Raw genomic sequence first — 57,241 nt, 5'->3', positions numbered from 1 at the left:
CTTCACCAGCGAGCCGTCGAAGTACTTCAGGTCGGAGATCATGACTTCATCCCACAGGTCGCGTGCCTTCAGGTCGCGCACCAGGTAGCCGTTGATCTCGGTGAATTCGCCCGACAGGTTCGATTTCACGTACAGGTTCTGGAACGTCGGCTCGATACAGGCCGAGACGCCGATGATGTTCGAAATCGTCGCCGTCGGGGCGATCGCCACGCAGTTCGAGTTGCGCATGCCGAACTTGGCGATGCGTTCGCGCACCGGGGTCCAGTCCATGGCCGACGAGGAATCGACTTCCAGGTAGCCGCCGCGCTCTTCGGCCAGCAGTTTCACCGAGTCCTGTGGCAGGATGCCACGGTCCCACAGCGAACCGGCATACGATTCATAGCGGCCGCGTTCTTCGGCCAGTTCCGTCGACGCCAGGTAGGCGTAGTAGCAGACGGCTTCCATCGAGGTGTCTGCGAACGACACGGCGGCGTCCGAGGCGAACGGGATGCGCATCATGTGCAGACAGTCCTGGAAGCCCATCACGCCCATGCCGACCGGACGGTGGCGCATGTTCGAATTGCGCGCCTTCTCGACGGCGTAGTAATTGATGTCGATGACGTTGTCGAGCATGCGCATGGCGGTGCGCACGGTCTTGGCCAGCTTGACGTGATCGAGCTTGCCTTCCTTCATGTGCGCCGGCATGTTGACGGAGCCGAGGTTGCAGACGGCGATTTCGTCAGGTCCCGTGTTCAGCGTGATTTCCGTGCACAGGTTCGAGCTGTGAACGACGCCGACGTGCGACTGCGGGCTGCGGATGTTGCAAGGATCCTTGAACGTGATCCATGGGTGGCCCGTTTCAAACAGCATCGACAGCATCTTGCGCCACAGGTCCAGCGCGGCGATCTTCTTGAAGACGCGGATTTCGCCGGCGGCAGCCTTGGCTTCGTAGCCCAGGTAAGCCTGTTCGAAGGCCTTGCCGACCTTGTCGTGCAGGTCTGGCGTGTCCGACGGCGAGAACAGGGTCCAATCGCCTTTTTCCATGACGCGCTTCATGAACATGTCGGGAATCCAGTTCGCCGTGTTCATGTCGTGCGTGCGGCGGCGGTCGTCGCCCGTGTTCTTGCGCAGGTCGAGGAATTCCTCGATATCCATGTGCCAGGTTTCCAGGTAGGCGCAGACGGCGCCCTTGCGCTTGCCGCCCTGGTTGACCGCCACGGCCGTGTCATTGACTACTTTCAGGAACGGCACCACGCCTTGCGACTTGCCGTTGGTACCCTTGATGTGGGCGCCCAGGGCGCGCACTGGCGTCCAGTCGTTACCCAGGCCGCCGGCGAACTTGGCCAGCAGCGCGTTGTCCTTGATGGCGTCGTAGATGCCTTCCAGGTCATCCGAGACGGTGCTCAGGTAGCACGACGACAGCTGCGAACGCAGGGTGCCCGAGTTGAACAGGGTCGGGGTCGAGCTCATGAAGTCGAACGAGGACAGCAGGCTGTAGAACTCGATGGCGCGCGCTTCGCGGTCCGCTTCATTCAGCGCCAGGCCCATGGCCACGCGCATGTAGAACGCCTGCGGCATTTCGATGCGCACGTCCTGGATGTGCAGGAAGTAGCGGTCATACAGGGTTTGCAGGCCGATGTAGCCGAACTGCAAGTCGCGGTCGGCGACGATGGCTTTTGCCAGACGCTCCAGGTCGAAACTGGCGAGTACCGGGTTCAGCAGCTCGGCGGCGATGCCCTTGGCGATGTATTGCGGGAAATACGTCAGGTATTCGGCGGCAGCGGCCGCTTGCGGCACTTCCTTGCCGAACACTTCCTTGCGCACCGTGTGCAGCAGGATGCGGGCCGTGACCTGGCTGTAGGCCGGGTCTTTTTCCATCAGCGCGCGCGCCGCCAGGATGGCCGACTTGTGCAGCTCTTCGACAGGCACGCCGTCGTACAGGTTTTTCACGGTTTCAGCGAGGATGGCGTCGGCATCGACGTGCTTTTCCAGGCCGGCGCAGGCGGCGTTGATCAGGTCGCGCACTTCCTGCATGTCCAGCAGGCGGCGCACGCCGTTATCCAGCACGTTCAATTGTGGTGCGGAAACTTGCGCGGAAGCGCCCTGCGCTTCCTTCTGCAGCCGACGCTCTTCCATGTGCTTGGCGCGGTACAGCACGTAGGCACGCGCCACGTCGTGCTCACCCGAACGCATCAGCGACAGTTCCACCTGGTCTTGCACATCTTCGATATGGAAGGTGCCGCCGCCCGGATGGCGGCGCACCAGCGCGGCGACCACGCCGTCGGTCAGTTGTTCCACCAGTTCGCGGATGCGTGCCGAGGCTGCGCCCTGGCCGCCGTTAACGGCCAAAAACGCCTTGGTCATGGCGATGGCGATCTTCGAAGGCTCAAATGCCACCACCGCGCCGTTGCGGCGGATGATGCGATAGTCGCCCAATGCCGCGCCCGTGCTCGCTACGCTGTTGGCCGCGCCTGGCGCTGGCGATACTGGCGTTGGATGGATGGAAATATCTTGTGGTGATTGCATTGAAGCTCCCGTTGTCAGCTAAAGTCAGCCTGCAGTTTTGCTGCCGCGTGTGTTGTTGAATAGAACGCCCGATGGTCAGGGTTTCTTCAGGTATTTGTTGCTAAATAGTAAATTTATAATGCATAAAACAGGTCAGTATCCATCTCGCCACACCGCACTGCCCGGCTGGCGCAAAACACGATCAAGGGTGATAAACCGCCAGTTCCAGTGCTTTATCAGCAATCCGGGTAGCTTTGACAATAATTCTGAAAACGTCTGTGATGGCACTACATATAGTCTTTACATCCAACTTCTGCACTAATTGTAGTGCCCATCGGAGGGGGATGCAATAGTTTTCCGGCATCCGCGGGCGTAATTTTTTGTATTTTCATATACGATTTCGGTTGACTTTTCAGGGCATGGATGGAAAGCCCAATCCCCGCGAAGTAAGCGCTAACGCAGCTTGCCCGCGCAAGGTTTCCAGCCAGCACTCTTGGTAAAAATACCAGTCAAAAAACGGCCCCGGATCCGTCTTTCTTCCCGGCGCGATATGCTCGTGGCCGCGCACCTGGGACAGCCCGTAGCGCGCCACCAGCGCCACCGTCAGCGCCGCCAGCACATGATATTGCCGCCTCTGGAAGGGCACATCGTCCGCGCCTTCCATTTCGATACCGATGGAATAGCCATTGCACTGCGGGCGTCCCTCGAAGGTGGACGCGCCCGCATGCCAGGCACGTTGATCAGTAGAAACATATTGCAACAGCGCACCATCGCGCCGCACAAAAAAGTGCGCCGACACCTGCAAGCCACGCAGGTCGGCGAAAGAAGGATCGGCATTATAATCTACCCGGCCCGTAAACAAGTCCGACACATGCGGTCCGCCAAAGTGGCCACCCGGCAAACTGATGTTATGGATCACCAGCAAGTCGACTTGCACCCCGTCCGGGCGCGCATCGTGGTACGGCGAGTCATAGCGCAACGCGCCGTCGCACCAGCCGTCTTCATCTATCATCCATGCGCTCATCAAATAGGGCTTCCTGTATCGTCAATTTCTGCATGCGGTAACGCAACTGGCGCACGCTCAGGCCCAGCTGGCGCGCCGCCCGCGCGCGGTGGTAGCGCGCCTGCACCAGCGCCAGCACGATCATGTCGCGCTCGGCCTGGCGCAAATACACGTCCAGCGGCAGGACGGGGGCCACGCCATGCGCCGCCATGCCGGGCAGGCACAGTTGCCGTTCCGGCAAGGCTGGCATTGCTGGTGCCGCCCGCAAGGGCATGCTGCCCGCCGCGGAGGGCAAGGCCAGCCCGTCGAGCGCGATCACGCCGCCGTCGGCAAAGGCCAGCGCCCGCTCCAGCAGGTTTTCCAGTTCGCGCACATTACCGGGAAACGCGTACGCGGACAGGGCCGCCAGCACCGGTGGCGCCAGGCTCACGGTCCGGTGCGGCGACAGGCGCGCGAGGATCACCTCACATAATACCTGCAGATCGCCGCGCCGCTCGCGCAGCGGCGGCAGCGCCAGCTCGATCACATGCAGGCGGTAAAACAGGTCCTGGCGAAACGTGCCGGCGGCCACGCCGCGCGCCAGGCCATGCTGGCTGGCGCACAGGATGCGCACGTCGACGGCCTCGTCCCTGCTGCCGCCCAGCTTGCGCACGCGGCGCTCTTGCAGCACGCGCAACAGTTTTACCTGCATGGTCAGCGGCAGGTCATCGACTTCGTCGAGCAGCAGGCTGCCGCCATGGGCCGCCTGGAACAAGCCCTGGCGTTCGTGCAGCGCGCCCGTATAGGCGCCCGGGCGGCAGCCGAAGAATTCCGCTTCCATCAGCGCTTCGGGAATGGCACCGCAGTTGACGGCGATAAACGGGAAGCTGGCGCGCGCGCCCTGCGCATGGATGGCGCGCGCCGCCAGTTCCTTGCCCGTGCCCGATTCGCCGCGGATGGCCACCGGCGCGCCACAGCGGGCGATGCGGCCGATCTGCGCGCGCAGCGCCTGCATGGGCAGCGAGTTGCCGCTCAATTGTGGCGCCGGCGGCATGCCGGCAGCGGTATGCGGACTGGGGTTGGGACGGGACATGAGGCGCGCCTTTCTGCAATGGCGGCGGCGAACCGCCTGTTGCAGATGCTACGCCGGACGGATGCCGGAGGACGTTACGATACGGATGAGCAACGCGCGCGAACCTGCGGGCCCGCCCTTACACCGTGGCGTGCGCGTGGCTGCAGTAGTCGTGGCCCTTGGCCTGCACGTTTTCCGAGGCCGGGTAGTACACGCCGCAATGGGCGCAGCACAGCATCAGCTCGGCATCCGGCAATTCCTGCGGCCGCACCGGTGGCGTAAACGGATTCGGCCGCTGTTGCTGTTGCGCACGGGCCCGTTGCTGCATGCCACGAATCTTGCTGCGGATAGCAAACAGCACCAGAAACACCAGCGCCAGCCAGAATAAAACACGTGTCATGCGAATCCTCGGTGTAAAACCACTTCCAGTACAAAACGGCTGCCGACATAGGCCAGCAGCAAGGTGGCGAAACCGGCCAGGGTAAAACTCAGGGCCGTCTTGCCGCGCCAGCCGCGAAAGCGGCGGCCTGCCAGCAGCGAGGCAAACAACAGCCACGACAGCATGGTAAACACGGATTTATGATCCCAGTTCAGGGCCTTGCCAAATAATTGCTCGGAAAACACGATGCCCGACAGCACGGTCAGGCTGAGCAAAATAAAACCCAGACCGATCATACGGAACAGCAGCTTTTCCATCGTCAGCAGGGCTGGCAACTGGTCCAGCGCCGTGCCGATGAAGCCACGGCTTTCGCTGCGCGTATGCAGACGCGATTCCTGCAGCGCCATCAGCACGGCGTGAAAGGCGGCAATCGTCAAAGTGCTGTAGGCGAGCACGGCGACGGCAATATGCCAGCCGAAGACGGCCGACTTGCCTTCCATGCTGACCTGGCTGCCGGGAAAGGCCCAGGCCAGGCCGATGGCGAGAACGGCGCTGGGCATGACCATGCGGCGCAGTCCGTCCAGGCTGAAGTTGCGGTTCTCTATCCAGTAGGCGCCCACCGAGACCCACAGCGCGGCCGACAGCATGGCGGAAAAACCGAAGCGCAAAGTGCCCGGCGCCATCAGGTCGAACCACAGGGTGGCGGCGTGCGCCAGCCAGGCGACGCCGGTCAGGCCGGCAATGAGCCGGGCACGAGACGAGGGAAGCACCGCGCACACCGCGTACAACAGGGCGGCGATGAAAAAGAAATAGATCTGCATAGTTTAAGTTTACACCATAGCCGACAAGCGCGATTCAGGCGACAGCCCGGTGACAGGCACGACGCCGCCAACCAATGCCGCAAGCCTGCCATGATATCGCGCCTGAGGCATGACGGGGTGGCGCACCCTCAAGATTTCGGCAATCTTTCGCACCGCCTGCTTATATATATTAGTATGCCGCAAAAAAATGATGGCCCGCTTAAGCGGGCCATCGGGTATTGCCAATATCCGGCTTACTTCACGTTCAGGCTCTTTTTCGCCTGTTCCAGCAAGTCCGTCTTGACCCAGTCCTTGGCCACAGGCGGCTTCGTCATGCGGCCCACGCCCGTTTTCACCATCACGTCCGTGGTGATCTGGATATGCTCGGGCGAGATGTCATACGAATACGGCGAATTGCTGATCGCGTCGTCGAAGTCATCCTTCGTGATCTGGCCGCGGAACACCACTTCGCGCACGTACTTTTCCGCCGTCGCCTTGTTGTCGATAAAGGTCTTGGTGGCTTCGACGAAGCAGCGCATGAATTTTTCCGCCACGGGACGGCGTTCCTTGTAGAACTTTTCCGTCATCACCATGGTGCGCACGGGCTCGCCGATCGGCGTGTCGTACGGTTTGATGACTTCGCTGCCGAAACCCTTGTTGATGGCCTGCGACGATTGCGGCTCCGACTGCATCATGGCGTCGATATTCTTGCCCATCAGCGCCTGGTTCAAGTCGGCGTAGGCCAGGAATACCAGCTGCACATCCTTGCCCTTGGTTTCGGAATACGTCAGGCCCGCCTGCGACAGCTCGGCCAGCAACAGCACTTCCTGTATGCCGCCGCGCGTCACGCCCACGCGCTTGCCCTTGAGTTCCTTGACGCTGGCGATCTTTTGCCCGGCGCCCGCAACCAGGCGCGCGCCGCCCTTGGCAAAACCGGCCACCACATAGATCGGCGCACCGCCGGCGCGGCCGGAAATGGCAGCTTCGGACGCCGTCGCCCCCACGTCCAGCTCGCCCGCGATAATCGCCTGCATCACGTCGAGGCCCTTGGCGAAGATATGCTCTTCGACCTTGATGCCGCATTTGGGCGCGATTTCCTTGATGTACGACACGGCGCCGTAATGGGCGAATTTCAGATTGCCCAGGCGCACGACTTCCTGCGCCTGGGCCTGCACGGCGCCCATGCCGAAGGCCAGCACGAGGGCGGCTGCGATACCGGTCTTCAAAGTTGATTTTTTCTGCATCGGGTTCTCCTGTGGTGGTTGGTGTGTGCCCGCAAGGGCACGCGAAACACTGCTTTTTTATTATGAGGAGATAGTACCGCGTGTTGGAGCCAGGGCAACATTTTTTTGCCCTGGCCGTCCCGTCCTGCTTAAAACGTGGCGCGCAGGGTCAGGCTCGCATTGCGTGGCGCACCGTACCAGTTGCCGCCCCCCGTGTAGCCCGTCTTTTCATAGTAGCGCTTGTCAAAGACATTATTGACGTTCAGGGCCAGCGACCAGCGGGGATCGATGCGGTATTGCGCCAGTGCGCTCCAGACGGCATAGCCGCCCTGCGTAAACTGGAAGTCCCGCTCGCCGCCATCGCGCGTGACCACCGTGCCACTCGTGTAGTTGGCGCTTTGGATGGCGACATTGCCGCCCACCTTCCAGGCCGACCAGGCGCCAGGCAAGGTATACGCCGTCGACAGCTTGAACAGATGCTTGGGCGTGATGCTGCTGAAAGGCAAGCCCGTGCTGTCATTCTTGCTATGGTTAAACGTATAGCCGGCGGCGGCCTGCAAGCCGGGTAAGAGTTCGCCGCCCACTTCCATATCCACGCCGCGGCTGGTCACCTTGCCCTGCGGCAAGTAGCAGCAATTACCCGCATACAAGTCGGTTTCTTCCGGATAGCCAGGATCCAGCACGGCCTCACCACTGCGTTCGACATGGAACAGGCTGAAAGTGGCATTCAGGCGACCTTCAAGCAATTCGCCCTTGAGGCCGCCTTCATAGCTCTTGCCCGTGATGGGCTTGAGCGAGGTGCCCGGCAGGGGCCCCGCCTTGTACAGCGCCTGCGGCTTGAAGATGGCGGAATAGCTGGCATACGCCGACCACTGTGGATTGAGGTCGTAAATGATGCCGCCATACGGCGTCAGCTTGGTCGGCTCGCTGAAGCGGCTGTCCGAATCGGGCGACCAGCTTCCCGTGTCGCCATCCAGCGATGCCACGTATTGCTTGAACTTGTAGCGGGCCAGGCGGGCGCCCAGCACCACGTGCAGCTGGTCGCTGGGATGCAGGCGCACGGTGCCGTAAGCGCCATATTGTTCCTGCTCCCATGGATGGAAACGGTACCAGACAGGGCCATTATCGCCGCCCGTCCAGGGCGTGGCATCGGGATCGAAGGGATTGGCCGGGGTAGTGCCGGCCCCCGTCTGCCGGGCCGAATCCCAGTAGCTCGTGACCTTCTGCCGGTCTGCCCCCAGCAGCAACTCATGCGTGCGTCCCAGCAGCCCGAAATTGCCCGTCAGGTTCAGGTCCAGCACATTCTGGTGATTCCAGGCATTGTTGCGCGTGCCGGCCCACACGACGCCATCACTGCCGCCAGGTTCCACGGCGCCAGTGGTAAACGTGCCGCGCCCCTTGGAGCTCTGCTCGACATGGCTGGCATTGATTTTCAGCTTCCAGCCAGCGGCAAAACGGTGTTCGAGCTGGGCAAACAGTTCCGTGACCTCGTTGTCAACATAACCCCAGGGCTGGCTCAGGTTGGTCGAGCGCGGCAACTGCACATCGGCGCCATCCGCATAGCGGGGCAAGCCGGAACCACTGCCAGTCGTATCACGCTTGGCCTGCGAAGCGCCCACGGTCAACAGCGATCCCGCGGGCAGATCCGCTTCCAGCACGCCGTACACGAGCGCCTTTTCCGTGCGGAAGTGGCGCATGAAGGAGCCATCATTTTCATACATGGCCACCACCCTGCCGCGCAGCCGGCCGTCATACGCGAGCGGCCCGGTGGCGTCGATGTCGGCGCGATAATTGCTCCAGCTGCCCGCCGACAAGGCAGCCGTCAGTTGCCGGTGCTCGAGCGGCTTCTTGCGCGCTAGGTTGATGATGCCGCCCGGATCACCGGCACCGGCCAGCAGGCCGGACGCGCCGCGCATCACCTCGACCCTGTCATACATCGCCATATCCTGGATTGCCGTCGCGGTATAGCTGCCGATATTGAAGGGGGCGCCGCCATCGATCTGCATGCTGTCGATCTGGAAGCCGCGCGAATAGAAATTGTAGGCGTGGCCGTTCACGCGCTTGGAGGTGATGCCCGGCGTCAGCGCCATGGCGCCGCCGATATCCTTGACGTCCTGGTCATCGAGCTGCTGGCGCGTCACCACGGACACCGACTGGGGAATTTCGCGGAACGACTGGTCGCCCTTGGAAGCGATGCTGGTGACGCGGCTCGTGTAGGAACCCGTCCCTTCCGTGCTGCCATCGCTGGAGCGGCGCGCGCGCACGCGGATCGCGGCCAGGGTTTGCTCGCCGGCGGCGCTGGCGGTGGTAGCCGCAGCAGCGGCTGCAGGTGTCGCGGGCGCCACTTTTTGCAAAGTATAGCTGCCGTCGCTGCGGCCGGTGATTTCCAGGCCGCTGCCGGCCAGCAGGCGCGCAAGCGCTGCGCGCGGGGTATAGCTGCCGCTCAGCGCGGGACTGTTCAAACCCGCCGTCAGGGCCGGATCGAAGGACAGGGCGATGCCCGCTTCGACGGCCACGGTGGACAGGTTGCGGCCCAAAGGACCGGCCGGAAGTTCGATGCTGCGCGCGACGGGCGCGTCGAGCGACGCCGCATGGGCGGGTGCCGCCATGGCCAGCATGGCAAGGTGGACGGAGAGAAAAACGATGGAACGGAAGGGAGCTGCGGGCATGACGTTTCCTTTACATGGCAATGGGATCTTCTTCCCCTTGCCAGCCCGGCGCGAAAAAAGTGTCAGGTTTTGAAAACTATTTATTCAGGCGCATCCAGGGTGACCCAGTAGCCGCCAAGGCGCGTGCGCGCCGCCACGGGATAGGTCGACACCAGCATCACCAGCGCCGCATCCGTATCCGTGATGGGAAACGCCCCCGAGACGCGCACATTGGCCACGCGGGGATCGCAGCGCACGATACCGGGCCGGTAGCGGCCCAGTTCCAGCGCAAAATCGTGCAGGCGCATGGCGTCGGCCAGCAGCATGCCGCGCTGCCACGCCAGCTCTCCGGCGTCCAGCGCTCGCGGTTCGCCGATAGCCGCCGCTGTGAAGGCCACCTGCGAACCCGCCGCAATGATGTGCTGCGCACCGCTGTGCGCCAGCACGCGCACGCGGCTTTCCCGCACGGCCAGCATCGTCCGGCCCTCTTCCTGGCGCACGGAAAACACCGTGCCCAGCGCTTCGAGCCGGCCTTCGGCCGTGGCAACAAAGAAGGGCCGGCGCTGCGCATCGGGGGCGGTGTGCACGGCGATTTCACCGCGCCGCAGGGTCAGCAGACGCTGCGCGCCATCGAATTGCACGTCCAGGGTAGTGGCCGTATTGAGGCTGATGCGGCTGCCATCGGCCAGCACGATGTTGCGCCGCTCGCCCGTCGCTGTCCGGTAATCGTGGCGCCAGCCCTGCTGTTCCAGCAGCAGCCAGGCGCCGGGCACCACGGCCAGCAGGGCCGCCAGTTTCAGCAGCGCGGCGCGGCGCGCCGAGGTTCGCGATGCGCGGGACCGGTCCAGCGCCGGCATGGCCAGCTCCGGCGGCAGGCCACCCAGCTTGCCCAGCAGCGCTTCGGCACGCTGCCAGGCGCGCGCATGTTCCGGGTCGCTTGCGCGCCAGCGTTCGCATTCGCGCCGCTGCTGCGCGCTGGCCGCGCCCGAGTGCAGTTGCATCAGCCAGTCAGCCGCCTGTTCGAGCACGCGCGGATCGATGGGAACGCGGGCGCCCAAGCTAGTCGCCATCGAGCCGCAGGCACGCCAGGAACGCCTGCTTCATATAGCGCTTCACGCTGGCCAGCGACACGTCCAGCCGCGCGGCGATGGCGTCATACGTCAGCCCTTCCAGCTGCGACAGCAGAAAGGCGCGCCGCACGGCGGCCGGCAGGGAATCGAGCATGGCGTCGACCTGGTGCAGGGTTTCCAGGATCAGCAATTGCTCTTCGCATGAAGGCGCTTGCGCTTCGGGCAGCAGGGCGATGGCGTCAAGATAAGCGCGTTCGAGCGCCTGGCGCTGGTACCAGTTGATCAGGATGCCGCGCGCCACCGTCGTCAGGTAGGCGCGCGGCTGGCTGATGGCGCCGAGGTCGCGCCGCGCCAGGATGCGGATGAAGGTGTCGTGCGCCAGGTCGGCCGCGTCGGCGGCATTGCCCAGCTTGTAGCGCAACCAGCCATGCAGCCAGCCGTGGTGCTGCTGGTACAGCGCCTGGGCGGCATGCGTGGGAGAAGAGTGGTCTTGCTGTAGGGCGAAGTCGGCGGCCGACATGGGCATCCTTTCCTGTCAGGCGCCTGGCACCAATGCAAATAAGAATTATTCTCATTCTAGCCGAAACAACAACGCCGGCGCAATGCCTGGCCGCGATGGCAGGCATTGCGCTGGCGTTTTTACAACAGCCGGCCTTACTGGCCAGCGAGCGCCACGACGGGGTCGAGGCCCGACGCCTTGCGCGCCGGCATGAAGCCAAACACCAGCCCCGTCACCACGGCGCAGGCAAACGCGCCGGCGATGGCGCTCAGGGAAAAGATCACCGGCACGTCCCATACCAGCAGCAAGCCGGCCACCGTCACGCCGACCACGATGCCGGCCACGCCGCCCACCACCGACACCAGCACGGCTTCGGTGAGGAACTGGCGCAGGATGTCGCGCCGGCGCGCGCCCGTCGCCATGCGGATGCCGATTTCGCGCGTGCGCTCGCGCACCGTCATCAGCATCACGTTCATGACGCCGATACCGCCCACCACCAGCGAGACGGCGGCGATCAGGCTGAGCATCATGGTCATGTTGTCCTGCGTCTTGGCTTCGGCGGCGATCGACGCGGCCGCGTTGCTGATGCCGTAGTCGCGGATGCGGTGGCGCTCGAACATGGTGGCGTCGACCGCCGCCTCCACCTCCGTCACGCGCTTGACGTCGGCCACCGCCATGACGGTGTACGTCGGCTCGCGCTGACCGAAGACACGAATGCCGGCCGTAGAAAACGGCAGCAGCAGCACGTCGTCTTCATCCTTCTCGCCCGTCAGTGCGCCCTTCGCGCTCATCACGCCGATCACCTGGAACGGCACATTGCCGATCAGGATGCTCTGCCCCACGGGATTGGGCACGTCGGGCATCAGCTTTTCCGCCAGGTGCGCACCCAGTACGGCCACGGTGGCCATCTCGCGCTCGTCTTCCTCGGTAAAGAAGCCGCCCTTGGCCACGGGCCAGGTCTGGATCTGCGGCAGGGCCGGCCCCGTGCCGCGCACATAGGTCTGCACGTCGAGGTTGCCATGGCGGATCACCTTGTTGCCCGTGACATTCGGCAGCACGTGGGTAATGCCCGGCACGTCTTTCAGTGCATCGAGATCGGCCAGGGTGATGCTGCGCCCCGGGATGCGCGAACTTTCGCCGCGCGACGCCATGTACAGCAGATTCGAGCCGAAGGCGCCCAGTTGCGCCATCACTTGCTGGCGCGTGCCCAGGCCGATGGCCAGCATGACGATGACGGAGGCGACGCCGATGACGATGCCGAGCAAGGTCAAGCCCGTGCGGAAGCGGTTGATCCACAGCACGCGCCAGGCCGCGCGCGCCGCGTCGAGCAATTCCGTGCCCAGCGAGGCCCCTGTGTCATGCGCGGCGCGCGACATGTCCAGCGGCGGCAAGGCCGTCGACGTAGCGGGAATGGCGATGGCGCCCGAGTCTGCGATGATTTCGCCATCGCTGATCTCGATCACGCGGCGCGCCTGTGCCGCCACCTTGCGGTCATGCGTAATGAGGATGATGGTGTGGCCCGCGTCGGCCAGTTCGCCCAGCAGGGCCATGACTTCGGCGCCGCTGCTGCTGTCTAACGCCCCAGTCGGTTCATCGGCGAGGATGATGCGCCCGCCATTCATCAACGCGCGCGCGATCGACACGCGCTGCTGCTGCCCGCCGGACAACTGGTTCGGCCGGTGGTCGAGCCGCTCTCCCAGGCCCAGGCGCTTGAGCAGCGCTTCCGAACGGGCGTGGCGGGCGGCCGCCGGCATGCCCGCATACAAGGCCGGCACTTCCACGTTTTCGCGCGCCGATTCCGTGGCGATCAGGTGATACCCCTGGAAGACGAAGCCGAACGCTTCGCGCCGCAGCCACGCCAGTTCATCGGGATTCAGGCTGGCCACATCCTGGCCGGCGAAGCGGTAAATGCCGTCGCTGGGCCGGTCAAGACAGCCAAGCAAATGCATCAGGGTCGACTTGCCGGAACCGGAGGCGCCGACGATGGCGACGAATTCGCCGGCGCCAATCGACAGGGTCAGGCCGCGCAGCACTTCCACGGCCGGCGCGCCGTCATGGCCGCCGTAGCGCTTGCGGATGCCGGCAAGCTCAATCAATGGCGCCGGCTGGCCAGGTTCCCCGGCCTGCCCCAGCGACGCGGCCTCGCTCATCGCGCTCACAGCTGGAACCTGCTGCTGCCGTTGCCGGCCGGCTGCTCGCCCGTGACCAGCAACTCGCCTTCGCGCAAGCCTTGCAGCACTTCCGCGCTGAGGCGGTTGCGCACGCCCACGGTGACGGCGCGCGTATCGACCTTGCCGTCCGCATCCATCACGCGGGCCGTGAACTGCCCCGGCTTGGCGCCTTCTTCCGTCGAGGGTTTCAGGGCCGGCAAGGGCACGGCCAGCACATTGTTCGCCGCGGCCGTGACAAACACCACTTGCGCCGTCATCTGCGGCATCAGTTCACCATCGGCGTTATCCACGTCGAACAACACGGTATATAAAATCACCTTGCTGGTCGACGGCGCCAGGGCCGTGCCGGCGGCAGAACCGCCTGGCACCGGCGGGGCCGGCAGCACTTGCCGCACCTTGCCGCTCCAGCGCCGCTGGTCGCCGCCCAGGGTGGTGAAGTACACGGGCATGTCCGGGCGCACGCGGCGCACGTCCGCTTCCGATACTTCCGTCCATACCGTCATGGCCGACAGATCGGCGATGCGCAGGATGTTCGGCGTCTGGTACGTGGCGTTCAGGGTTTGCCCTTCCTTCGCATCCAGGCCCACCACCTTGCCGGCCATGGGCGCGTAGATGCGCGTATAGCCGAGGCGCGCCTCGTCCGCCTTCAGGCTGGCCTGGGTCTGGTCGATCTGCGCCTTCAGGTGGTCGATCTTGGCGCCGGCCGAGGCCAGCGTGGCTTCGGCCGTTTCCAGGTCAGCCAAGGGCGTGGAGTCGAACTTGGCCATCTGCTTCTGGCGGCCATGCTGCTGGCCGGCCAGGCGGTGCTGCGCCTGCTGGTCGGCCAGCTGCGCACGCAAGCCCGCCAGCGCGGCGCGACCCGCATCGACCGTGGCTTGCTGCACGCTGGGGTCGATCTCGGCCAGCAACTGGCCTTTTTCCACGGCGCTGCCGGGCTGCACGTGCAGGCGCGTGATCTGGCCCGACACTTGCGCGCCCACGTCGACATAGGTTTGCGGCTGCAAGGTGCCGATGGCCGTGACACTGGCTTCGATATTGCCGCGCTTGACGGGCGCCGTGTCGAATACGGTGGCCGGGCCGCGCGTGGCCCACAGGGCGCCGGCGCCAAACAGCACCAGCAAGACCACGCCACCCAGGATGCGGGCGCGGCGGGAAGGCAGACGGGTCGCCATCAGGCAGCCACTTTCAATACATTCAAAACATCAATCGGTGTCGCCAGGCGTGAAAAGTGCATCGGTCTATCCTTGAAAATGGCGGTGAACATCACCGCAGGAACGTCACAAGACCTGCCAGCGCGGCGACGGCTGCCAGCAGGGAACTACGAAACAGCAAGCGGGGGGCATATGGCAGCAGCAGGGCCACCAGCAGCGCTCCCGCGCCGATGAATCCCAGCCAGGCAACCACGCCGACGGTGGCGCTCCAGCCAGCCACGCAGGGCCAGATGGCCAGCGCCAGCAGGACGGTACCGGCCAGTTGCAGCGCGCGCCGCACGTTCGGCGCCGCGTCCCTGCCCCAGACCTGGCCATGGTGGCGGTCCATCGCCAGCGACAGGCTGGCCATGCCCGCATACGACAGGCCCAGCGCGCAAAGGATGGTAGTGATCATGACTGTCCTTCCGTATTGACTTGCAGGCTGGCCGTGGGCGCAGCGTTTTCCTTGGGTGCAGCCTTCCTGGCCGGTTTTTCCTTGCGCTTGTGGACTTTCCACGCGCCCCAGGCGGCCAGCAGGCCGAAAGCCATGCTGCCCAGTTCCACGCCGGCGCTTTCCCAATCGCCGCGCGCGATCTGCGCCGCCAGGTTGTCGCCCGTGCTCAAGACATTGAGCACCGGCAGCAGCAGGCACAGGGCGGCCAGCAAGCCCAATTGCTCGATCCACGCGCGCTTTTCCGCGCGCAGGCAGGCGTGCACCAGCATCACAAACCACACGCCGAAGAAGGCGCGCACTTCCCAGCCGGCGCGGTGCTCGAGGCCGACGGGGATCAAACGGTTCGCCCACAGGAAGCCCACGCAGGCGATGGACAGGCCGGCGATCGCCGCCACGTTCAGGCATGTGATGACCCGGTACACGCGCTGCGTGTAGGCGCCGAACTCGCCGCCGGACTTCTGGCGGCGCTTGACCATGAACAGGATCGCCCCCGTGCCCATCATGGCCGTACCGGCCAGGCCGCAGAAAAAGTACAGCCAGCGCATCGGCGTGCCGCCGAAACCGACCATGTGCAGGTTCGACATGACGGAGCGCGTCAGGCCCGCGCCGCCCGTGTCCGACTCGCCCGGCAGGCGCAAGGCAACCTGCTCGCCCGTGGCCAGCGCATAGCAGGCCCTGCCCGTGTTGGCGCTGAGGCGTTCCATCGTGTCCGTCTCTTCATTCCAGCCATACATGCAGACGCGCATGGAGGCATCGTTCGGATTGTCCAGCACCACGGCGCGGATTTCCTGGCCGATGGCCTGCTCGGCGCGCAGCGCGAACGATTCCAGCGCGGGAATGGCCAGCGGCTGGCCCGAGCGCGCAGGCTTGCCCGCATCGTTCCAGTCGCTCAAAAAGGCCTTCTTGGGATTATCCATGCCGTATTGCGCCATCACGGGGGCCGGCACATAGTCATCGCTGAAGAAGGCCAGGCCCGTGTAGGCGATCATGAACTGGAACGGCAACGTCAGCACGGCCACCGCGTTGTGCGCGTCGAGCCACGAGCGCTGGCCCTTGGCCGGGCGGAAGGTGAAGAAATCCTTGAAGATGCGCTTGTGCGTGATGACGCCGCTCACCAGCGCCACCAGCATGATCATGGTGGTGATGGCGACGATCCATACGCCGATGCGTCCCGCGTGCAGCTCGTAGTGGAAATCGACGAAATGGTGGCCGCCGATGGTGTCGCGCTCCGTTGCCTCGCGCGCATGCTCGATGACGGCGCCCGTCAGCGGATCGAGGTCCGCCGAACCATAGCCGCCGCTGGGCTGGAACCAGTAGGCGGACAGGCCGTGGCCGGGACGCTGCACGGGCCATATCTCCCACATGTCCGCCTTCGGGTGTTCCTTCGCCATGAAGTCGAGCGCCAGTTCCAGGCGGTGCGCGCGGTCCGTGACCTTCGGCAGCGGCGGATCGTTCGCGTGCGCCGCCTCTTCCAGCGCGTGTTCGGGCGTCATCCAGTGGCCGATCGGGTCGTCGAAGACGGCCAGGGTGCCGGTCAGGAAAATGGCGAACAGTAGCCAGGAAATCCACAGGCCGCTCCATGTATGCAGCCAGGCCATGGCCTGGCGCAAGCCGCCCTGCTGCGGCGTTTTCACCACTTTGTCTACCTTGACGGCGTTCATGCGGCACCTCGCGACAGCAGCATGCCGATGCCGCCGCATAGAATCGCCGGCAGCAGCATGCCGAGCCAGGCACGGCGCAGGTCCTGCACGGCAAAGACCCAGATCACGGCGCAGGTGTACACGACAAAGGCGCTCAGGGTCGCCGTCAGCACGGCTTCGGCGCGCGACAGCGGCAGCACGGCCGACAGCAGCACGGCTACGCCGGACGTCAGTGCATAGCCGCCAAAGATGGCGGCGAGCACGCGCGAGAACAACATCATGTTGGCCGATTTCATCATCGCGGCGCTCCCTGTGGCACACGCTGGCTCACGCCATTGCTGGCGTGGGCCAGATTCAACTGCACATTCATAAGCCATGCATCCTTCATCAAGATAGATCATTCAAAAGTGATTATTTACAGTTTGTAGTTCAAAGTCAGCATCAGGTTGCGCGGCGTGCCCACCAGGTTGCCGAAGACATCGGAATAGATGCTCTGGTAGTAGCGCTTGTCGAGCGCATTGTTCACGTTCAGGCGCAGCTCGGCGCGGCTGTCGATCTGCCACGCGGCGTTCAGACCCACGATCGCGTAGCGGCCCTGGCGCAGATGGTAGGCGCCTTCCTTCGACTCGGTCGCGCCCTGCCCGTACACCGAAGCGCCGATGCGCCAGCCCTGCGCCGCGCCGGACAGGCGGTAGCTGGTGGCCAGCTTGAGCTGCTGGCGCGGATAGCGGCTGTTGAAGTCCTTGCCGATATTGGCCGGATCGCTGTCGCGCGTAAATTGCGCCTTCACATACGTAAAACCGGCCGACAGCTGCCAGTCGGGCGTCAGCGCGCCCGCCACGTCCAGCTCCACGCCTTCGCTGCGCACTTCGCCCGACGCGCGCTGGCAATAGCCCCAGGTGCTGCCGGGGCAGGGATCCGGGCCGGCCAGGTCGTCCACGCCGCGGTTTTGCTGGCGGATCTGGAACACGGCCGCGCTGGCATTGAGGACGCCGCCGAAGTATTCGCCTTTTACGCCCGCTTCATAGTTGGTGCCGCTGATCGGCTTCAATGGCTGCGCATTGGCGTCGGTGGCCGCTTGCGGCTGGAAGATTTCGGTCCAGCTGGCGTACACGGAATGCTGCTTGTCGAGGTCATACACGACACCGGCGTACGACGTGAATTCGCGCGCCACCGAGTAGCCGGCATCGTCCTTGTACCAGCTCACGCGCCCGCCCAGCACCAGTGACAGCGGCTCGGCCAGGCGCATGCGCGTGCCCGCATACACGCCGCTTTGCTCGGTGATGCTGGCCGTGCGCCACTGCGCGTAATTGATGACGGGACGCGCCACGCTGCCCGCATCCCAGTTGAACGGGTCGAGCACCGGCGCCGCCGCGCCCCAGCTGTACGGGGCCCAGCCGCCATAGCTGTTTTTCGACGAACGGCGGTGGCTGGCGCCGACCGTGAGCTCGTGCTCGCGGCCGAACAGGCTGTAGCTGCCAGTGGCATACGCGTCATAGCTGGTGTTGGCCAGTTCGGCGCGGTAGCTTTGCGAGTTGAAGCGCAGGGTGTCGCCGCGGCGGCTGACGCCGGAAAACGTCGTGTCGATCTCGGGCGTCTTGCGCGTGGCCGCCAGCTTGGCCTTCCAGCCATTGGCGAAGCGGTGTTCCAGCTCGGCGAAAATGGTTTTATCCGTCTGGCGCCAGCCATCGAAGTCGGTGCCCAGGTAGGTCGAGCGGGGCAAATTCAAAAAGCGGCCGTCGGCGGCCGTCACCACGCCCGTCGTGACGCCGTCGTTATCCGTCTTGCGGTAGTGTGCGCCCAAGGTGACCGTGGTGTCGGGCCGCAGGTCGGCTTCGATGATGCCGTACAGCTGGTGATTGCGGCCATGCAGCACGTCGACAAAATCCTTCTTGTCCTGCACCGTCGCGACGATGCGCCCGCGCAGGGTCTTCGCTTCGTTGAGCGCGTTGGCCGCATCCGCTTCCAGCCGGTAGTTGCTCCAGCTGCCCACGCTGGCCGAGAATGACGCTTGCGGCGTGGCCGTCGGGCGCTTGCGCACCAGGTTGATGGCCGCGCTGGGCGTGCCGCTGCCCGTCATCAAGCCCGTGGCGCCGCGCACCACTTCGATGCGGTCATAGATGGCCAGGTCGTCATTGTCGCCATTGAAGGTGCCGTTCGCGCCCAGGCTGGTGGGCAAGCCATCGAACAGGATGTTATCGATTGGAAAGCCACGTGCGCTGAAACTGCCAGAATCGCCTGTAAAGTTGCCTTTTTGCATGACAAGGCCCGTGATCGATTGGACAGCGTCATCCAGGGTGGTGATGCCCAGGTCGTCGATCTGCTGGCGCGTCAGCACGCTGACCGACTGCGGCGTTTCTCGCAGCGACAGGTTCAGCTTGGTTGCCGTATTGCTCACGCCCGTCGTATAGGAGCCGCTGCCTTCCGTCGTCGCATCGCGCCCTGCCGTGACGGACACGCCAAGCATGGTCTGTTCGGCAGCAGGGATGGCAGGCGCGGCCTGCTGCGCCAGCGCCGGCAGGCTGGCGGCCAGGCACAAGGCCGCCGCGGCCTGCGCCAGCGGACGCAGTGCGGAGTGAGACGATGGCAAACTGACAAAAGGTAAAGCGTGCGACATGCAAGTTCCTGATAGTGGTGGCGTCATCAGACGGTAAAAAACAGGCGCCTACTCTGTAGGTGCCGCGAAAACAAAAAACGGGCAGTCCGGCTGCAAATATATTTTGTGGGTACTACGGCGCCGGTTCGACGCTGACCCAATACCGCGTGCGGCTGCGCACCTGCACCGGCAAGGAATTGGGCAGCATGTTCAGGATGCGCTGGGTGTCGGCCAGCGGGAACACGCCCGACAGGCGCAGCTGGGCCACTTCCGGCGCGCAATGAATCACACCGGGGCGGTAGCGGGCCAGGTCGGCCAGGAAATCGCCGAGGGTCACGTCGTCGACGATCAGCTGGCCACGCGACCAGGCGTGCGCATACGCATCGATGGCGTGCGGCGCGTCTGGCGCCTGACGGGAAAACGCCACTCCGTGGCCGGCCGCCAGCAGCAAGGGCGCGCCGCTGCCGTCGCGGGGCAGGATTTCAACGGCGCTTTCCAACACGTCCACGGTGCTGTAGCCATCCTGCTGGCGCACGGCAAAGCGCGTGCCCAGCGCGCGCACCAGGCCTTCGCGCGTGGCCACCACCAAAGGCGCGCCGCTGCCGGCGCCATGGCCGCTGGTGACGAGGATTTCGCCGGCCAGCAGCTCGATCAGGCGGCGGCTGGCGTCGAAACGCACGTTCACGGCCGATCCTGTATTCAGGCTGAGCACACTGCCATCGTCCAGCACCACCTCGCGCCGCTCGCCCTTGGCCGTGCGATAGTCGGCGCGCAGGGCGCGCACGCCATCCCAGGCATCCGTCTGCGCGGCCAGCATGCCGCCGCCGGCCGCCACGCCCAGCCACGCCAGCAACTGGCGCCGCTTGCCGTTGACGGCTTGCTGCTGCGTGCCGGCCAGCGCCTGCGCGGCCGCACCGCGGTGCAAGCCGTTGATCCGTTGCGTGACAGCGTCGATATGCTGCCAGGCCCGTTCGTGTTCCGGGTCGGCCTCGCACCAGCGCTGCCAGGCGGCGTGTTCCGCTTTGCTGGCCTCGCTCGACATCAGCACGGTCAGCCACTCGGCCGCCTGCTGCTGCACGTCCTCGCGGATGGCTGCCGGGGCTGCGGGTTCTGCCACCGTGCTCATGCCGGCAGGGAGAAAAACACCTGGCGGTTGGCACGCGTCAGGTATTGCTTGACCGAGCTGGCCGACACGTTCAGGCGCGCGGCGATCTCGGCATAGCTGAGGCCCTCCAGTTGCGCCAGCAAAAACGCCGTGCGCACGGGCGCCGGCAAGCCGTCGAGGGCCTGGTCGATTTCCTGCAAGGCTTCCAGCGCCAACAGCCGTTCTTCGGGCGCGGGCGCCACCTCGGGCGGCAGGCAAGCGAGCGCCTCCAGATACGCGTCTTCCAGCACTTGCCGGCGGTAGCGGTGCGCCACCAGACGGCGCGCGATGGTAGCGAGAAACGGCCGCGCTTCGCGGATCTGCGGTGCGGAATCGGCCGTCAGCACGCTGATGAAGGTGTCTTGCGCCAGGTCCGCCGCATCGCCCGCATTGCCCAGCTTATGCCGCAGCCAGCCCTGCAGCCAGCCGTGATGGCTGCTGTAGAGCGCGTGCAGGTCTTGTTGCTGTGCAAAATCGGCGGCCGACATGGCATCCCTTTCCGCTCAGGCGTGCGGCACCCGAGAATGTAAATAAGAATTATTCTCATTTTAACCGTGTTTTTGACTTTCATGCAATCGCGGCATTGCCAGAAATACCAACTAATTCAAAAGCAGGCCAACCGCCAGGCGATGCAGCGCAGGACCGCCAGCCAACCGCGATAAGGTAAAATGACGGCCATCGTCCGGCTTTCGCCGCCCACTCCCAAGCTTTTCATTGCAGGTTCATCATGCTAGATAATCTCACCCAACGGCTTGCCAAAGTCGTCAAGACCATGCGCGGCGAGGCGCGCCTGACCGAAGCGAACACCGCCGACATGCTGCGCGAAGTGCGCCTGGCGCTGCTCGAAGCCGACGTCGCCCTGCCCGCCGTGCGCGAATTCATCGCCAAAGTCAAAGAAAAAGCCATGGGCGAGGATGTCATTTCCTCGCTGACGCCAGGCCAGGCCCTGGTTGGCGTGGTGCAGCGCGAACTGGCCGCCCTGATGGGCGCCGACCTGGGCCCGGAAGCGTCGCAGATCAGCTTTGCGCAACAGCCGCCCGCCATCATCCTGATGGCCGGTTTGCAGGGTGTGGGTAAAACCACCACCGTCGGCAAGCTGGCGAAGTACCTGAAGGAAGAAAAGAAGAAGAAAGTGCTGACCGTCTCGGCCGACGTGTACCGTCCCGCCGCGATCGCCCAGCTGCAATCGGTCACCGCCCAGGTGGGCGCCGACTTCTTCCCGTCCAGCAGCACGGACAAGCCGGTCGATATCGCCCTGGCCGCGCTGGACTGGGCGAAAAAGCATTACCACGACGTGCTGATCATCGATACGGCCGGTCGCCTCGGTATCGACGAAGAGATGATGCGCGAAATCGCCGCCGTCCACGGCGCCGTGAAACCGATCGAAACCCTGTTTGTCGTTGACGCCATGCTGGGCCAGGACGCCATTAACACGGCCAAGGCCTTCAATGATGCGCTGCCGCTGACGGGTATCGTGCTGACCAAGCTTGACGGTGACGCGCGCGGCGGTGCGGCCCTGTCCGTGCGCCACATCACGGGCAAGCCGATCAAGTTTGCCGGTGTCTCGGAAAAACTCGACGGCCTGGAAGCGTTCGACCCGACCCGCATGGCCAACCGTATCCTGGGCATGGGCGACATCCTCGCCCTGGTGGAAGAAGCGCGCAAGGGCGTCGACAGCAAGGCGGCGGCCGACCTGGCGCAAAAAATCAAGGTCGGCGGCAAGTTCGACATGAACGACTTCAAGGCGCAATTGGGCCAAATGAAGAAAATGGGCGGCATGGCCAACCTGATGGACAAGCTGCCGGCCCAGTTCCAGCAGGCGGCAGGCGGCAAGAACATGGATCAAGCCGACAAGCAGGTGCGCCGCATGTGCGGCATCATCGACTCGATGACGCCGCAGGAACGCGCCAAGCCTGAACTGATCAAGGCCACGCGCAAGCGCCGCATCGCCGCCGGCGCCGGCGTGCAAGTGCAGGAAGTGAACCGCATGCTGACGCAATTCGAGCAAATGCAGACGATGATGAAGAAATTGTCGGGCGGCGGCATGATGAAGATGATGCGCTCCATGAAAGGCATGATGCCTGGGATGAGGTAATGAAAGGTTTCACACTCGCCGCTGGCGGCGAGTGTGAAGGCCTTTTTTACGCCGCGTATCGAAAGTCGATAGATCAAAAAACACCGTTCTAAATAATGCCGGATTGCATTTTCATGTGTCCGGCATCACTCTTCCCTCCCCCAGCAGCGCCCCTCCCCGCATAGCCAGCAACCATGCCATTTACGGGCAAAAACGCCGTTCTGCGCTCCCAAGCGGTGCGCCCGGGCGACAGCATTGCCATTTCCCTGCTTTTTCCTCGTGAAAACGTGAAAAACACTTGCATACAAGGTAAATCCACACCAATATTAGCCGTGCGATTAATTGCGCAATTTCCCATGTGTTTGTTAAGGAGGCTCGAAGATGGCAACAGCCAAAAAAACCCCAGTAGCAGCGCCAGCCAAAGCAGCAGCAGCAGCCAAGCCTGCAGCCGCCAAGAAAGCAGCACCCGCAGCCAAAGCAGCAGCTAAACCAGCAGCGGCGAAGAAAGCGGCAGCACCGGCAACACCACGCAAGCCAAACGCAGCATTCATGAAAGCAATGACGCCATCGAAAGAGCTGGCCGCCGTTGTTGGCGCAGCACCACTGCCGCGCACGGAAGTGACCAAAAAGGTATGGGATTACATCAAAAAACTCGATCTGCAAGATCCGGCCAACCGCCGCATGATCAATGCGGACGACAAGCTGAAAGCAGTTTTCGGCGGCAAAGCCCAAGTCTCCATGTTTGAAATGACGAAACTGATCTCCGATCATTTGAAATAATCAGATACGCACAGGGCGTTTCGCGCCGTGTGAGTGCCCCGCCGCTTTACTGCGAGCGGGGCATTTTTTTGCCTGCCGTTCAAGCGGCCGGCTTGAATTCCCACTGCCGCCACGCCGCCCGCACGGCATTCGGATACTCGGCCCGTCCCCGGCTGCCGTTATACCGCCCCAGCGCCAGGTACAAATCGCCCTTTTCCATATCCAGGTACATGCGCAAGATCGCGCAGCCGTAGCGCAGATTCGTCTGCATGTGGAACAACTTGCTGCGGTCGCTGTCGCCGATGACGCCCGTCCAGAACGGCATCACCTGCATGTAGCCACGCGCGCCTGCCAGCGAGACGGCATATTTGCGGTAGGCGGATTCCACCTGGATCAGGCCCAGCACGAGGGCCGGTTCCAGACCCGCGCGGCGCGCTTCGTACCAGACGGTTTCCAGAAATTCCGTGCGCAGCTGGGCGTCCGGCAGCTTGCGCTGCAGGCGCGACGACATCTGCGCCAGCCATTGCTGGTAGCGCTGCAAGTCGGCGGGCGTGGCAAATTTGGGCTGCGGCGGGCGTTCGTCGCGGATCGCGTGCGACAGGGCCAGGCGGACGGAGTCGGCCAGCGCCTCCTCCTTCTGGTTGCCAGCCTGCGCCGGAGCGACGCAGGCCAGGCAGGCGGCCAGCGCGAGCGCGCCAGCCGTCTTGCTTACTGATAGACGCTTCACTGCGCCATTTTGCCCTGGATGAAAGCGACGATCTCGTCCGGTGCCACGCCAGTTGCTTCCGCGTCGCGGCGGCCCTGGTATTCCAGCTTGCCTTCTTTCAGGCCGCGCTCGCCGATGACGATGCGGTGCGGCACGCCAATCAGTTCCCAGTCAGCAAACATGGCGCCAGGGCGCAAACCGCGGTCGTCGACGATGACGTCCACGCCAGCGCCTTGCAGGGCCGCGTACAGCTTCTCCGTCTCTTCCTTGACCAGTTCGCTACGGTCCATGCCCATCGGGCACAGCACGACCTCGAATGGCGCGATCGACGCCGGCCAGATGATGCCCTTGTCGTCGAAGTTCTGCTCGATGGCGGCGCCCAGGATGCGCGTCACGCCGATGCCATAGCAACCCATCTGCAACGGCGCAGGCTTGCCGTTTTCGTCGAGGAAGGTGGCTTTCATGCTTTCCGAGTACGCCGTACCCAGCTGGAACACGTGGCCCACTTCGATGCCGCGCTCGATGGCGAGTGCGCCCTGGCCGTCCGGCGAAGCGTCACCGGCGACGACATTGCGCAAATCGGCCACGATGGCAGGCTCGGCCACGTCACGGCCCCAATTGGCGCCCGTGTAGTGGAAACCGGCCTCATTCGCGCCGCACACGAAGTCGCTCATGTGGGCGACCGTGCGGTCCGCCACCACGGTGACGGGTGCCTTCGTGCCGATCGGGCCCAGGTAGCCAGGAATCGTGCCGTAGACTTCCAGGATTTCCGCTTCCGTGGAGAAACGGTGACCGGCCAGGCCGGCAACCTTGCCCACCTTGATCTCGTTCAATTCATGGTCGCCGCGCAGCAGCAGCATGAAGTGCTGTTTCGTGACTTTTTCATCCTTGCCCGTCGTTTCCACCGTCAGGGCGATGGTTTTCACGGTGCGCGACAGTTCCAGGCCCAGCAAGGTGGCCACGGTTTCGCACTTGACGGTGTCCGGCGTAGCCGTTTTCGTCAGCGCCTGGGCGGCGGCCGGGCGCTCACCGGCTGGCGGCAGCGCTTCGGCCGCTTCCATGTTGGCCGCGTAGTCGGACGTCGGGCAGTACACGAGCGCGTCTTCACCCGTGTGGGCGATGACGTGGAATTCATGCGAACCGGAACCGCCGATGGCGCCGTTGTCGGCGGCCACGGCGCGGAATTTCAGGCCGAAGCGCGTGAAGATGCGCGTGTAGGCGTCAAACATGACCTTGTACGACGCTTGCATGCCGGCCAGGTCGCGGTCGAACGAGTAGGCGTCCTTCATGGTGAATTCGCGGCCGCGCATCAGGCCGAAGCGGGGACGGCGCTCGTCGCGGAACTTGGTCTGGATGTGATAAAAGTTCAACGGCAACTGGCGGTAGGACTTGATTTCCGTGCGCACGACGTCGGTGATGACTTCTTCCGATGTCGGCTGGATCGCGTATTCGCGGCCGTGGCGGTCTTTCACGCGCATCAGTTCGTCGCCCATCTTGGTCCAGCGGCCCGTCTCTTGCCACAGTTCGGCTGGCTGCACGAGCGGCATCAGCAGTTCGATGCCGGCGGCTTTGTTCATCTCGTCACGGATGATGGCTTCCACCTTGCGGATCACGCGCAAGCCCATCGGCATGTAGGTATAGATGCCGGAACCGAGGCGTTTGATCATGCCTGCACGCATCATCAACTGGTGGCTGACGATTTCCGCGTCAGAAGGTGCATCTTTAAGTGTGGAAATAAAAAAACGGGAGGCGCGCATAACGGTGAATTCTTTTTAAAAAGAGAGGGTTATAATCAACCTAATTTTAAAGGATTAGCTGGCTGATGCGTCCATACTTTACACAAATGCGCTCAATTGGTGCGATTCCGGCGCTTTTCGCACCCCGAAAAGGTCACCGGCTTGCGAAGTTGTGGGTAATTATGTAAAAAAAGACGCACTGTCGCAGAAAGTTTGAGGTGCATTATGCTCGACCGTGAAGGGTTTCGGCCCAACGTCGGCATCATCCTGCTAAACGCCCAGAACGAGGTGTGGTGGGGCAAGCGGGTGCGCGAGCACTCATGGCAGTTTCCGCAAGGCGGTATCAAATATGGCGAAACACCGGAACAAGCCATGTTTCGCGAACTTGAAGAGGAAATCGGACTCAGACAGGAACACGTCAAAATTGTCGGCCGCACCCGCGACTGGCTGCGCTATGAAGTGCCAGACCACTTCATCAAGCGCGAGATTCGCGGCCATTACCGTGGCCAGAAGCAGATTTGGTTTCTGCTGAGAATGTGCGCGCGCGATAACGACGTCAATCTGCGCCTGACCGACCATCCCGAGTTCGACGCCTGGCGCTGGCATGAATACTGGGTCCCGCTCGATGTCGTCATTGAATTTAAACGCGATGTTTACCAGCGCGCCTTGCAGGAGCTGTCCCGCTTCCTGACCTGGCCCGTGCATGGCAACGCACAGCAAGCGCACCGCCACACGTCGCGCTACCTGCGCCAGCCCCATGCGCCACGGGCGCAGGATGGTACGGCACTGGCCAAGCCTTGCGACGGCATCGCCGCCGAAGGGTGTACGCCGGAGCTGATTCTGCCAGGCAAGGAGTAGTCCGCCGCACCATGAACGCACTCTCCCACGCAAAAGGGGCAGCCTGAACAGGCTGCCCCTTTTTTCATGCCGGCAGGAAATTCCCCTGCCGGTCAGGCTGACTTAGTTTGCTGCCGACGCTGGCGCAGCGGCGGGAACATCCAGGGTGATGGCTTTCAAGCCCAGGATATTGCTGCTGTAGTGGCGGATCTTGTTGGCCAGGGCTGGATCGTTATTCAGCTTTTGACCGTACGACGGCACCATTTCCACCATCTTCGCTTGCCATTCCGGCGTCGCCAGACGGCTCTTGAATGCCGTTTGCAGCACCTTGATCATGATCGGCGGCGCGGTCGAAGCGCCTGGCGATGCGCCCAGCAAGGCAACGATGCTGCCATCGGCGGCGCCGACGACTTCCGTGCCGAACTGCAGCAAGCCGCCTTTGACAGGGTCATCCTTGACGATCTGCACGCGCTGGCCCGCGTTTTGCAGGGTCCAGTCTTCCATCTTGGCGTTCGGCAAGTATTCGCGCAGGGTTTTCAAACGGTCTTCCGGCGTGTTCATGACCTGTTCGACCAGGTATTTCGTCAGCGGAATATTGTCATAGCCGGCTTGCAGCATGGGTTTCACATTGCCCGTGCCGATCGAGGCAGGCAAATCGATCCACGAACCGTTTTTCAGGAACTTGGTCGAGAAGGTGGCAAACGGGCCAAACAGCAGGGCTTTCTTGCCATCGATGATGCGCGTATCAAGATGCGGCACGGACATCGGCGGCGAACCGACGGATGCCTTGCCGTAGACCTTGGCTGCATGCGCCGCCACCAGTTCCGGATTCGTGGTCACCAGCCATTGGCCACCGACCGGCACGCCGCCGTAACCCTTGGCTTCAGGAATGCCCGATTTTTCCAGCAGCGGCAGCGAACCGCCGCCGGCGCCGATGAAGACGAACTTGGCGCGCATGGTCTTTTCCTTGCCGGCGTTCAAGTCTTTCACCGTCACGTTCCACACGCCATCGGCGCCGCGCTGGATGTCTTCCACTTGATGGCGCAGGTGCAGGACCATGCCATGGCTGTCCGTCAGGTATTTCACGAGACCGCGCGTGAGGTTGCCGAAATTGACGTCGGTACCGATTTCCATGCGCGTCGCGGCCACTTTCTGGCCCTTGTCACGGCCTTGCATGACGAGCGGCGCCCATTGCTCGATCTGCGCCTGGTCTTCCGAGAACAGCATGCCCTTGAACAGGTTTTCCTTTTGCAGCGCAGCATAGCGCTTCTTCAAAAAGGCAATATTGTCGTCGCCCCACACAAAGGCCATGTGCGGCACATTGTTGATGAAGGTTTGCGGTGCGCCCAGATGCTTGTTGGCTACCTGATAAGCCCAGAATTGCTTGGAAATTTCGAATTGCTCGTTGATGGCAACGGCTTTCTTGGTCTCGATGCTGCCATCGGCCGCTTCCGGCGTGTAGTTCAGCTCGGCAAACGCCGAGTGGCCCGTGCCTGCGTTATTCATCGCGTCCGAACTTTCGGCGGCCACGGAATCGAGGCGCTCGACCATTTCCATCGTCAGCGACGGATCGAGTTCCTTGAGCATGCTGCCCAGGGTGGCGCTCATGGTGCCAGCGCCGATCAGCAGCACGTCGACCGGTTTTTCGGACGAGGCCGGCGGGGTCTTGTCACATGCCGCCAGGATCAGGCACGACATCAAAAGTAATAGCGATTTACGCATACGTAACTCCGTTTATGAATACTGAAGGATGATTCTTGCGCGCCACCGTGGCGGCACCATCGCTGTATGAAATGCAAACAGCCAGCCGGAACGCCAGGGCGGCCGGACAGGTCAAGTCGATGGTGATAGGCATGCTGCCGCGCTCCGGGATATCCCTGGAGCAATATCTGGTGGCAAAGGTGCGGGCAATGGAAACAGGGGAATGGCAATAAAATCGCCGTCATGTCCAGTGCAAATATCAAGAGCGGCGATTTTATCACCGTTATTTGGCGCCGCCGGGCCGTGGCGGTAGTGGATAATACTTACTGCAGGGTATTAAATGACAGTGACTCTCGGGTCATGCCAGCGGTCGCCAGACGGCAAAAAGGGCATCCTCGATGCCCTTTATTTATGTACGCGGTACAATGCCGGCTGCCCTTTAGCCATAGTCCTTCAGCCATGTTCAACCCCTCTTCCGACGATGTGCGCCGTTTCTTTTGCGACACTTTGCGCAAGCACCGCGCCCATGACATCCTCACGCCGATGGAAGCCATCGCGCTCGACTGGATCCTCGAACACCCCGAGTATGAAAACGAGCTGAGCGACGTCGAAGCGGCGCTGGCGCGCGACTATTCCGTCGAAGGGGGACAAGCCAATCCGTTCTTGCACCTGTCCATGCATCTGTCGATCACGGAACAAGTGCAAGTGGACCAGCCGCGCGGCATCCGCCCGGCCGTCCAGCAGCTGACCCAGCGCCTCGATTCGGCCCATGCCGCCCAGCACGAAGTGATGGAATGCCTGGGCCAGATGATCTGGGCTTCGCAACGCTCGGGTTTGCCGCCCGATACGGATGCGTATATCGACTGCGTGCGGCGCCGCTGATCAGGTAGTATCATGTTGCCAAGAAACTCAGCCACTGAAGGATATCTTGGCCCATCACACCATTCTCGTACTCGGCGGTTACGGTTTTTTCGGCACGCGCATTTGCCAGGCGCTAGCCGGCAAACGGGATATCCATCTGCTGGTGGCCGGGCGCGACGCCGCCAGGGCCAGGGCACTGGTGGCGCAATTGGGCTTGCCGCCGCGGCAAGCACTGGCGCTCGATGCCGTTGCACCTGATCTGGCGCGGCGCCTGACCGAACTGGGCGTCGATACGCTGATCCATACCGCCGGCCCGTTCCAGGGCCAGGATTACCGTGTCGCCCGTGCGGCGATCGAGGCCGGTGCCAACTATATCGACCTGGCCGACGGTCGCGATTTTGTCGCCGGTATCGCCAGCCTCGACGACCTGGCACGCCAGCGCGGCGTGTTCATCACCAGCGGCGCCAGCTCGCTGCCAGCGCTGTCCTCGGCCGTGGTGGACCGCTACCTGCCGCGCTTTCGCCAGCTCACATCGATCCGCCACGGCATCGCCTCCGGCGCCCGCGCGCCGGGCATCGCCACCATGGCCGGCATCTTCTCGTACTGTGGCAAACCGTTCCAGCGCCTGGTTGCCGGCAGCCAGCAGACCACACACGGCTGGCTCGACCTGAAGCGCCACCGCTTTGCCGCGCCCGTGGGACGGCGCTTGCTGGGCAGCTGCGACGTGCCCGACCTGGCGCTGTTCCCGCAACGCTATCCGGGCCTCGACACCGTCACTTTTCACGCCGGTTTTGCCGGTGTGCCCGGCCATCTGTTCGTCTGGGCCGCCGCGCAACTGGTGCGCCTGGGCCTGTTGCGCAGCCTGCTGCCGCTGGTCAGGCCATTGCACGCCATTAGCCAATGGGTGGAACCGCTGGTCAGCGACAAAGGCGCGATGTTCGTGACGCTGCAAGGCACGGGACTCGATGGCCTGCCACTGACGCTGACCTGGCAATTGCTGGCGGCGCAAAACCACGGCCCGCATATCCCGTGCGGCGCGTCGATCGCGCTGGCGAACCGGTTGGCCAGCGCCAACAGCGGTGGCGCGCCGCTACCGCGCGGCGCGATGCCCTGCATCGGCCTGCTCACGGTGGAAAATTACCTGGCCGCGCTGCAAGGCCATGATGTGACCGAGGTACCGGCATGAGCTGGTACCTGTTCGTCAAATGGCTGCACATCCTCAGCGCCACCATCCTGTTTGGCACCGGCATCGGCATCGCTTTCTTCAAGTGGATCAACGACAGGGGCGGCGAGGTGCGTGCGATCCGCCTATCGGCCGAAAAGACCGTGCTGGCCGACTGGCTGTTCACCACGCCGGCCGTCATTGTCCAGCCGCTGTCCGGACTGGCCCTGGCGCACCTGGCCGGCTATCCGATCCTGTCCGGCTGGGTCCTCGCCTCGATGCTGCTGTATGCGCTGGCCGGCGCCTGCTGGCTACCCGTGGTATGGCTGCAGATCCGCATGCGCAGCCTGGCCCGCCTGGCTGACGACATGGGAACACCGCTGCCGCGCCTGTACTGGTTCTATGCGCGCTGCTGGTTCTGGCTCGGCGTGCCCGCATTTGCCGCGCTCATGCTGGTCTACTGGCTGATGGTTGCCAAGCCCGCGCCATGACGCCAGCAAAGCTGCAAGGGCTGTACTGGGCCATGCGCCTCGGCATGGCCTTTATCTGGCTATGGACGGCGTTTGTGTCCTGGTATCTGTATCCGCATGCCGAATCGCTCGCATGGCTGCGCCGTAGCGGCATCACGCTGCATACGGAACACGTGTTTGCCGCCTCCTGCCTGGCCGACCTGGCCATGGGCATCGCCTCACTGCTCCATGCCAGGCCGTTGCTATGGTGGACGCAGTGCGCGCTGGTGGCCGGCTATACACTGGTGATCGCCGTCTTCCTGCCGGAATTCCTGATACACCCTTTCGGCCCGCTGACGAAAAATATCCCGCTGGTCGCTGGTCTCGTCTTCCTGGCCCTATATGAAAAAAGCCGTGGCTAGCACGGCTTCGGGAGATCGATCAACAACACTCGACGGCGCAGCAACCGATCAGGCTGGCCGTACCGCCTGTGGCAGCGCGGGTGCCTTCACCTTGTCCATCAATCCCAGCACCACCTGCAATGCCATGGCGATGGCGCCAACGATGAAGACCACGTCGCCGAAGGTGCGTATCCAGCGCAGGTTCTGCAACAGCGGCTGCTGCATGAACGCTTCGCTACGCGCATACCACAGGCCTTCCGTCACGCTGGCGTAGAACTGGATGATGCCTATCGGCAGCAAGCTGGTAAAGATCATCAGCACCAGGCCCGCATTCAAGCCCCAGAACGCCGTCTTCATCAAGGCAGGGCTGAAGCGGTAGTCGGGCCGCAAATAGCGCAGCACCAGCAAGGTAAAGCCCAGCGCCAGGAAGCCGTACACGCCGAACAGCGCCGCATGCGCATGCACAGGAGTCGTGTTCAGGCCCTGGATATAGTACAAGGCCACGGGCGGATTGATCATGAAACCCAGCACGCCGGCGCCCAGCATGTTCCAGAAGGCGACGGCGACAAAGCACATCATGGGCCAGCGCAACTGCTCCATCCACGGCGCGCGCTCCTTCAAGCGCCAGTTTTCCCACGCTTCATGCCCCAGCACGATCAGCGGCACCACTTCCAGCGCACTGAAGCTCGCGCCGATGGCCATCACGGGCGTGGTGGTGCCGGCGAAGTACAGGTGGTGGAAGGTGCCGGGTATCCCGCCCAACATGAACAGCGAGGCCGACGCCAGGCTGGCCGTCGTGGCCATGCGCACCGACACCAAGCCCAGGGTCGAAAAGATGAAGGCCAGCGCCGTCGTGGCGAACACTTCGAAGAAGCCTTCCACCCACAGGTGCACCACCCACCAGCGCCAGTATTCCATCACGGACAGGTGCGTGCGCTCGCCGTAGAACAGGCCGGCGCCGTAAAACAGGCCGATGGCGCCGACGGATGCGGTCAGCAGCGCCAGCAGGTTCTTGTCGCCGCCCGGCTTGCGCAGGGCCGGCACGACGCCGCGCAGCATCAGCACAAGCCACAGCAGGATGCCGATATATTTACCGATTTGCCACAAGCGTCCCAGGTCCACATATTCATAACCCTGGTGACCCAGCCAGAAATTCCACTCGGGCGGCATCACTTGCGCAATGGCCAGGTAGTTGCCGATGAACGAACCGACGACGACCGCGACGAGGGCCCAGAACAGCACGTCGACACCAAGGCGCTGCCACTTGGGGTCCTTGCCGCCATTGATCAGGGGCGCGAGGAACAGGCCGGCGGCCAGGAAGCCCGTGGCGATCCAGAACAGCGCGGCCTGGATATGCCAGGTGCGCGTGAGCGCATACGGGAACCAGCGCGACACGTCGACGCCGTAGAACTGCTGCCCTTCCACCGTGTAGTGCGCCGTAAAGCCGCCGATGAAGACCTGGAAGGTAAACAGCGCCACCACCAGGAACAGGTATTTTCCCAGTCCCCGCTGCGAAGGCGTCAGGGCGAACGTGGTGAGCGGATCGCGCGGACCGGCGGCCGGCAGCGCTTCGTCGTGGTCGCGCAAGAAGGCCCAGCCCCAGACGAGGAAGCCCACGCCGGCCAGCAGCACCACCACGCTGGCAACCGACCAGACGAGGTTTTCGCCGCTGGGCTGGTTCCCGATCAGCGGTTCATGCGGCCAGTTGTTCGTATAGGTCACTTTCTGGCCAGGGCGCTCGGTGGCGGCGGCCCACGCCGTCCAGAAGAAGAACTGCGACATCTGCGCGCGCCGCTCGGCGCTGGGCAGGGTGTTTTCCTTCATGGCGAAATGCTCGCGGCTGGCGTGCAGCGCCGGCGCGTCGGAGAACAGCTGGTCGTAGTAGTGCGCCGTGTTGGCGATCGCTTGCACGCGGCGCGGCGACAGACGCAGCACTTGCGCATCATCGGTGCGGTTGCCGCGGTATTCGAGCTTGAGCGCTTCGCGTAGCGCCGCCTGCGCGGGGCCGTCGAGCGCCGCGTACGCCTTGCCATGCTGTTCTTGCGCGGCCAGTTCCAGCCAGGCCGTCAATTCGCGGTGCAGCCAGTCGGCCGTCCAGTCGGGCGCCTGGTAGGCGCCGTGGCCCCAGATGGAACCGAGCTGCATGCCGCCCACCGATTGCCAGGCCGTCTGGCCATCGAGGATGCCCTCGCGGTCGAACAGCTGCCGGCCATCCTGCGCCAGCACTTGCGCGGGAATGGGCGGCGCCTGCCGGTAGACTTCCGTGCCGTAGTAGCCGAGCAGCGAAAACGTCACGATCAGCACACCGATCAGGGTGAACCAGAGTTTTTTGTAGGGACCCATGGGTCTTTCCTTTGTCAGTGCACCACGGCCGGCGCAAAGCGCTCGAACAGGATATTGTTTTCGGTATGGATGTGCGCCATCAGGTCTGCACGGAAGGTGCGCAAGCCCGTGTACAGCGCGCGCCAGGTGGTGCAGGCGCCGGCCGGCGCGGTGATATCGTTCGTCATTGCCTCCATGGCGCGCAAGGCCACGCCATGGTCGTCATGCTCCATGCGCATCACGTTGATCGGTGCGCCGGCCCGGGGCCCCTGGCCGCGCACGATCATCGGAAACAGCACGTCTTCTTCCTTGCGCATGTGGCTTTCCAGCTCCTGCGCCATGGCCGACAGGTGTTCCGCCAACCCGTGCGGACAGTCGGCGCGGTCGCCATGCACCTGCTCGACCTTGCGTGCCAGGCGTATCAGCTCGGGCAGCTGCTCGCGGTGCACGGCGTGGTAGCGCGCCAGGATGTGCTCCACCAGTTCGGTGGCCGAGGCCTCCTGCCAGTCAAGCTCGCCGCTGGCGTCAGTCCGTCCTGCCAGCAGTTTCAGTTCCTCGACGATGGGCGCCGTGTCCACGCCGGCCGCTTCGGCCGCCGCGCGCAATGTCTTGTTGCCGCCGCAGCAGAAATCCAGGCGGTGCGCATCGAACAGGCGCGTGGCGCCGGGGATGCGGCGGGCCAGCTGGCCCAGGGATTGTTCGATCAGTTCCATAGATACTCCTTGATGATGAATGTGGTGGTGTTATTGAACGGCGCCCGCGTGGTAGACGCCGGGCACGGCTTCGCCAGTCACTTCCAGCACGCCCACGGCGCCCTTGCCTGCGCGCGACAGCGCATGGTCGACCAGCAGATAGCTGCCAGGGTGCTGTACCTTGAGTTCGACGATGGTCGCGCCGCCCGGCGCCACGAGCGTCGTTTGCACGTCGTGTTTCGGGCTGCTGATCGAGCCTTCGCTGTACACCTTGTCGAAGATCTCGCCGATGATGTGGAACGATGAAATCTTGTTCGGGCCGCCGACGCCGAAATAGATGCGCACCGTCTCGCCGACTTTCGCCTGCAGTTTGTGCGTCTTGCTCAGGGCGCCCACTTCGCCATTGAAGACGTAGTAGTCGGGCAGCTCATTCGCCATTTTTTCCAGGTTCGGCTCCTGGTGCACGGGGGCGCCGTGCGGACGGCCCGTGTACATCTCGCCCTGCATCACGTAGTACTCGCGGTCGACTTTCGACAGGCCGCCTTCCGGTTCGACCAGGATCATGCCGTACATGCCGGCCGCGATATGCTGCGGCACCAGCGGCGTGGCGCAGTGGTACACGAACAGGCCCGGATTGAGCGCCTTGAAGGTGACGGTTTTTTCCTGCCCCGGCGCCACCTGCGTGTGCTGTCCGCCGCCATGGCCGCCCGTCACCGCATGCAGGTCGATCGAGTGGATCATCTTGCTGTCCTTGGCGTTGAACAGGGTCAGTTCCACCGTGTCGCCCACCTTCGCGCGCAGCATGGGGCCGGGCACCTGGCGATTGAAAGTCCAGTACGTAAAACTGGTACCGTCATCGAGCTTGCCCGGCAACTCCACCGTCTCCATCCGGTATTTCAGGGTTTGCGGCGCGCGCGCGCCGATGGCGGACGGTACGGAGGCCGGATTGGCCGCCACGTTGACGGCCGAAGGATCGGGACCGCGCATCGGCGACGGTGCGGGCGTGTACAGGGCCAGCGCGGCGGCCTGGCTCGATTCGCTGGCAGCCTTCGGTGCCGCCGTCTCGGCCAGCGACGTGCCGCTTACTTCCAGCTTGCCTTCCATGCCGATCTGGCGGTGGCCGGGAATCGAGCAGTAATAGGTGAACGTGCCGGCGCGCGTGACCTTGAAGCGCACGGTGGTGCTGCCGCTATTGGCGCTGAACTTGGCCGATGCCACGTTCAGTTCCGGGATCAGCAGGTCGTGCTCGGCGCCTTCGCCGCTTTTCAGCACGAGTTCCACCGTGTCGCCCACCTTGGCCGCCAGCACGGGGTTGACCTGGCCCTTGGCGTCGATGAACACCATCTTGCCGTCGACGATATTGGTTTGCAGTTCATAGCGCTTGAGCGTTGCGGCTACAGGTTTGGCCGCAGTGGCGGCGGCGCTGGCAGGCAGGCTCGCCTGGGCTTGCACGGACAGGGGCACGGCCAGTACGCAGACGGCGGCGGCGATGGCGCGGAGGGAGGGAGTCGTTTTCATCAAGCTTTCCTTGGTCTTGTATGCCGGTTCGGCCCCCTTACCTAGGCAATCCGTGTGCCAGGAAAAACTTGTTTTAAATCAACGATTTGAAAAATGCAGGGTCGGTATGACCCTCTTTGGACGTGGTCCGTTGTACCCTGCATGGTACTTATGACCACCACTGCCATCCACCTGCTGTTACTGACCGACCTGGTCGCCGACCTGCCCGTGGCCGTGCGCCTGCAACGCCTCGTCGGCAGCCTGCGCGCGCACTTCGGCTGCGAAGCCGTGGCCTTGCTCAAGCTCGATGGCGAACACTTGCGCCCCGTGGCAATGGCCGGCCTGGCCAGCGACGCGCTGGGACGCCGCTTCGCCGTTGCCGACCACCCGCGCCTGGCCGCCATCCTGCAGCGGCGCGGCGTGCTGTGCTTCCATCACGACAGCTCCCTGCCCGATCCCTACGATGGCCTGATCGCCGAGCGGGCCGGCGAGCCGCTGCCCGTGCACGACTGCATGGGCATGGCGCTGGACCTGGAAGGCGAACGCTGGGGCGTGATCACGCTCGACGCGCTGCAGGTCGGTACCTTCGATACGCAGGCGCAGCGCGACCTGGGCGAACTGGCCTGCGCCATCGAGGCGGCCGTGCGCGTGACGCGCCTGGAGACGGAAATCCGCGCCCTGCGCCTGTCGGGCGGCGCCATGCTGGCCGATGCACAGGCGCCGCGCGAGGAACATGACTTCGTCGGCCAGAGCAGCGCCATCACGCACTTGCTGCACGAATTGCAGGTGGTGGCCGATTCGGAACTGCCCGTGCTGCTGCTGGGAGAAACGGGCGTGGGCAAGGAACTGTGCGCGCACCGCCTGCACCGGCTGTCGCGCCGCGCCGGCAAGCCCCTGATCCACGTCAATTGCGCGGCCTTGCCCGAGTCCCTGGCCGAAAGCGAATTGTTCGGCCATGTACGCGGCGCGTTTTCCGGCGCCGTCAGCGACCGGCCCGGACGCTTCGAGGCGGCCGAAGGGGGCACCCTGTTTCTCGATGAAGTGGGGGAATTGCCATTGTCGATACAGGCCAAGCTGCTGCGCACCTTGCAAAATGGCGAAATCCAGCGCCTGGGCGCGGACCGGCCGCGCAGGGTCAACGTGCGCGTGATCGCCGCCACCAACCGCAGCCTGCGCGAGCATGTGCGCGACGGTTCGTTCCGCGCCGACCTGTATCACCGTCTATCCGTGTATCCCGTGCCAATTCCGCCGCTGCGCGAGCGGGGCAATGACGTGCTGCTGCTTGCCGGTGGCTTCCTGGAACTGAACCGCGCGCGCCTGGGCTTGCGCAGCCTGCGCCTGTCCGCTGCGGCGGAAAACGCCTTGTGCCATTACCGCTGGCCCGGCAATGTGCGCGAACTGGAACATGTGATCAGCCGGGCCGCGCTGAAAGCGGTGATCCGCGGCGCGGACCGCAAAGAGATAGTAACGCTGGAAACGGATATGCTCGACCTCGATGCGCTGGAAGCGCCGGCCGGCGCGGACGCGCTGCCACCAATGGCAGCCGCATGTGGAGCGCCGGCGGCGCCGCTGCTATCGATGCATCAGATCGTGGAAGCGAGCCAGCGCCAGGCCATCCGCCAAGCGCTGGTGCTACATCAAGATAACTGGGCCGCCGCGGCACGGCAATTGGGACTCGACGCCAGCAATCTGCATAAGCTGGCGCGCCGGGTGGGGCTGAAGGCCTGAGCCGAACTCAGCGGTGGATCACCAGGGTGGTCGGCAGGCTGTGCAGGTAGGCGGCCAGGTCCTTGATGTCCTGGTTGCTCAGCGGTTTTACCTGGCCCGTCATGATGGCGTTGTTGCGGCCGTTGGGCTTGTCGCCCCGTTTATACGCGGTCAGGGCGTGTTCCAGATAATCCTTGTGCTGGCCCGCCAGCTTCGGGTACGACGGGTCGATGGGTGAACCGTAATCCTTGCCGTGGCAGGTGGCGCAGCTGTATTTTTCGGCCAGGGCTTTACCTGTATTGATATTGCCGGCGGCGCTGGCGCCAAACGAGACGGTGGCGCAAACGAGGGCGGCGAGTAATTTTTTCATCTGGCTGGTCCTCAGTTCGGCTTGGCTTGTTGCGCATAATACGCGGCGACATCGGCGATATCCTGGTCCGACAGGCTGCTGGCGATACCCTTCATGCTGGGGTGCTTGCGGTCGCCTTTCTTGTAGGCTTGCAGCGCATTCTCGATATATTTTGCCGGCTGGCCGCCGATCATCGGCACCTGGAATACTTCGGGGAAGGTCGCCTTGTAACCGGGGATGCCGTGGCAGCCGATACACATTTCCACCTTGGCAGGGGCTGCCTTGGCGTTTCCTACAATGTCAGCCGCTGTGACGGCATTTGCTATGCCGGCAAGCACGAGAAGTGCAAATATTTTTTTCATAGTGGCAATGTGAACAAAGGTAATCGGAGAAACGCCAGAGCTGGTTTTTATTGATTTTATGTATTGACAATTAAGGTTGACAATTAATCTGCTGCTTGCCGATTCTAGCCAAGATATTCTTGCAAGTCCACCTATAAAACCCGCATTGTAGGCAGGCAGGCACAGGCCGTCTGCGTGGCGGTGCGCCACAATTCTGTTTATACTCACCATTTCCCTACTTTGGCAGACCGCTCATGCAAGCACAGCACACCCAGCAAGGCCAACGCTTCGAAGGTTCCGACAGCTATGTCGCCACCGCCGACCTGAAACTGGCCGTGAATGCGGCGCTGACCCTGCAACGCCCGCTGCTGATCAAGGGCGAACCGGGCACGGGCAAGACCATGCTGGCCGAGGAAGTAGCCGCCGCGCTGAACATGCCGCTGATGCAATGGCATATCAAATCGACCACCAAGGCGCAGCAGGGCCTGTACGAATATGATGCCGTCTCACGCCTGCGCGATTCGCAGCTGGGCGACGAGCGCGTGCGCGACATCCAGAACTACATCGTCAAGGGCGTGCTGTGGCAGGCCTTCACGGCGCCCGAACCGGTGGTGCTGCTGATCGATGAAATCGACAAGGCCGACATCGAATTCCCGAACGACCTGCTGCGCGAACTGGACCGCATGGAATTCTATGTCTACGAAACGCGCGAAATGGTCACGGCGCGCCACCGTCCGCTCGTCATCATCACCTCGAACAACGAAAAGGAATTGCCGGACGCCTTTTTGCGCCGCTGCTTCTTCCACTACATCAAATTCCCGGACAAGGACACGATGGAGCAGATCGTCGCCGTCCACTACCCGCACCTGAAACAGGAATTGCTGGCGCAGGCGCTGCAAACCTTCTATGAAGTGCGCGACGTGCCGGGCCTGAAGAAAAAACCGTCGACGTCGGAATTCCTCGACTGGCTCAAGCTCCTGCTGGCCGAAGACATCCCGGTCGAAGCGCTGCGCAGCAAGGACAACAAGGCCGTCGTGCCGCCGCTGCACGGCGCGCTGCTGAAAAACGAGCAGGACGTGCACCTGTTCGAGCGCCTGATGTTCATGTCGCGCACCAACCGTTAAGGAGCGCCGGTGAACGACATCAGCCCCGACAAGGTCTTCGTCCCCCTGGAATTGCACGGCATCCGCCTCGAAGCGCTGGCGCCGCACCATGCGGCTGGCTTGCGCGCGGCGGCCATGGATGGCGAACTGTGGAACCTGCGCGTCACCTCCGTGCCCGAGCCGGACCAGGTGGATCAGTACATTTTCAAGGGCATCGAGATGCGCCCTTCGCGCTTCGCCTTTGCCGTCATCGATGTAGCCAGCGGCGAGGTGCTCGGCACCACCAGCTACCACGACGTGGTGCCGGAGATCAAACGCCTGGAAATCGGCTACACCTGGTACGCCAAGCGCTGCCAGCGCAGCCACGTCAACACCACCTGCAAATTGCTGCTTTTGGCGCACGCCTTCGACACGCTCGGCTGCGCGCTGGTGGGCCTGCGCACCGATAATTTCAATCACGCCTCGCAGGCGGCCATCGAACGTCTGGGCGCAAAAAAGGACGGCGTGCTGCGTCACCATGCGCTGCGCCGCGACGGCACCGTGCGCGACACCGTCATGTACAGCATCGCGCGCGGCGAGTGGCCGGAGATTGCCGCCCATCTGCGCTACAAGCTGGCGCAGCGCCCCATCGCCGCACTGCCCCGCGCGGGAGAGTCCGCGCCATGCTGATCGACTTCTTCTTCACGCTCAAGGATGCGAAGATTCCCGTCTCGATCAAGGAATTTCTGACCTTGCTTGAAGCGCTGCAAAAGAACGTCATCGGCGCCTCGATGGACGATTTTTACTATCTGGCGCGCCTGACCCTGGTCAAGGATGAAGCCCATTTCGACAAGTTCGACCGCGCGTTTGCGCAGTACTTCAAGGGCGTCAACGCGGCCTTCGACACGAACGCGGCGATTCCCCTCGACTGGCTGTTGAAACGCATGCAGCGCGAGCTGTCCGAGGAACAGAAGGCGCAACTGGAAAAGTTCGGCTACGACAAGCTGATGGACCGCCTCAATGAACTGCTGAAGGAACAGAAGGAGCGCCACGAAGGCGGCAGCAAGTGGATCGGCACGGGCGGCACCTCGCCATTCGGCAATGGCGGTACGAACCCGGAAGGCATCCGCATCGGCGGCAAGGGCGGCAACCGCACGGCCGTCAAGGTATGGGAAGCGCGCAGCTACAAGGATTATGACGGCGAGCGCGAACTGGGCACGCGTAATATCAAGGTGGCCTTGCGCCGCCTGCGCAAGTTCGCGCGCGAAGGCGCGGAAGACGAACTGGCGCTGGACGCCACCATCGCCGCGACAGCGAACAATGCGGGCTACCTCGACATCAGGATGCGGCCCGAACGCAAGAACCGCATCAAGGTGCTGATGTTGTTTGACGTGGGCGGCAGCATGGACGACCATATCGAGCGCACCGAAGAACTGTTTTCGGCGGCGAAGACGGAATTCAAGAACATGGAGTTCTTTTACTTCCATAACTGCGTCTACGACTACCTGTGGAAGAACAACCGGCGCCGCAACGCCGAGCGTTTTCCCACCTGGGACGTGCTGCGCAAATACCCGCCCGACACCAAGCTGATTTTTGTCGGTGACGCCACCATGAGTCCCTACGAAATCCTGCAGCCGGGCGGCAGCGTCGAATACAACAACGAGGAAGCGGGATCGACGTGGCTGGCGCGCTTTACCCAGGCGTTCCCGAAATTCATCTGGCTCAATCCCGAATCGGAAGGCTTGTGGCAGTACCGCCAGTCGATCGGCGTGATGCGGCAGTTGATGAACAACCGTATGTTCCCCCTGTCGATCGACGGGCTGGAACGGGGCATGCGTCTGCTCAGTAAATAAAAACGCGCAACAAAAAGTCCATGGCGGCAGGGGGCCGCCATGCCGTACACTGCGACACGGCACTACCGTGCGGAGCATCTCCGCTGCGGGCGGGTACCATACGCTGATACCAGCCCTGCCCAACCTGCTGCATCCTGTGCGCGGCCGCCATGGCCGCGACACTGTTCGATTGCGCACATCGTGCGCGCCTTCTGCTCCGGTAGAATCGGCGCATCGCTCTGCGCAAACCATGCACCACCGCTGCACCACGACATTGCCGCGCCAGCCCCCGTGCTGCCGGCCGGTGCCAGCGCCATTTTCAAAGGAATGAGCATGCAAAGTCTGATCTCGATCGCCGCCGACCTGTCCTGGCCGTTCGCCATCACCCTGGCCTGGGTGGTGGGCGAATTCGGCCACCGCTGGACTGGCCTGCCGCGCATCAGTTTTTACGGCGTGATCGGTTTCGTCCTCGCGCAGACGCAGGTGGGCATCCTGCCGCAGACGGACGCCGGCCCCATGCTGGTGCTGGCCGACGTGGCCTTCGGCCTGATCCTGTTCGAAGTCGGCTACCGCATCAACCTGCGCTGGCTGAAGAACAATCCGTGGATCGCCGTCACAGGCTTGGTCGAATCCTTGCTGACCTTTGCCGTCGTCTACTTCATCGGCATCGAATTCGGCAGCACCTCGATGACGGCGCTGCTGCTGGCATCGCTCGCCATGTCCACTTCGCCGGCCACCATCATGCGCGTCATCAACGAGGAACGCAGCTCGGGCCAGGTCACGGAACGCATCGTCCACCTCACCGCATTGAATTGCGTGCTGGCCGTCTTCACGTTCAACATCATCGTCGGCTTCTGGATGTTCCAGAGTTCCACCGACCTGATTGAGGCAAGCAGCAGCAGCGCCGCCGTGCTGGCCGCTTCCGTGGCCGCCGGCACCGTCTTCGGCATCGTCGTGCCGGCCATGCTGCGCCGACTGGGCAACATGGCGCAGGATGCCACCGTGGCCTTCGCGCTGTCTGTGATGCTGCTCGTCGCCCTGACCTACACCACCAGCCTGTCGCCGCTCCTGGCCACGCTCACCTTCGGCCTGGTCGCGCGCCACCGCAGGGTCGCCTTCAGCCAGGCGCAGCGCAATTTCGGCGCGCTGGGCGAGCTGCTGACGGTGCTGCTGTTCGTGTATGCCGCCTCGACCCTGGAATGGGCCAGCGTGGCGGCCGGCGCGGGCCTGGCCCTGGCCGTCGTCGGCGGACGATTGCTGACGAAGGTCGTCGGCGTGGCCGCGTTTTCGCATGTGAGCGGCATTTCCTGGCGCAAGGGCGTGCTGACGGGCGTGGCGCTGACGCCCGTCTCCGTCTTCATCATCCTGCTGCTGGAACACGCGCGCCAGCATGGCGTGAACTTCGGCGATGAATTGAACGCCCTGGCCGCCATCACCCTGGGCCTGGAACTGGTCGGCCCCGTGCTGGTGCAGCGCGTGCTGATGCTGGCCAAAGAAACCCACGAAATCAAGGAGCGCTAAATGCCGCTGGAACCCTTTGGCCAATCGGCCGCGCTGACCTTCGGCGTCGAACTCGAACTGCAGCTGGTAAACCTGTCGGACTATGATTTGACGGCCGCCAGCCCCGACCTGCTGCATCTGCTGAACAAGAAACCGTTCCCCGGCAACGTCACGCCGGAAATCACCGAGAGCATGATCGAGATTAACTCGAGCGTGCACACGCATCACGGCCCGCTGCTGGCGCAGTTGCAGGAAATCCGCGACACCTTGATCACGGCCGGCGACAAGCTCAATATCGGCATCGCGGGCGGCGGCACGCACCCGTTCCAGCAATGGTCGTCGCAAAAGATCTTTTCCAAGCCCCGCTTCCAGGAGATTTCGGAACTGTACGGCTACCTGGCCAAGCAGTTCACCATCTTCGGCCAGCACGTGCACATCGGCTGCGCCTCGGGCGACGACGCCATGTTCCTGCTGCATTCGCTGAACCGCTACATCCCCCACTTCATCGCCCTGTCGGCGTCCTCGCCCTACGTGCAGGGACGCGACACCCTGTTCGACTCGGCGCGCCTGAACTCCGTGTTCGCGTTTCCCATGAGCGGGCGCGCGCCGTTCACCTTGAGCTGGGACCAGTTCTCCAACGAGTATTTCGCCAAGATGGAGAACACGGGCATCATCAAGAGCATGAAGGATTTTTACTGGGATATCCGTCCCAAGCCGGAATTCGGCACCATCGAACTGCGCGTGTGCGACACGCCGCTGACGGTGGAACGGGCCGCCGCGCTGGCCGCCTACCTGCAGGCCCTGTGCCGCTACCTGCTCGAACGCCGCGAAACCCCGCCGGTGGAAGACGATTATCTCGTGTATAACTACAACCGCTTCCAGGCTTGCCGCTTCGGCCTCGACGGCGCCATCACGCATCCGAAAACCTACGAGACGATGTCGCTGCGCGAAGACATCATGACCACCCTGCGCAAGATGGAACCGCACGCCGAGGCGCTGGGCAGCACGCCGGCCCTGAAACACCTGTCGGACGTGGCCAAGCAATGGAGCGACGCACAATACCTGCGCAAGCAGCGCAATGTGCAGGGCAGCGCCGAGGGGATGGTCGATTCGGCCATCAGATGTTTTCGTGGTGAACCCATGAACTATTGAGGATGCCTGGCCAAACCTACTGCGCGTCGGCATAGGCGGCCTGCGATGCTCACCGTACTTATAGTACGGTTGCGCTTCTCGACCGCCTCGCCCTTTCGCTCGCGACGGTTTTGCCAGTCATCGTGACTTTTACCCCAACAACGCAAACCCAAAAAAACCACACCCCATCTCCCCGTCATTTACATCCACCTCCCCCGCTTGTTACAATAAGTGAGAATGATTCTTATTATTGTTTAAAAATACCAGTCCACCCGGACCGGCCATGCAAGGGGAACGCGATGCCGCTGGCAGAGCCGCTACAACGCCAGGACATCGCGACACTGTATGCCGACCACCATGGCTGGCTGCAGGGCTGGCTGCGCAAGAAGCTGGGCAGCACGGCGTGCGCGGCCGATGTGGCGCATGACACCTTCGTGCGCCTGCTCGACCGCGAAGACGCCGTCGCCGCGCGCGAGCCGCGTGCCTTGCTCGCCACCGTCGCGCAGCGTGTGCTGTTCAACCATTACCGCCGTCAGAAACTGGAACAGGCTTACCTCGACGTGCTGGCGCAACTGCCGCCCCGGCATGCGCCATCGCCCGAGGAACGGGCGCTGCTGCTGGCCACCGTGTTTGAACTCGACCGCATGCTCGACGGCTTGCCGCCTCCCGTGAAACGGGCTTTTTTGCTACGCCAGCTCGACGAACTGCCGCAGGAAGACATCGCGCGCCAGCTCGGCATCTCGCTGGCGACAGTCAAACGCCATTTGCAGCGGGCCGGCAGCGCCACGCAGGCGTGGCAGCAGCTGCAAACGCAGCATGAACACCTGCCGCCCGCCATGCACGCGACCCTGCTGCGCGCCTGCGTGCAGGCGAATGCGCCGCGCCGCCACGCCGTCAAGACGCTGGCACTGCTGCTGGCCTGCGGCGCCTCGCTGTATGCGTTTGAGCGCCGCAGCCCATGGCGCGGCTGGATGGCCGACTATCGCACGGCTGTCAACCAGCGCCGCGTGGTCACCCTGGCCGACGGCACGCAACTCACGCTCAACACCAGCAGCGCCGTGAATATCGTTTACGACGGCGCGCAGCGCCGCATCGAACTGCTGGCCGGGGAAATCTTCATCGCCACCGGCAAGGATGGTGAGCAGCGCCCCTTCTTCGTCGGCACGCCGCACGGCAGCCTGCAGGCGCTGGGTACGCGCTTCACCGTGCGCCTGCACGAAGGCTATGCCAGCGCCGGCGTGCTCGAAGGCGCCGTCGCCGTGCTGGCCGATGATGGCGCCCAGCGCCTGGTGCTGCGTCCCGGCGAAGGCGCCCATTTCGACGGCACCGGCTTGCACCGCCAGGCGCTGGCGCCGTATGGCGGCGCGTGGCTCAATGGCATGCTGGTGGCGCGCGACATGCGCCTGGCCGATTTCCTCGCCGAGCTGTCGCGCTACAGCGACCATCCGCTGGGCTGCGCGCCCGCCATCGCCGGCTTGCGCGTGTCCGGTTCCTACCCGCTGGCCGATGTCGGCGCCATCCTCGATGCCGTCAGCGCCAGCCTGCAACTGCGGCGCAATACCGTCACGCGCTTCTGGGGCCATCAGGTGGTGCGCATCGAACTGGCGGCCCACTGAAAAATATTTTCTGCAAAGTGAGCTGTTTCGCCGTGCTCGCGTGACTTGGAAGATAGGCAGTCTCCATCTTGCGCATCCACGAAAGGTTTTATTCCATGCACCACGCTTCGCGTTCCCTCCTCACCCGCACCGTCCTGGCCTGCGCCCTGTCGCAGATCGGCATGGTCCTGGCCCTGCCGGCATTCGCCCAGGCGCAAAGCCAGCAAGTGCGCGTCTACAGCATTCCGGCCGGCGCGCTGGGCGACGTGCTGACGCGCTTCGGCAGCGACAGCGCCATTTTATTGTCGTTCTCCAGCGACACCACGCAGGGCTTGCGCAGCGCCGGCCTGCAAGGCCGCTATGGCGTGCACGATGGTTTCCGCGTGCTGCTGGCCGGCAGCGGCCTGCAAGCCGTGCCGCAATCGAACGGCGGCTACCTGCTGCAAAAAATTCCCGCCAGCGGCGGCACACCTTCGGCGGACAGCCGCGGCGTGGCCGTCATGGGCGGCGTCACCGTGGTGGCGACGGCCGAGCGCAGCGCCGCCACCAGCGGCACGGGCAGCTATACGGGCGGCCCCGCCAACGGCGCCACGGGCCTGGCCTTGACGCAGCGTGAAACGCCGCAGTCGCTGACCATCGTCACGCGCCAGCAGATGGATGACCAGAACAGCAGCGCCGTCTCCGACGTCATGAAAAACGTCAATGGCGTGAGCGTGCAAAACTACGACAGCGATCGCTGGAGCTTCCAGGCGCGCGGCTTTGCCGTCACCAATTTCCAGTACGACGGCGTGTCGGCCATCTATGACGGCGTCTACGACTGGGGCACGACGAACAGTGACATGGCCATCTACGACCGCATCGAAGTGCTGAAAGGCGCGACGGGCCTGATGAGCGGTTCGGGCGACCCGTCGGCCACCGTCAACATGGTGCGCAAGCGCCCCACCGCCAGCTTCGAAGGTTCGGCCACCCTGGGCGCGGGATCGTGGGATAACTACCGCGGCGAAGCCGATGTCTCCGGCCCCCTCAATGAAAACCGCTCGGTGCGCGGCCGCCTGGTGGGCGCCTACCAGGACAAACACTCCTACCTGGACCGCTACAAGCAGCAGAAATCGGTCGCCTACGGCATCATCGAGGCGGACCTGACACCCGTCACTCTGCTGACGGCCGGCTTCACGCACCAGGATTACAAACCGCGCGGCTCCACCTGGACGGGCTTTCCCCTGATGTTTTCCGACGGCACGCGCACGAACTTTCCCACCTCGTGGAATCCTGCCACCGACTGGAGCCGCCGCGACATGCAGAACACCACCCTATTCACGTCGCTGGAACACAGCTTCGCCAACGCGTGGAAAGTGAAATTGAGCGCCAACCAGTTGCGCAGCAAGCATGACAGCGTGTTGAGCTCGGTCAGCGGCGGCTATCCTGACCCCGTCACAGGGGAAGGCGCCAGCTTCTACATGGGCAAATACGCGGGCGACCGCCGCCAGACTACCTTCAACGTGGACGCCAGCGGCCCGTTTACCCTGTTCGGTCGCCAGCATGAAGCCATGCTGGGTTATTCTTCATCGACGGCCAAGCAGGACGGCCCCGTCTACAAATCGGTCTATCCGCCCCTGGACGGCAGCTACTTCGACTGGCGCGGCCAGTATGCGGAGCCGGCGTTCGAACACCAGGGCAACGACAACGACAGCACGCGCCAGAGCGGCCTGTATGGCGCCGTGCGCCTGCGCCCGAGCGATGCACTATCGGTAATCGTCGGCACGCGGATCAGCAACTACAAGATGGACCAGAAGCGCAGCTTATTCGACAATGCCACGCCCAGCCATACGCGCATGGACGAAAGCGGCGTCATCACGCCGTATGCGGGCATCGTGTATGACCTCGACAAGACCTATTCCGTGTTCGGCAGCTACACGAGCATCTTTGCGCCGCAAAGCAGCCGCGACGTGAAGCGCAACTTCCTCGCACCCGTGCGCGGCAAGGGTGTGGAAGCGGGTGTGAAGGCAGAGTATCTCGATGGCAAGGTCAATGCCAGCGCGTCCCTGTTCCATATCCGTCAAAGCAATGTGGCCAGTTCCGTGGGTGAAGTCAACGGCGAAGTAGCGTATACAGCCATCGATGGCGTCACCAGCCGCGGCGTGGAAATGGAAGTGACGGGCGAGGTGCTGAAGGATGTGAAACTGAGCGCCGGCTACACGTATGCACATGTGCGCGACAAGGATGGCAAGGCAGTGTTCGCAGAAACGATGAAAACCACGCAGCCGGCCCACCTGGCAAGAATGCAAGGCAGCTGGCGCCTGCCGGCCAGCCTGGACAAAGTGACGGTGGGCGGCGGCCTGACCTGGCAAAGCAGTTTCCACGGCGAGGTCTGGAATCCTGCCGTCAACGACAATGCGCGCCTGAAGCAGGGCAGCTATGCATTGGTCAACCTGCTGGGCCGCTATGACATCAGCAAGAACGTCACGGCCAGCCTGAACGTCAACAACCTGATGAACAAAAAATACCTGACGGGTCTGGGCCTGTTCGGAACAGGTTTTTATGGCGAACCGCGCAATGTGATGTTCACCGTGCGCACGAAGTTTTAACGCGAAGTTCCAGCTAAGCGCAGTACAGCGCCAGCGCCCACGCTGGCGGGCGTAAATCCAGCGCCAGCGACAGGTAAGCGGGATCGAAGCGCGCCGCCAGCAGGTACACATTGGCGGCGCCCTTCGGCTCCCAATTACCCGTAAAACCCTTTTCGCCGGCCGCCACGCGCTTGCGGTCGAAGGGCACGGCGCTTTTGGCGAATTCCTCGTGCGTCTTTTTGCCCTGCGCATACGGCGCCAGCCAGGCCAGCGCCTCGGCCAGGCGCTTCGCTTCCGGCGCGCCATACCAGTCGTCGCCATGCGCCTGCGCCATCAGGGCCGTCGTCAGCAGTGGCTCCAGACTGTAGGTGGTGTAATGCAGGGCGTCGCGCTGCTCGAAGTCGAAGGGCACGCCGCCGGCGCCGATATTGCGCGGCACGTGCGCCAGGAAACGCTCTTTCGCCCTCGCGATCAGCAAGGTCTCGCCCGTGACATACGCGGCGGCCGTGCCGATCTTGATGCGGTGGCTGTGCCAGTTGTTGCGCGCCGTGGACGGGCCGCCCATCTTGATGGGATCACTCAGATACCCGTGCGCCAGGGTGCGGCAAAACGCCTGCACCTGCTCGCGCTCGACGCCGGTCAAACGTTCCTGCACCAGGTCAAAACCCATCAGCAGGCTGGCCAGCTCCGTCTCGTCGACGGGACTGAACGACGGCTGGTAGCTGCCGCTCCAGGCCAGCAGCAGCTGGCGCACCGCCTCGAAATGCCCCATCTCGCCCGACAGCCGCCAGGCCAGCGCCTGCAAGCGTGCCTGGCGCCAGTCTTCCTGCGCCTGCTGGCTGGTCTCGCGTCCGCCCTCTCCCTTCAGCAAGCCACCGGTGCGCACTTCGGCCATCAGATGCACGGGCCGCGCCGCATCCTTGCGCGCCGCCTTGACCACCTGTTCCGCAATGGCCGGCGCCACCCGCGCCTTGAGCGTGCGGGCGCGCGCGGCGGAGCTCAGCGCAAACGGCAGCGCGCCTTCATGCGGGCGCGGCGCCGCGCGCAAGCCCGCCAGGGGCAGCGCCAGCAGGCTGGCCAGCACAGCGCGCCGGCGGATCAGATGCGTACTCAAAACCGCGTCTCCCGCGCCGCGCGCAAAAAGTTATCGAGGATGGGCGTGCAATCGAGCAGTTCGACGCCGCCCGCCGAATGGAATTCCGGGTGCCACTGCAAGCCCATGACGAAGCGCGCCCGCTGGTAGCGGATGGCTTCGACGATATTGTCGCCTTGCGAATATGCTTCCACGGTGACGTCGCGTCCCAGGTCCTTGACCGACTGGTGGTGGATGGAATTGACGAGCGCCTCGCCCGTCTTCGGAAACATGCCCGCCAAGGACGAGCCTTTCGGGAAGACGATGGTGTGGCGGTGGCGGTCATACAGGTCGTTGACGTGCGAGGTGGCCCCTTCCACGTCCGAGGCGATGTCCTGATACAGCGTGCCGCCAAAGCCCACGTTGATCAGTTGGCAGCCGCGGCATATACCCAGCACGGGTTTCCCCGCATCGACGAATTCGTGCAGCAATTCCAGCTCGTACAGGTCGCGCGCGCGGTCGCCGTTCCATTCCGGCCGCGTGGCCGCCTCGGAATACGTCTGCGGCGAGACGTCGGCGCCGCCCTGCAGCACCAGGCCATCGAGGTGGCGCGCATAGTGGCGCAGGGTGATGTTACTCGGATGTAGCTGGCCACTGGTATTGACGGTCGGGATCATGAACACCAGCACGTCGCGCGACATGACCCATTGGGCGATCGACTCTTCCAGGTATTGCAGGTTCTTGCTGCGCAGGCCAGTGGCGCCCGGCTCCGGGTGGAAAATACGCGCCGAGATGCCGATGCGCAGGGTGCGCCGCATGAAATCGCGGCTGGCCTTGTCGCGCATGGAGCGGTAGCGCGACGAGATCACCCGCCAGGCCAGCGCCAGGGGCGTGTCGTTATCCTTCAGGTAGCGGGGAGCGGCGTCGCGCGCACGGTGCTCCTCATCGGGTGCCCGGCGCCCCACCCGGTCGGGCCGCGACGGCGCCGACGCTGCGGCATCGGTGGAAGGGGGAAGCTGGGGATCTTTTTCGTCTGACATGGCGGGGCTGACTGAAAGCGGAGAACGGTTTCAATATAAACCCCTGCTTCCGAAAGCACGATTCAATTTTGTAACAAAAGCATACCCGCGGGGCGTCCACGCAACAGGCGGGCACCCGACGCATACGGCCCGTTTACGCCGGCGGCCCCGCTTTTTAGAGAATCTTTACGCCCCCGCTGCTAATCTTGAACGTACCTCAACCACCGCTGCAAAGCCACCATGGAACCCCATTCACGCCTGCAAACGCATCAAGCGCATCAAGCACTGCCCCATCGCCATCCCCGTCTGCCCACCTTCCTCATGCATATTACGGTCGACAAAGCCTGCCTGGCCGAGCTGCGCCAACTGGTCGTCAGGACATGCGGCGGCATGCTGTCGTTCATGCGCGTCGAGGCGGTCGACCATGCCGAACGCATGAAAGTCTGGCTGTGCGTGACGGAACCGGCCCTGCGCCTGACCATGGATGCCGTCATGCGCCTGCTGCCGGCCGCGGAATTTGGCCGCATCAGCCAGGGGAAATCGCTATGAACCAGTATGCCTGCGACCACGCGATGTCTTCCTCGCGCATCACCGCGCACTTCCAGGGCATCTGGGTGCCGATGGTCACGCCCTTCCTTGATGGCGATGACGACATCGACTTCGACGCCGCCCAGCAACTGGCGTGCGAACTGGCCGCCAGCGGCATCGATGGCCTGGTGGTGTGCGGCACCACGGGCGAAGCGGCCATGCTGAGCGCCGCCGAACAGACCATGCTGCTCGACAGCGTGCTCGAAGCCGTCGGCCCCCGCTTTCCCGTCGTGATGGGAATAGGCGGCAGCGATACGCGCAGCGTCGTCGCCACCGTGCAGCGCTACAACGACCATCCGCTGGCCGGCCTGCTGGTCTCGGCCCCCGCGTATGTGCGCCCTTCGCAGGACGGCATCGTGCGCCACTTCCAGGCCATCGCCGCCGCCACCGACCAGTCCATCGTGCTGTACAACGTGCCGGCCCGCACGGGAGTCAATATCGAACCGCAGACGGCCGCCCTGCTGGCGCGCGACTCGCACTTCGTCGCCATCAAGGAAGCGGGCGGCAAGCTGCAGCAGCTGGGCGAACTGCTGCTCGACACGCGCCTGGACGTGCTGTGCGGCGACGATGCCCTGCTGCTGGCCAGCCTGTCCATGGGCGGCCACGGCGCCATGTCGGCCGCCGCCCAGGTGCGTCCTGACCTGTATGCGCAGCTATATCATCTGGTCAAACAGGGTCGCCACGGCGCTGCCGGCGCCCTGTTCAAGACCATGCTGCCCGTCATTCGCCTGCTGTTTGCGGAACCGAATCCCGCTCCCGTCAAGGCGGCGCTGGCCATGCAGGGCAAGGTGCGCGACATATTGCGCCTGCCGATGACGTCGATGTCTTGCGCCGGCCATGCCGCCCTGGCCGCGGCACTCGAGCCCCTGATGGCACTGCCCGTATGGACAGCCAGCGACAGGGACGCCCCACGCGAAGGCTGTCTGCTGCAGCTGGTCTCCCCTGCCAACATCATGCCAGCCGTGCGCCAAGATGATCATCGCTATCACGGATGAACGCGGGGGGATGGAGAAATCCATCCTGGCCGGGCGGCTGGCCGCCTCCCGCGCGCTGGCCGGACGCAAGGTATTGCTGCTTGATGCCGATCCGCGCCAGGGCGCCATGGCGCAGGCCCGGAACATGCACGACGGCGCCATGCACGGCAGCCTGACGCGGCCGCGCCTGATGGCGCGCGCCATCAGCGCGAAGGGCTTGCAACCGGAGCTTGAGCACCTGGTGCACTGTTACCACGACATCGTCATCGACAGCGAAGGCCGCGACTCCATGGGCAGCCGTTCGGCCCTGATCGCCGCGCGCGTGCTGGTAGTACCGCTCGACGGTGTCGTCAACGACGCAGCGCAGGCAGGCCTGGCACGCCGCATCGCACACGCGCGCAGCGTCAATCCGGGCTTGCGCGTGCTGCTGACAGCGGACGCGCAAACGGCGCCCGCCCATGCCCTGGCCGCGCAGATTCCGGCCGCCCGCGTGGTCAGCCTGGGCCAGCTGTACTGCGCCGTTTTCAACCTGCCAGCGTAAGTACGCAAAAAAAAAGGCGGCGCATGCGCCGCCTCTCCTTTCAGTCAATTCAATCCATTAAAACGTCTTGCTGACCGTCAGCTGCAGCGCCGTCTTGCCCATGAATTTGCCATTCACGGGCGAGGCATAGGCCGACTTGCCCGCGTTCGTGCCGATCACGGCCAGCGCGCCCGAAACAAAGCCGAAGTCGCGCGTGACGCCCACTTTCCAGTCCGTGTAGCTCGATGCATCATTGTTCTTGACCTTCTGGTGGCCCGCGTGCAGGTTGCCGGTCCAGCCGCTCGTCAGGTCGATCGTCGCGCCGATGTCCAGGTAGCCGCTGTTCTTGCTGTTGACGATGCCGAACAGGTTCGAGACAGCGTGCGAATATTTGATGTAGGCGGGACCATACGACAGCTGGCCGTAGACTTCCTGCGTATCCGCATCGGCCAGGCCGGCGATGTGCTTCAAGCCATTGTCCGCGTACACATAGGCGAGCACGCCGACGTCATAGCCAACGTCGCTGGTCAACTGGCCGCGCTTGCCCGCATACAGGTCCACTTCCACGTCGCCGCTGCCGCCCGCATCCTTGGTCCACTTGATGGTGGAGGCCCAGGCGCCCGCATACAGGCCCGTCGGATTATTGACATAATCGGCGCCGCCCTGCAGCGCCGGTTTCAAGCGCGTCTGCGAAATGCCGCGGTAGCGGTAGTCGGATACGCCGGCCACGTTGAAACTGACTTCATTGTCCGGCTTGGCCTCGTCCGCGTGGGCCAGGCTGCCCGTAAAGGCTGTGGCGACGGCAAGTGCAAGTAGCATTTTATTCATGGTTTTTTCTTCTTCATGGGTGGTATGGGCCTTTGCCAACATGGCGCAGCTGGCCCGCCGCTGCAAAAATTCGCTGCAAAAATTTTAGGTAAAGCGCCCCCCTGGCGCGCGCGGCGCCTATTTTCAAACAGGGGAAAGAAAGCTATTTAAAGGGGCAAGAGCAAGCGGTAGCCGACGGCCGTTTCCGTCAACAGGTACTGCGGCTGGGCCGGATCGGCTTCCAGCTTCTGGCGCAGATGGCCCATGTAGATGCGCAGGTAATGGCCGTTTTCACTGTTCGACGGCCCCCACACTTCACGCAGCAGTTGCGGATTGGTGACCACCCTGCCCGCATTTTTTACCAGCACCGACAACAAGCGGAATTCCGTCGGCGTCATGTGCACCAGCTGCTTGTTGCGCGTCACCAGGCGGTCCTTCAGGTCGACGCGCACATCGCCAAACTGCACCACGCCATCGTCGCTGGCGGCGGGCTGGCGCTGGCGGCGCAGGGTGGCGCGCACCCGGGCCAGCAGTTCTCCCACGCCAAACGGCTTGGTCAGATAGTCGTCGGCGCCCGCGTCGAGCGCACGGATCTTGTCCTGCTCGTCAACCCGCGCCGACAGCACGATGATGGGCACGGCCGACCATTTGCGGATGTCGGCGATGAAATCGATGCCATCACCATCGGGCAGCCCCAGGTCCAGCACGATCAGGTCGGGCCGGCGCGTGCCGGCATCGATCAGGCCCCGCTGCATGGTGGCGGATTCGAAAATCTGCCAGCCCTCATCTTCCAACGCGGCGCGTACGAAGCGGCGGATTTGCGGTTCATCCTCGACCAGCAAGGCGGTGGCGGAAGGTTCGTTCATGTTGGTTTTCCTGTTTCATGGTCGTTGGCGTCATCGAGCTCGATCTCCGGCGGCGCCGGGGGCGTGCCCAGCGGCAGGCTGAAGACGATGGCGGCGCCCTGTCCCGGCGTGTGCGGCTGCGCGTGGATGGTGCCGCCGTGCGCTTCGACGATGGCGCGGCAAATGGCCAGCCCCAACCCGACGCCCGGCTTGTTCGATTCGCGCTCGCCGCGCGTAAATTTTTCAAAGATGGCTTCTTCGCGGCCGGGCGGCAAGCCTGGGCCATCATCAAACACCGTCACCTGCAGGAACTGGCCGTGCACCCCGGCCGCGACCGTGATGGTGCTGCCGGCCGGCGTGTACTTGGCCGCGTTTTCCAGCAGGTTGCACAGCACCCGCTCGATCAGCACGGCGTCGTAGCGCACCAGCGGCAAGTCCGGCGCCAGCTGCGTCTGCACGGCATGCTGCTGCAATTGCGGGCCGCTGGCGCGCAGCGCGCTGCCCACCACCTCTTCCAGCGCCTGCCATTGCAGGTTCAGGCGCACCTGGCCGCTTTCAATGCGCGCCATGTCCAGCAAGTTCGCCACCAGGGCGCTCATACGCACGGTTTCGGACTGCAGCGAGCGCGCCATATCCAGCTGCGCGGGCGACAGCGCAGGCCGGGACAAGGCCAGCGATTCGGCCAGGCCCACCAGCGACGTCAAGGGCGTGCGCAAGTCGTGCGACAGGGCCGCCAGCAGCGAATTGCGCAGCCGCTCTGACTCCATCTGCAGCAGCGCGCCCTGGGCCACGTCGATGTAATGCACGCGTTCGAGGGCGATGGCCGCCAGCGCGGCAAAGGTATCGAGGTGCTGGCGCTGTTCCGGCACCAGCAGCCAGCGCCCCCGCTGCGCGCCCTCGAGCGGCAGCAGCGCCAGCACGCCGCGCGTGCGCATCGGCGCGATCAGCGGCAGGTAGAAAATGGGCGACGCCGGCAAGGTGTCGGTGCCCGTTCCCGCCGCCTGCGCATGGTCGAAGGCCCACTGCGCGATGCCGATATCGAGCGGCTCGCCGCCATTCGGGGCCTGCAAGCTGCCCTCGTCATCGGGCAGCAGCAGGGTGGCGCGCGCGCGGAAAGCCCGTTCGATGGCGCTTTTCGTGATGTCGAAAATCTGCTCCGTCTGCAGCACGCCGGACAGCTCGCGCGAGAATTCATACAGGGCGCGGGCGCGCGCTTCGCGGTGCGAGGCCACGCGCGCCTGGAAACGCAGGCCGGCCGTCAGGTGGCCCGTGATCAGACCCACGGCCAGCATCACGCCAAAGGTAATCACATACTGGAAATCGCCCACGGCAAACGAGAAGCGGGGCGGCACGAAGACGAAATCGAAGCAGGCCACGCCCACCAGGCTGGCCAGCGCCGCCGGTCCGCGTCCCAGGCGCACGGCCACCAGCACCACCGTCAGCAAGGACAGCATGGCGATATTGGCCAGGTCAAGATAAGGCTGCAGCGGTACCGAGGCGAGGGCCGTGGCCAGGCTGGCGCCGGCAGCCAGGATGTAACGCCAGTGGCGCGAGGTCCGGCGCGGCACCTCCGCATCGTCGCCGACTGCGCGCCGCGGCGCCGCATCGGCTGGCGGCAAGCCCACCTCGATCAAATCGATATCGGGCGCCAGGCTGGCCATGCGCGCCGCCGGCGGTGCCTGCCACAGGCGCGCCAGCGCATTGGCGCGACCACGGCCAACGATGACTTTCGAGATATTCGCGCTGCGCGCATACTCGACCACGGCGCCGGCGATGTCGGCGGACGGCATAACAGCCGTGCGCGCGCCCAGGTCCTGCGCCAGTTTCAGGGTTTTCAAAATGCGCTCGCGCTGGCTCGCCGGCAGGCGCTGCAAACGCGGCGTTTCCACGTACAGCGCATGCCATTCCGCATTCAGCTGGCTGGCCAGGCGCGCCGTGCTGCGGATCACGTGTTCGCCACCCGCATGCGGCCCCACGCAGGCCAGCAGCGCGGCGCCCGTCTTCCACACGGGATTGATGGACTTCTCGACGCGGTAGGCTTGCACGTCATCCTGCACCCGGTCCGCCGTGCGGCGCAAGGCCAGTTCGCGCAGGGCGATCAAATTACCCTTGCGGAAAAAATGCTGGGACGCCCGCTCGGCCTGCAGCGGCTGATACACCTTGCCCTGCTTCAGGCGGCGCAGCAGTTCATCGGCAGGAATATCGACCAGCACCACTTCATCGGCGCGGTCGAACACCGTATCGGGCAGAGTTTCGGCCACGCGCACGCCTGTAATCCCCCCCACCACGTCGTTGAGGCTTTCCAGGTGCTGCACGTTGACGGTGGAAAGCACGTCGATGCCGGCCGCCAGCAATTCCTCGACATCCTGCCAGCGCTTCGGATGGCGCGAACCGGCCACGTTCGAGTGGGCCAGTTCATCCATCAGTATCAGCGGCGGCGCGCGCCGCAGCGCTTCGTCAAGGTCGAACTCGAACAGGGTCTTGCCCCGGTACTCGATCGCTTTTAGCGGAAGCACGGGCAAGCCGTCCAGCTGGGCCGCCGTATCCTGGCGCCCATGCGTCTCCACCACGCCCACCAGCAAGTCCTGTCCATCGGCCAGCAATTTGCGCGCGGCGGCCAGCATCGCATAAGTCTTGCCGACGCCGGCCGAGGCGCCAAAGTAAATACGCAGCCGGCCGCGCGCGGCTTTCTTTTCCTGCGCCTGCACTTGCGCCAGCAGGGCATCAGGGTCGGGGCGTTGGCTGTCGTTGGGGAGCATGGGCATCTTTTAATGTCAAAACCAGGGGCAAAACCGGCGGCTCCGCCCCTGCATCATCTTACTTCGCGGCCGCATCGAGCGCCAGATTCAGTTCCAGCACATTCACGCGTGGTTCGCCGAAAAAGCCGATATAGGCGGTCTTCTGCACCTTGGCGATGGCGTTTTCCACCTGCGCCAGCGGCACGGCGCGCACGCGGGCCACGCGCGGCGCCTGGTACAGGGCACCCGCCAGGCTGATTTCCGGATCCAGGCCGCTGCTCGACGCCGTCACCAAGTCAACGGGGATGGCGCGCGTATTGCCAGGGTCAACCTCCTTCAGGGCGGCGATGCGCGCCTTGACGGCGTCCACCAGGGCTGGATTGGTCGGTCCCTGGTTCGAGCCGCCCGAGCCGGCACCGTTATTGGCCATCGGCGCGGTGGCCGATGGCCGGCCCCAGAAATACTTGGGCGAGGTGAATGACTGGCCGATCAGGGTCGAGCCGACGGGCTTTCCACCACGCTCGACGATGCTGCCGTTGACTTCATCGTTGAAAGCCAGCTGCCCGATGCCGGCCGTGGCAAATGGATAGACGACGCCGCAGATCACGGTCAGCGCGGCAAACAGGACCAGGGCGGGACGTACGATAGTGCTCATGATGGTTCCTTTAGACTAAATTGAGTGCGGACAGCAGCATATCGATCAGCTTGATCCCGATGAAGGGCAGGACGATGCCGCCCAGGCCGTAGATCAGCAGGTTGCGGCGCAACAGGCTGGCCGCGCCGATGGCCCGGTATTGCACACCTTTCAGCGCCAATGGAATCAGCACGACGATGATCAAGGCATTGAAGATCACGGCCGACATGATGGCCGACGCAGGGCTGGCCAGGTGCATGATGTCGAGCGCCTTCAATTGCGGATAGGTGCCCACGAAGGCGGCCGGGATGATGGCAAAGTACTTGGCGATATCGTTCGAAATCGAGAACGTCGTCAGCGAGCCGCGCGTCATCAGCATCTGCTTGCCGATTTC

General features: G+C 63.8%; 51 protein-coding genes and 1 pseudogene (2 of these 52 running past the window's edge). 20 read left to right on the top strand and 32 right to left on the bottom strand.

Translation table 11 applies throughout. The features are described from left to right. The 17 genes from CSQ93_RS02275 to CSQ93_RS02195 all read right to left on the bottom strand — a co-directional run. Positions 1–2,505 carry the 5' portion of a ribonucleoside-diphosphate reductase subunit alpha gene (locus tag CSQ93_RS02275; RefSeq protein WP_099376531.1) on the bottom strand. Its footprint begins 447 nt before the window's first position, so only the first 2,505 of its 2,952 coding nucleotides appear in the window; it begins with the start codon at positions 2,503–2,505; its stop codon lies beyond the left edge, outside the window. A gap of 391 nt (positions 2,506–2,896) precedes the next feature. Then, entirely contained in the window at positions 2,897–3,508 is a 612-nt protein-coding gene (gene ampD, locus CSQ93_RS02270; RefSeq protein WP_099376530.1) for a 1,6-anhydro-N-acetylmuramyl-L-alanine amidase AmpD, read from the bottom strand. Next, positions 3,486–4,559, bottom strand: a complete 1,074-nt coding sequence (locus CSQ93_RS02265) for a sigma 54-interacting transcriptional regulator (RefSeq protein WP_099376529.1) — start codon at positions 4,557–4,559, stop codon at positions 3,486–3,488. Before CSQ93_RS02265 ends, ampD begins: the two co-directional genes overlap by 23 nt. A 118-nt stretch (positions 4,560–4,677) precedes the next feature. Beyond that, positions 4,678–4,938 carry a PP0621 family protein gene (locus tag CSQ93_RS02260; RefSeq protein WP_099376528.1) on the bottom strand — a complete coding sequence of 87 codons (261 nt, stop codon included), beginning with the start codon at positions 4,936–4,938 and terminating at the stop codon, positions 4,678–4,680. Further along, complete coding sequence (locus CSQ93_RS02255) at positions 4,935–5,738, bottom strand: cytochrome C assembly family protein (protein WP_099376527.1); 804 nt, start codon at positions 5,736–5,738, stop codon at positions 4,935–4,937. The genes CSQ93_RS02260 and CSQ93_RS02255 overlap by 4 nt, the downstream gene beginning before the upstream one ends. 233 nt (positions 5,739–5,971) lie before the next feature. Continuing rightward, complete coding sequence (locus tag CSQ93_RS02250; RefSeq protein WP_099376700.1) at positions 5,972–6,901, bottom strand: ABC transporter substrate-binding protein; 930 nt, start codon at positions 6,899–6,901, stop codon at positions 5,972–5,974. 188 nt (positions 6,902–7,089) lie between these two features. After that, the gene (locus CSQ93_RS02245; protein WP_099376526.1) at positions 7,090–9,609 is read right to left on the bottom strand and encodes a TonB-dependent siderophore receptor; all 2,520 of its coding nucleotides are present in this window, start codon (positions 9,607–9,609) and stop codon (positions 7,090–7,092) included. Positions 9,610–9,689: 80 nt separating this feature from the next. Next, positions 9,690–10,646 (bottom strand): FecR domain-containing protein, encoded by a 957-nt coding sequence (locus CSQ93_RS02240; RefSeq protein ID WP_233515998.1) that lies wholly within the window; start codon positions 10,644–10,646, stop codon positions 9,690–9,692. A gap of 1 nt (position 10,647) precedes the next feature. Then, entirely contained in the window at positions 10,648–11,178 is a 531-nt protein-coding gene (locus CSQ93_RS02235; RefSeq protein WP_099376524.1) for a sigma-70 family RNA polymerase sigma factor, read from the bottom strand. Positions 11,179–11,312: 134 nt separating this feature from the next. Then, positions 11,313–13,307, bottom strand: coding sequence for a MacB family efflux pump subunit (locus tag CSQ93_RS02230; RefSeq protein ID WP_099376523.1), 1,995 nt, complete (start codon positions 13,305–13,307; stop codon positions 11,313–11,315). A 5-nt stretch (positions 13,308–13,312) separates the two neighbouring features. After that, a complete protein-coding gene (locus CSQ93_RS02225; protein WP_099376522.1) occupies positions 13,313–14,500 on the bottom strand; it encodes an efflux RND transporter periplasmic adaptor subunit in 1,188 nt (395 codons plus the stop codon). Positions 14,501–14,591: 91 nt separating this feature from the next. Then, positions 14,592–14,933: a DUF3325 domain-containing protein gene (locus CSQ93_RS02220; protein WP_099376521.1), complete on the bottom strand. Its 342-nt coding sequence runs from the start codon at positions 14,931–14,933 to the stop codon at positions 14,592–14,594. Then, the gene (locus CSQ93_RS02215) at positions 14,930–16,633 is read right to left on the bottom strand and encodes a PepSY-associated TM helix domain-containing protein (protein WP_099376520.1); all 1,704 of its coding nucleotides are present in this window, start codon (positions 16,631–16,633) and stop codon (positions 14,930–14,932) included. The genes CSQ93_RS02220 and CSQ93_RS02215 overlap by 4 nt, the downstream gene beginning before the upstream one ends. Further along, the gene (locus tag CSQ93_RS02210) at positions 16,630–16,911 is read right to left on the bottom strand and encodes a hypothetical protein (protein WP_099376519.1); all 282 of its coding nucleotides are present in this window, start codon (positions 16,909–16,911) and stop codon (positions 16,630–16,632) included. Before CSQ93_RS02210 ends, CSQ93_RS02215 begins: the two co-directional genes overlap by 4 nt. 116 nt (positions 16,912–17,027) lie before the next feature. Next, on the bottom strand, positions 17,028–19,229 hold the full coding sequence (locus CSQ93_RS02205; protein ID WP_199534217.1) for a TonB-dependent siderophore receptor: 2,202 nt from the start codon (positions 19,227–19,229) through the stop codon (positions 17,028–17,030). Positions 19,230–19,341: 112 nt separating this feature from the next. Further along, entirely contained in the window at positions 19,342–20,334 is a 993-nt protein-coding gene (locus CSQ93_RS02200) for a FecR domain-containing protein (protein ID WP_199534216.1), read from the bottom strand. After that, on the bottom strand, positions 20,331–20,840 hold the full coding sequence (locus CSQ93_RS02195; protein ID WP_099376517.1) for a sigma-70 family RNA polymerase sigma factor: 510 nt from the start codon (positions 20,838–20,840) through the stop codon (positions 20,331–20,333). Before CSQ93_RS02195 ends, CSQ93_RS02200 begins: the two co-directional genes overlap by 4 nt. 239 nt (positions 20,841–21,079) lie before the next feature. On the opposite strand from CSQ93_RS02195, the gene ffh reads away from it, so the two are divergent. Next, the gene (gene ffh / locus CSQ93_RS02190) at positions 21,080–22,447 is read left to right on the top strand and encodes a signal recognition particle protein (RefSeq protein WP_034780269.1); all 1,368 of its coding nucleotides are present in this window, start codon (positions 21,080–21,082) and stop codon (positions 22,445–22,447) included. A gap of 360 nt (positions 22,448–22,807) precedes the next feature. Beyond that, entirely contained in the window at positions 22,808–23,206 is a 399-nt protein-coding gene (locus CSQ93_RS02185) for an SWIB/MDM2 domain-containing protein (protein WP_099376516.1), read from the top strand. A 79-nt stretch (positions 23,207–23,285) separates the two neighbouring features. Here CSQ93_RS02185 and CSQ93_RS02180 read toward each other — a convergent pair whose 3' ends face one another. Both CSQ93_RS02180 and CSQ93_RS02175 read right to left on the bottom strand, forming a co-directional pair. Continuing rightward, positions 23,286–23,912: a lytic transglycosylase domain-containing protein gene (locus tag CSQ93_RS02180; protein ID WP_099376515.1), complete on the bottom strand. Its 627-nt coding sequence runs from the start codon at positions 23,910–23,912 to the stop codon at positions 23,286–23,288. Next, positions 23,909–25,648 carry a proline--tRNA ligase gene (locus CSQ93_RS02175; RefSeq protein ID WP_099376514.1) on the bottom strand — a complete coding sequence of 580 codons (1,740 nt, stop codon included), beginning with the start codon at positions 25,646–25,648 and terminating at the stop codon, positions 23,909–23,911. Before CSQ93_RS02175 ends, CSQ93_RS02180 begins: the two co-directional genes overlap by 4 nt. A gap of 204 nt (positions 25,649–25,852) precedes the next feature. Here CSQ93_RS02175 and CSQ93_RS02170 point away from each other — a divergent pair, with 204 nt between their 5' ends. Beyond that, positions 25,853–26,485: an RNA pyrophosphohydrolase gene (locus CSQ93_RS02170; protein WP_034780273.1), complete on the top strand. Its 633-nt coding sequence runs from the start codon at positions 25,853–25,855 to the stop codon at positions 26,483–26,485. Positions 26,486–26,587: 102 nt separating this feature from the next. On the opposite strand, the gene mqo is transcribed toward CSQ93_RS02170, so the two are convergent. Next, entirely contained in the window at positions 26,588–28,186 is a 1,599-nt protein-coding gene (gene mqo, locus CSQ93_RS02165; protein ID WP_233515996.1) for a malate dehydrogenase (quinone), read from the bottom strand. Positions 28,187–28,221: 35 nt separating this feature from the next. Here mqo and CSQ93_RS28660 point away from each other — a divergent pair, with 35 nt between their 5' ends. From CSQ93_RS28660 to CSQ93_RS02145, 5 genes are all read left to right on the top strand, one after another. Beyond that, complete coding sequence (locus CSQ93_RS28660) at positions 28,222–28,398, top strand: hypothetical protein (protein WP_158301081.1); 177 nt, start codon at positions 28,222–28,224, stop codon at positions 28,396–28,398. A gap of 178 nt (positions 28,399–28,576) precedes the next feature. Beyond that, positions 28,577–29,047: a DUF1841 family protein gene (locus CSQ93_RS02160; RefSeq protein ID WP_442778289.1), complete on the top strand. Its 471-nt coding sequence runs from the start codon at positions 28,577–28,579 to the stop codon at positions 29,045–29,047. Between the two features lie 46 nt (positions 29,048–29,093). Next, a complete protein-coding gene (locus CSQ93_RS02155) occupies positions 29,094–30,212 on the top strand; it encodes a saccharopine dehydrogenase family protein (protein ID WP_199534215.1) in 1,119 nt (372 codons plus the stop codon). Continuing rightward, positions 30,209–30,679, top strand: coding sequence for a DUF2269 family protein (locus tag CSQ93_RS02150; RefSeq protein ID WP_099376511.1), 471 nt, complete (start codon positions 30,209–30,211; stop codon positions 30,677–30,679). The genes CSQ93_RS02155 and CSQ93_RS02150 overlap by 4 nt, the downstream gene beginning before the upstream one ends. Beyond that, positions 30,676–31,059, top strand: a complete 384-nt coding sequence (locus CSQ93_RS02145; RefSeq protein WP_099376510.1) for a DoxX-like family protein — start codon at positions 30,676–30,678, stop codon at positions 31,057–31,059. Before CSQ93_RS02150 ends, CSQ93_RS02145 begins: the two co-directional genes overlap by 4 nt. Positions 31,060–31,107: 48 nt before the next feature. Here CSQ93_RS02145 and CSQ93_RS02140 read toward each other — a convergent pair whose 3' ends face one another. The 3 genes from CSQ93_RS02140 to nirK are packed head-to-tail and all read right to left on the bottom strand — an operon-like array spanning position 31,108 to position 35,570. Then, positions 31,108–33,381: a nitric-oxide reductase large subunit gene (locus CSQ93_RS02140; RefSeq protein WP_099376509.1), complete on the bottom strand. Its 2,274-nt coding sequence runs from the start codon at positions 33,379–33,381 to the stop codon at positions 31,108–31,110. A 14-nt stretch (positions 33,382–33,395) separates the two neighbouring features. Then, a complete protein-coding gene (ytfE, locus tag CSQ93_RS02135; protein WP_035822177.1) occupies positions 33,396–34,073 on the bottom strand; it encodes an iron-sulfur cluster repair protein YtfE in 678 nt (225 codons plus the stop codon). A gap of 30 nt (positions 34,074–34,103) precedes the next feature. Beyond that, positions 34,104–35,570: a copper-containing nitrite reductase gene (gene nirK, locus CSQ93_RS02130; RefSeq protein WP_099376508.1), complete on the bottom strand. Its 1,467-nt coding sequence runs from the start codon at positions 35,568–35,570 to the stop codon at positions 34,104–34,106. A gap of 150 nt (positions 35,571–35,720) precedes the next feature. Here nirK and norR point away from each other — a divergent pair, with 150 nt between their 5' ends. Further along, positions 35,721–37,277, top strand: a complete 1,557-nt coding sequence (norR, locus tag CSQ93_RS02125; protein ID WP_099376507.1) for a nitric oxide reductase transcriptional regulator NorR — start codon at positions 35,721–35,723, stop codon at positions 37,275–37,277. Positions 37,278–37,284: 7 nt separating this feature from the next. Here norR and CSQ93_RS02120 read toward each other — a convergent pair whose 3' ends face one another. Both CSQ93_RS02120 and CSQ93_RS02115 read right to left on the bottom strand, forming a co-directional pair. Further along, positions 37,285–37,626 carry a c-type cytochrome gene (locus tag CSQ93_RS02120; protein ID WP_099376506.1) on the bottom strand — a complete coding sequence of 114 codons (342 nt, stop codon included), beginning with the start codon at positions 37,624–37,626 and terminating at the stop codon, positions 37,285–37,287. A gap of 11 nt (positions 37,627–37,637) precedes the next feature. Next, positions 37,638–37,967, bottom strand: a complete 330-nt coding sequence (locus CSQ93_RS02115; protein ID WP_046684254.1) for a c-type cytochrome — start codon at positions 37,965–37,967, stop codon at positions 37,638–37,640. Between the two features lie 233 nt (positions 37,968–38,200). On the opposite strand from CSQ93_RS02115, the gene CSQ93_RS02110 reads away from it, so the two are divergent. The 8 genes and pseudogenes from CSQ93_RS02110 (at position 38,201) to CSQ93_RS02080 (ending at position 47,671) form a co-directional block, all read left to right on the top strand. Then, complete coding sequence (locus CSQ93_RS02110; RefSeq protein ID WP_099376505.1) at positions 38,201–39,070, top strand: AAA family ATPase; 870 nt, start codon at positions 38,201–38,203, stop codon at positions 39,068–39,070. 9 nt (positions 39,071–39,079) lie between these two features. Further along, a complete protein-coding gene (locus tag CSQ93_RS02105; RefSeq protein ID WP_099376504.1) occupies positions 39,080–39,718 on the top strand; it encodes a GNAT family N-acetyltransferase in 639 nt (212 codons plus the stop codon). Further along, positions 39,712–40,881, top strand: coding sequence for a vWA domain-containing protein (locus CSQ93_RS02100; protein WP_099376503.1), 1,170 nt, complete (start codon positions 39,712–39,714; stop codon positions 40,879–40,881). Before CSQ93_RS02105 ends, CSQ93_RS02100 begins: the two co-directional genes overlap by 7 nt. Before the next feature lie 312 nt (positions 40,882–41,193). Beyond that, positions 41,194–42,381, top strand: a complete 1,188-nt coding sequence (locus CSQ93_RS02095) for a cation:proton antiporter (protein ID WP_034780723.1) — start codon at positions 41,194–41,196, stop codon at positions 42,379–42,381. Then, a complete protein-coding gene (locus CSQ93_RS02090; protein ID WP_099376502.1) occupies positions 42,382–43,512 on the top strand; it encodes a YbdK family carboxylate-amine ligase in 1,131 nt (376 codons plus the stop codon). A 278-nt stretch (positions 43,513–43,790) separates the two neighbouring features. After that, positions 43,791–44,273 (top strand): annotated as a pseudogene (locus tag CSQ93_RS29295) (sigma-70 family RNA polymerase sigma factor); the annotation flags it as partial. A gap of 54 nt (positions 44,274–44,327) precedes the next feature. Next, positions 44,328–45,107 (top strand): FecR family protein, encoded by a 780-nt coding sequence (locus CSQ93_RS29290; protein ID WP_322426427.1) that lies wholly within the window; start codon positions 44,328–44,330, stop codon positions 45,105–45,107. Between the two features lie 95 nt (positions 45,108–45,202). After that, the gene (locus CSQ93_RS02080) at positions 45,203–47,671 is read left to right on the top strand and encodes a TonB-dependent siderophore receptor (RefSeq protein WP_158301080.1); all 2,469 of its coding nucleotides are present in this window, start codon (positions 45,203–45,205) and stop codon (positions 47,669–47,671) included. Between the two features lie 13 nt (positions 47,672–47,684). On the opposite strand, the gene CSQ93_RS02075 is transcribed toward CSQ93_RS02080, so the two are convergent. Both CSQ93_RS02075 and CSQ93_RS02070 read right to left on the bottom strand, forming a co-directional pair. Beyond that, the gene (locus CSQ93_RS02075) at positions 47,685–48,764 is read right to left on the bottom strand and encodes an alginate lyase family protein (protein ID WP_099376499.1); all 1,080 of its coding nucleotides are present in this window, start codon (positions 48,762–48,764) and stop codon (positions 47,685–47,687) included. Next, entirely contained in the window at positions 48,761–49,762 is a 1,002-nt protein-coding gene (locus CSQ93_RS02070; protein WP_099376498.1) for a gamma-glutamyl-gamma-aminobutyrate hydrolase family protein, read from the bottom strand. The genes CSQ93_RS02075 and CSQ93_RS02070 overlap by 4 nt, the downstream gene beginning before the upstream one ends. Positions 49,763–49,981: 219 nt before the next feature. On the opposite strand from CSQ93_RS02070, the gene CSQ93_RS02065 reads away from it, so the two are divergent. From CSQ93_RS02065 to CSQ93_RS02055, 3 genes are read left to right on the top strand one after another with little or no spacing between them, the layout of a single operon-like run. Then, positions 49,982–50,290 (top strand): hypothetical protein, encoded by a 309-nt coding sequence (locus tag CSQ93_RS02065; protein ID WP_233515995.1) that lies wholly within the window; start codon positions 49,982–49,984, stop codon positions 50,288–50,290. Beyond that, positions 50,287–51,324, top strand: a complete 1,038-nt coding sequence (dapA, locus tag CSQ93_RS02060) for a 4-hydroxy-tetrahydrodipicolinate synthase (protein ID WP_099376497.1) — start codon at positions 50,287–50,289, stop codon at positions 51,322–51,324. Before CSQ93_RS02065 ends, dapA begins: the two co-directional genes overlap by 4 nt. A gap of 10 nt (positions 51,325–51,334) precedes the next feature. Beyond that, positions 51,335–51,844, top strand: a complete 510-nt coding sequence (locus CSQ93_RS02055) for a cobyrinic acid ac-diamide synthase (protein ID WP_233515994.1) — start codon at positions 51,335–51,337, stop codon at positions 51,842–51,844. A 57-nt stretch (positions 51,845–51,901) separates the two neighbouring features. Here the strand turns inward: CSQ93_RS02055 and CSQ93_RS02050 are convergent, their stop codons facing one another. The 5 genes from CSQ93_RS02050 to kdpB form a co-directional block, all read right to left on the bottom strand. Beyond that, complete coding sequence (locus CSQ93_RS02050) at positions 51,902–52,651, bottom strand: TorF family putative porin (protein ID WP_099376698.1); 750 nt, start codon at positions 52,649–52,651, stop codon at positions 51,902–51,904. Between the two features lie 146 nt (positions 52,652–52,797). Continuing rightward, a complete protein-coding gene (kdpE, locus tag CSQ93_RS02045; protein WP_034746496.1) occupies positions 52,798–53,496 on the bottom strand; it encodes a two-component system response regulator KdpE in 699 nt (232 codons plus the stop codon). Further along, entirely contained in the window at positions 53,493–56,234 is a 2,742-nt protein-coding gene (locus CSQ93_RS02040; protein ID WP_099376495.1) for a DUF4118 domain-containing protein, read from the bottom strand. Before CSQ93_RS02040 ends, kdpE begins: the two co-directional genes overlap by 4 nt. A 58-nt stretch (positions 56,235–56,292) precedes the next feature. Then, on the bottom strand, positions 56,293–56,868 hold the full coding sequence (gene kdpC, locus CSQ93_RS02035) for a potassium-transporting ATPase subunit KdpC (protein WP_099376494.1): 576 nt from the start codon (positions 56,866–56,868) through the stop codon (positions 56,293–56,295). Between the two features lie 10 nt (positions 56,869–56,878). Next, positions 56,879–57,241, bottom strand: partial view of a potassium-transporting ATPase subunit KdpB gene (gene kdpB, locus CSQ93_RS02030; protein WP_099376493.1) — the final stretch only. It continues 1,716 nt past the right edge of the window; the window shows 363 of its 2,079 coding nt (coding positions 1,717–2,079); the start codon falls outside the window, past its right edge; it ends in the stop codon at positions 56,879–56,881.

It is taken from the genome of Janthinobacterium sp. BJB426, assembly GCF_002735705.1.
In the GTDB taxonomy this organism is placed as follows: domain Bacteria; phylum Pseudomonadota; class Gammaproteobacteria; order Burkholderiales; family Burkholderiaceae_D; genus Janthinobacterium.
This window is presented reverse-complemented; position numbering and strand designations above follow the sequence as displayed.

Bases quoted from the DNA above. Each gene is read 5' to 3' on its own strand.
- CSQ93_RS02170 (WP_034780273.1), top strand. From the start codon at position 25,853: ATGCTCGACCGTGAAGGGTTTCGGCCCAACGTCGGCATCATCCTGCTA.
- dapA (WP_099376497.1), top strand. From the start codon at position 50,287: ATGAACCAGTATGCCTGCGACCACGCGATGTCTTCCTCGCGCATCACC.
- CSQ93_RS02120 (WP_099376506.1), bottom strand. From the start codon at position 37,626: ATGAAAAAATTACTCGCCGCCCTCGTTTGCGCCACCGTCTCGTTTGGC.
- CSQ93_RS02065 (WP_233515995.1), top strand. From the start codon at position 49,982: ATGGAACCCCATTCACGCCTGCAAACGCATCAAGCGCATCAAGCACTG.
- ampD (WP_099376530.1), bottom strand. From the start codon at position 3,508: ATGAGCGCATGGATGATAGATGAAGACGGCTGGTGCGACGGCGCGTTG.
- CSQ93_RS02160 (WP_442778289.1), top strand. From the start codon at position 28,577: ATGTACGCGGTACAATGCCGGCTGCCCTTTAGCCATAGTCCTTCAGCC.
- CSQ93_RS02090 (WP_099376502.1), top strand. From the start codon at position 42,382: ATGCCGCTGGAACCCTTTGGCCAATCGGCCGCGCTGACCTTCGGCGTC.
- CSQ93_RS02040 (WP_099376495.1), bottom strand. From the start codon at position 56,234: ATGCTCCCCAACGACAGCCAACGCCCCGACCCTGATGCCCTGCTGGCG.
- CSQ93_RS02255 (WP_099376527.1), bottom strand. From the start codon at position 5,738: ATGCAGATCTATTTCTTTTTCATCGCCGCCCTGTTGTACGCGGTGTGC.
- nirK (WP_099376508.1), bottom strand. From the start codon at position 35,570: ATGAAAACGACTCCCTCCCTCCGCGCCATCGCCGCCGCCGTCTGCGTA.
- kdpC (WP_099376494.1), bottom strand. From the start codon at position 56,868: ATGAGCACTATCGTACGTCCCGCCCTGGTCCTGTTTGCCGCGCTGACC.
- CSQ93_RS02110 (WP_099376505.1), top strand. From the start codon at position 38,201: ATGCAAGCACAGCACACCCAGCAAGGCCAACGCTTCGAAGGTTCCGAC.
- CSQ93_RS02230 (WP_099376523.1), bottom strand. From the start codon at position 13,307: ATGAGCGAGGCCGCGTCGCTGGGGCAGGCCGGGGAACCTGGCCAGCCG.
- CSQ93_RS02080 (WP_158301080.1), top strand. From the start codon at position 45,203: ATGCACCACGCTTCGCGTTCCCTCCTCACCCGCACCGTCCTGGCCTGC.
- norR (WP_099376507.1), top strand. From the start codon at position 35,721: ATGACCACCACTGCCATCCACCTGCTGTTACTGACCGACCTGGTCGCC.
- CSQ93_RS02100 (WP_099376503.1), top strand. From the start codon at position 39,712: ATGCTGATCGACTTCTTCTTCACGCTCAAGGATGCGAAGATTCCCGTC.
- CSQ93_RS02200 (WP_199534216.1), bottom strand. From the start codon at position 20,334: ATGAGCACGGTGGCAGAACCCGCAGCCCCGGCAGCCATCCGCGAGGAC.
- CSQ93_RS02070 (WP_099376498.1), bottom strand. From the start codon at position 49,762: ATGTCAGACGAAAAAGATCCCCAGCTTCCCCCTTCCACCGATGCCGCA.
- CSQ93_RS02235 (WP_099376524.1), bottom strand. From the start codon at position 11,178: ATGTCGGCCGCCGACTTCGCCCTACAGCAAGACCACTCTTCTCCCACG.
- CSQ93_RS02215 (WP_099376520.1), bottom strand. From the start codon at position 16,633: ATGAACGCCGTCAAGGTAGACAAAGTGGTGAAAACGCCGCAGCAGGGC.
- mqo (WP_233515996.1), bottom strand. From the start codon at position 28,186: ATGCGTAAATCGCTATTACTTTTGATGTCGTGCCTGATCCTGGCGGCA.
- CSQ93_RS29290 (WP_322426427.1), top strand. From the start codon at position 44,328: ATGCACGCGACCCTGCTGCGCGCCTGCGTGCAGGCGAATGCGCCGCGC.
- ytfE (WP_035822177.1), bottom strand. From the start codon at position 34,073: ATGGAACTGATCGAACAATCCCTGGGCCAGCTGGCCCGCCGCATCCCC.
- CSQ93_RS02115 (WP_046684254.1), bottom strand. From the start codon at position 37,967: ATGAAAAAAATATTTGCACTTCTCGTGCTTGCCGGCATAGCAAATGCC.
- CSQ93_RS02050 (WP_099376698.1), bottom strand. From the start codon at position 52,651: ATGAATAAAATGCTACTTGCACTTGCCGTCGCCACAGCCTTTACGGGC.
- CSQ93_RS02225 (WP_099376522.1), bottom strand. From the start codon at position 14,500: ATGGCGACCCGTCTGCCTTCCCGCCGCGCCCGCATCCTGGGTGGCGTG.
- CSQ93_RS02265 (WP_099376529.1), bottom strand. From the start codon at position 4,559: ATGTCCCGTCCCAACCCCAGTCCGCATACCGCTGCCGGCATGCCGCCG.
- CSQ93_RS02185 (WP_099376516.1), top strand. From the start codon at position 22,808: ATGGCAACAGCCAAAAAAACCCCAGTAGCAGCGCCAGCCAAAGCAGCA.
- CSQ93_RS02195 (WP_099376517.1), bottom strand. From the start codon at position 20,840: ATGTCGGCCGCCGATTTTGCACAGCAACAAGACCTGCACGCGCTCTAC.
- CSQ93_RS02095 (WP_034780723.1), top strand. From the start codon at position 41,194: ATGCAAAGTCTGATCTCGATCGCCGCCGACCTGTCCTGGCCGTTCGCC.
- CSQ93_RS02055 (WP_233515994.1), top strand. From the start codon at position 51,335: ATGGAGAAATCCATCCTGGCCGGGCGGCTGGCCGCCTCCCGCGCGCTG.
- CSQ93_RS02210 (WP_099376519.1), bottom strand. From the start codon at position 16,911: ATGATGAAATCGGCCAACATGATGTTGTTCTCGCGCGTGCTCGCCGCC.
- CSQ93_RS02220 (WP_099376521.1), bottom strand. From the start codon at position 14,933: ATGATCACTACCATCCTTTGCGCGCTGGGCCTGTCGTATGCGGGCATG.
- CSQ93_RS02245 (WP_099376526.1), bottom strand. From the start codon at position 9,609: ATGCCCGCAGCTCCCTTCCGTTCCATCGTTTTTCTCTCCGTCCACCTT.
- kdpE (WP_034746496.1), bottom strand. From the start codon at position 53,496: ATGAACGAACCTTCCGCCACCGCCTTGCTGGTCGAGGATGAACCGCAA.
- ffh (WP_034780269.1), top strand. From the start codon at position 21,080: ATGCTAGATAATCTCACCCAACGGCTTGCCAAAGTCGTCAAGACCATG.
- CSQ93_RS02175 (WP_099376514.1), bottom strand. From the start codon at position 25,648: ATGCGCGCCTCCCGTTTTTTTATTTCCACACTTAAAGATGCACCTTCT.
- CSQ93_RS02250 (WP_099376700.1), bottom strand. From the start codon at position 6,901: ATGGGCGCCGTGCAGGCCCAGGCGCAGGAAGTCGTGCGCCTGGGCAAT.
- CSQ93_RS02260 (WP_099376528.1), bottom strand. From the start codon at position 4,938: ATGACACGTGTTTTATTCTGGCTGGCGCTGGTGTTTCTGGTGCTGTTT.
- CSQ93_RS02145 (WP_099376510.1), top strand. From the start codon at position 30,676: ATGACGCCAGCAAAGCTGCAAGGGCTGTACTGGGCCATGCGCCTCGGC.
- CSQ93_RS02205 (WP_199534217.1), bottom strand. From the start codon at position 19,229: ATGTCGCACGCTTTACCTTTTGTCAGTTTGCCATCGTCTCACTCCGCA.
- CSQ93_RS02140 (WP_099376509.1), bottom strand. From the start codon at position 33,381: ATGGGTCCCTACAAAAAACTCTGGTTCACCCTGATCGGTGTGCTGATC.
- CSQ93_RS02150 (WP_099376511.1), top strand. From the start codon at position 30,209: ATGAGCTGGTACCTGTTCGTCAAATGGCTGCACATCCTCAGCGCCACC.